Consider the following 57,671-nt stretch of genomic DNA (forward strand, 5'->3'; position numbering starts at 1 on the left):
GACGACCAAACGATAACGGCATTCAGTCTTGACAATACCACGAACGAACTGACCTTGACCCTGGAAGATGGGGGCACCGAGATTGTCGACTTCAGCACGGTACTGGCGGCGGCCGGAACAGACGACCAGAACCTGACCTTGAGCGGGAACAACCTTTCCATCGAGGACGGAAACTTTGTGGACCTGTCGGGCTATATGGACAACACCGACGATCAGGCATTGAGCCTTAGCGGCAACACCCTGACCCTGGAGAACGGCGGCACCGTAGACCTTGGTGCCTATCTCGATAATACGGACGACCAAACTATAATAGCATTCAGTCTGGACGATACCACGAACGAACTGACCCTTACCCTGGAAGATGGAGGCACGGAAACTGTCGACTTCAGCACGGTACTGGCAGCGGCCGGAACCGATGACCAGAACCTGACCTTGAGCGGGAACAACCTTTCCATCGAGGACGGGAATTTTGTGGACCTGTCCGGTTACATGGACAACACCGATGATCAGGCGTTGAGCCTTAGCGGCAACACCCTGACCCTGGAGAACGGCGGCACTGTAGACCTTGGTGCATATCTCGATAATACGGACGACCAAACGATAACGGCATTCAGTCTTGACAATACCACGAACGAACTGACCTTGACCCTGGAAGATGGGGGCACCGAGATTGTCGACTTCAGCACGGTACTGGCAGCGGCCGGAACCGATGACCAGAACCTGACCTTGAGCGGGAACAACCTTTCCATCGAGGACGGGAATTTTGTGGACCTGTCGGGCTACATGGACAACACGGACGACCAGGCACTGAGCCTTAGCGACAACACCCTGACCCTGGAGAACGGCGGCACCGTAGACCTTGGTGCCTATCTCGATAATACGGACGACCAAACGATCACCGCATTCAGTCTGGACAATACCACGAACGAGCTGACCCTTACCCTGGAGGACGGAGGCACTGAGATTGTCGACTTCAGCACGGTACTGGCGGCGGCCGGAACCGATGACCAGAACCTGACCTTGAGCGGGAACAACCTTTCCATCGAGGACGGGAATTTTGTGGACCTGTCGGGCTACATGGACAACACGGACGACCAGGCACTAAGCCTTAGCGGCAACACCCTGACCCTGGAGAACGGCGGCACCGTAGACCTTGGTGCCTATCTCGATAATACGGACGACCAAACGATAACGGCATTCAGTCTTGACAATACCACGAACGAACTGACCTTGACCCTAGAGGACGGCGGTACCGAGATTGTCGACTTCAGCACGGTACTGGCGGCGGCCGGAACAGATGATCAGGCCTTGAGCCTTAGCGGCAACACCCTGACCCTGGAGAACGGCGGCACCGTAGACCTTGGGGCATATCTCGATAATACGGACGACCAAACGATAACGGCATTCAGTCTGGACAATACCACGAACGAGCTGACCTTGACCCTGGAGGACGGCGGTACCGAGATTGTCGACTTCAGCACGGTACTGGCGGCGGCCGGAACAGACGACCAGAACCTGACCTTGAGCGGGAACAACCTTTCCATCGAGGACGGAAACTTTGTGGACCTGTCGGGCTATATGGACAACACCGACGATCAGGCACTGAGCCTTAGCGGCAACACCCTGACCCTGGAGAACGGCGGCACCGTAGACCTTGGTGCATATCTCGATAATACGGACGACCAAACTATAACAGCATTCAGTCTGGACAATACCACGAACGAACTGACCCTTACCCTGGAGAACGGCGGTACCGAGATTGTCGACTTCAGCACGGTACTGGCGGCGGCCGGAACAGATGATCAGGCCTTGAGCCTTAGCGGCAACACCCTGACCCTGGAGAACGGCGGCACTGTAGACCTTGGTGCATATCTCGATAATACGGACAATCAAACAATAACGGCATTCAGTCTTGACAATACCACGAACGAACTGACCTTGACCCTGGAAGATGGGGGTACAGAAACTGTCGACTTCAGCACGGTACTGGCGGCGGCCGGAACAGACGACCAGAACCTGACCTTGAGCGGGAACAATCTTTCCATCGAGGACGGGAATTTTGTGGACCTGTCCGGTTACATGGACAACACCGATGATCAGGCGTTGAGCCTTAGCGGCAATACCCTGACCCTGGAGAACGGCGGTACTGTGGACCTTACAACTTATTTGGATAATACGGATGAGCAAGATGCATCAGAAGTGAATTCAGATTCCCCGGTAGATGTAGACGGAGATGGAAATACTGAGGCTACTGTGGAAGATGTGATTCAAGATATTGCTCCTATTACATCCAAAGCGGCACGAATTTTCTACCCGCCTTCGATTGCTATAGATGCTTCGAGTAATGGAACAGGTAGAACCTTGAATTTATATTCTCAATATGTAACTCAATACGGAACACCGGCAGTCGCAAGTGCGGGAGCACCTGCAGCAATCCCGACTTACGGACCAACAGAGTTATACTATTACATAACCTATGCAGATCCAACTGTATTCGATAATATGAGTATTGATGCCAATGGTCAATTAACCTATGATATAATTGGTCAACCAGCAGATTATAATGCACTGATCAACGTAGTTTTTGTCGTAAAATAATAATGAATAAAGACAAGTAGATTTGAAATCCAACACCTCATATAAGTCTTTATTCATTGGACTGTGCATTTTTTTTGCAGGAGTGAATATGGCAAGTGCCCAGTTCTTGTTGCAAGCGCCGGATACTGGAGATGAACATAACTATCAATGGTATGAAGCCTCCGATACAAGCACTGTTTTGGGTACCAATTCATTTTATGAAGCCACCCAACCAGGGGTGTATTTTGCAACCTATGACGGTACACTTTGTGGTTCCAATGCAACAGGTTATTTTATTCTAACTGATTGCGAAGCACCGAACAACCAGGTGATTTTGGATATTTCAGCAAGTATTCCTTCGGGAGCGTCGGTAAGCTGGACTCCTGCCTTATCTGGTGACCAATCCAGACCAACTGTCACAAGTACACAAACCGTAATGAGGTATGTGGCCACAATCACAAAAGTTGGGAACAGTACAGAACTTCCAAGATTTACAGTGGTGTGCATGAGCCAAGCAGCTACTTTGATGGATGATATGGTTACTGTCAATGAAGATACATCCGTTATTGTTCCCATATTTGACAACGATGCTGATTTGCCAAACACGGGCGTTTTAACAGCGACCAATCCATCGAGTGGTACGGTCAGCATTGATGATAATGGTACCGTAAACGATCCAAAGGATGATGTAATCACCTATACACCAAATCCGGATTTCAACGGAAGCGATAGTTTTGACTATACCATTTGTAATTCCTTTGGCGATTGTAGTACGGCTACGGTAATGATCGATGTACTTCCTATTGTGGATACATTTGACGATTCGGTTTCTACCGATATTGATGTTCAGACCACAATCTCATGGAGAGCAAACGATAATGATATACCTACTTCAGGGACAATCAGCGTAACCAATACATCAAACGGTACCGCGGTGTTGAACAATAACGGAACACCGACAGATCCATCGGATGATGATATTACCTATATACCGAATCCAGGTTTTACAGGAACAGATTCGTTTGATTATACGGTTTGTGATTCTAATGGAAATTGTGATACAGCTACCATTACTGTAATTGTAAGTCCTTCAGGAATTGATTTGGATAGTGATAATGATGGGATTGTGGACAGCTTTGAGGATTTGAATGCTGATAACGATAATGATCCATCAACCAATCCAACAGATACCGATGGTGATGGCATTCCAGATTATTTGGATATAGATAGTGATAATGACGGTATTCCCGATAATATTGAGGCGCAACCAGCATTGGGGTACATTCCACCTAGCTTAGTTGATGCAAACAACAACGGATTGGATGATGCCTATGAGGTTGATGGTAATATTGGATTGATTCCTATGGATTCAGATAATGACGGTATTCCGGATTATGTAGATGAGGATAGCGATAATGACAATGTTCCTGATGCCATTGAAGCGCACGACCATGATCATGATGGTATTCCAGAAGTTAGCCTGATAGGCTCCGATAAGGATAACGATGGTCTGGATGATGGTTACGAAGGTGAAACGGTCATCGATATCGATGTCAATGATGAAATAGATGATCCCAGCACTGCATTGCCCGATACCGATAGCGATGGCATACCGGATTTCAGGGATTCGGATGACGATGACGATGGTATAGAAACCATGGATGAAGATACCAACGGTGATGGTGACTACGCCAATGATGATGCCAATGAGAACGGAATACCCGATTATTTAGATCCAGACTTAGGAGAACTTACCACCGATGAAGAAGAAGTGGATGTTGTGAACGTAATAACGCCCAATGGTGATGGAGTACACGATGTTTTGGAAATCCGAGGACTCTCGAATTACCCTAACAACACGGTAAGGATTTACAACAGATGGGGGGTAATGGTGTTCCAGACCAAGTCATACAACACTAATGGAAATGTATTTGACGGTACTTCGCAAGGAAGGGTTACCGTGGATCAGGACAATAAACTTCCGGTAGGTACATATTTTTATGTGATAGATTATCAGGATAACGGAGGTAGTACAAAACAGCTTACAGGCTACATATATATTAACAGATAAACAATGGTAACTGTGGTAAACAAACTTTTTAAAGAACAAACCCAATGGTTGCTTGTTTTACTTCTGCTTGGAGTAGGAACTATGCAAGCACAGCAAGATGCACAGTATACCCAATATATGTACAATACTGTAAGTGTCAATCCGGCCTATGCGGGGTCAAGAGGACATCTGAGCATTGCCGCATTGTATCGGAACCAATGGTTGGGACTTGATGGGGCACCGGAAACACAAACGTTGAACGCTCATACACCGGTGGGTTACCGTGGTGTGGGTCTTGGACTATCCATTGTGAATGATAAAATAGGCCCCACCTCCGAAACTTATTTTGATGTGGACTTCTCCTATACCATCCAAACCTCTTTGGAAGGCAAGCTTAGTTTTGGGCTCAAGGCCAGTGCCCATATGTTGGATATTCGATATTCCGAGCTCGATGAGTTCGAGATAGACCCACAGCTGCAATCACAGCAGGACATCCAGAATAAGTTCTCACCGAATATCGGAGCAGGGGTGTATTATCACACCGATAGGTTTTATGCCGGTTTGTCGGCACCTCGAATATTGGAGACGACCCACTTTGATTCCTCTTCCGTATCCACTGCCAAGGAACAGCTTAACCTTTACCTGATTACGGGTTATGTTTGGGACTTAAATCCAGTATTGAAGTTCAAACCCACTTTATTGACCAAGGCAGTTCAAGGAGCACCATTGCAGGTAGATCTTTCCGCCAACTTTATGTTCAATGAAAAGTTTATCGGGGGAGTGGCCTATCGATGGGATGCCGCATTTAGTGGTCTAATTGGATTTATGTTGTCCGACCAGTTTATGATTGGGATGGCATATGATAGGGAAATCACCGAACTTGGCGCCGCTACCTTTAATGATGGTTCCTTCGAAATCATTCTACGGTACGATTTTATCAGGAACATCGGAAATCTGAAATCACCACGCTTCTTTTAGTAAGAATTTATCAATCAATCCATCTTTATTTAACTTCAAAGGTCATATTTTTACCTCATGATAGAGGAAAAAGTGATACTTGTAAATGAAAAGGACGAGCCAATAGGCCTAATGCCCAAGATGGAAGCCCATCAAAAGGCTTTGCTACATAGGGCATTCTCGGTTTTTGTGATGAACAAAAAAGGGGAGACCATGCTTCAACAGAGGGCCAAGGACAAATACCATTCCCCATTGCTATGGACCAACACATGTTGCAGCCATCAAAGGGAAGGGGAGAGCAATATTGCAGCTGGAAAGCGCAGGCTTATGGAGGAGATGGGTTTCACCACAGATCTTAAAGAACTCTTTCATTTTATGTACAAGGCCCCTTTTGATAATGGCCTTACGGAACACGAGTTTGATCATGTGATGGTAGGTTATTTTGAAGAAGAACCGAATATCAATCCAGAGGAGGTTGCCGATTGGAAATGGATGCATCCAGAGGATATCAAAAATGATATGATGGAAAATCCCGATGAATACACCGCATGGTTCAAGATTATTTTTGAACGTTTCTACGACCATCTTATGGAAAATACCTCTGCAAAATGAAGGTGAAAGCGAGTAGAAAGGCCAGTTTCAATGCTGCACACAGATTGCATCGCCCAGATTGGGACGACGAAAAGAACAAAGCTGTTTTTGGTAAATGCAACAATCCAAAATATCATGGGCATAATTATGACCTTATCGTGAGCGTTACCGGGGAAATAGATCCGGAAACAGGCTTTGTAATGGACCTAAAAGTGCTTAAGGAGTTGATTAAGGAACATGTAGAGGAGGCATTGGACCATAAGAATCTGAACCTCGATGTTCCAGAGTTTGAAAATTTGAATCCTACCGCAGAAAACATAGCTGTAGTGATATGGAATAAATTAAGACCGCATATAAAACAAACTAAGGAGTTGGAGGTAGTGCTTTATGAAACTCCTCGAAACTTTGTAACCTATACAGGATAGCACAATGAACTTATACCCGTTAAAATTTAAACCTATCCTTAAAGAACGACTTTGGGGAGGAACCAAGTTAAAAGATGTATTGCATAAACCTATTGAAAGTGATATTACCGGTGAAAGCTGGGAACTTTCGGGGGTAGAAGGGGATATTTCCGAAGTATCAAATGGAGATTTGTCCGGGACTTCGCTTCAGAGCTTGATGGACGAACATGGTGAAGCACTTTTAGGGAAGAGTGTCGTGGAACGTTTTGGGAACGATTTCCCCATACTCATCAAATTTATTGATGCAAAGCAGGACCTTTCCATACAGTTGCATCCAAATGATGAATTGGCCAAAGAAAGACACAATTCCTTTGGAAAAACCGAGATGTGGTACATTATGGATGCCGACCCCGGCGCAAAATTAATCGTGGGCTTTAATAAGGATGTAGAAAAGGACGAGTATGTAAAAAGCCTTGAGGAAGGAACCTTGACCGATTTAATGAATTATGAGGAAGTAGGCGAGGGCGATACCTTTTTTATCAATACAGGAAAAATACACGCCATTGGTGCAGGGGTACTTTTGGCCGAAATCCAGCAAACCTCAGATGTTACCTATCGGGTATTCGATTTTAACCGCAGGGACAAGGAAGGTAATTTAAGGGAATTGCACACCAGTTTGGCGGTCGATGCCATAGACTATGAGAAGAAGGATGACTTTAAAGTGGAATATGCCAAGAACCAAGATCATGTTAATTCAATGGTGGATTGTCCCTATTTTAAAACAGACTTTTTGGAACTTACCAAGTCCATGAAACAAGATTTGACCCAACGAGACTCCTTTACCATTTTTATGTGCGTAGGAGGTGCTGCCCAAATTCGAAACGATTGGGGCAGTGTTGCCATAACAAAGGGGGAAACTGTCTTAATTTCAGCATCAACTACTTATGTGGATATTGACACAGAAGGAGCTAAACTTTTAGAAGTTACAATTTAGTGGTATATTTAATAAAAACAACCGCGTTATGCCAAGTATTCGTGATTTAAAGAAAGATATCAATTTTGTGTTGGGAGATATTATTGAAGCTGTTTATATATGGGAAGCCGGCTCAGGAAACAAGGAGTCGGAAGAAGGTACCGTAATCATAGACGAAGCCATTGAGGTTTATGACGACCTCATGAATAAGGTCAACCAAAAAAAGTTGGAGGATAACAAAGCTCACTTTAAAGCTATTCGCACGGAACTGGAGGAAAAGGCCACCAAGCTCGTGGAACAGTTGAATAATTTGGAAGCTTAGTTGTTCTTGTCCAAGAACACTTTAAACTCCTTTCCGTATTTGGAAGCAGCTACCTCTGGTGTCAATCCTTTATAAATGGAATCCAAATATTTTGGATTGGCTTCGCTCGCTTCGGTCATCATAATGTAAGGAGTTGCATAAGAGTTTCCATTATTCAGGCCAAAATTTAAGGCGTATCTATATCTGCTAATCGTATTTTGATTGACCAGCCTTTGCAAAGAATCCAAGACCAAGGAATCTTTCTCTGTGTCGAGATTAGAAGCTTGTTGCAGTAGCCCCAACTCCTTGATATTGAATTTAGAGGCCATTTCGTGAAACTCTAAAAGCTTTTCATGCGATTTGGAACCTGAAATCTCAACATCCGTATCAAAAGTGTTCCAAGCCGTATTAATGGTAATGGTTCCTGGCTCCCCGAAAAAGGTAATCCTATCGTTAATGTCGTTATTGTCTTCCTTCTTTAGGTAGAGGTAAAATACTTCCGGTTCGCTTACTTCCGTAGAAAAATTAAAAGCACCATCACCCTTTATCTCCAATGAATCCAAAATGGCCAACGTGGAATCCTTAAATTGTTGCAAATACAGAGTACCTTTCTTTAACCCTTTAATATTTCCGCTAACGGTCATGGTGTTTTGTGTGTTTTTTTCACAAGACAACACTGAAATTCCAATAAGTAATACAAACAATATCCGCTTCATCATAAAATTTTAGCAGCGCAAAGATGCATAATCTTCTGAAAATATTTAAACATTAGAGGCTACTTCCATCAACAAAGCACATAAATATGCTCCAGCAGTACCCACAACGTATCCAAAAACGGCCAAAAGTATACCAACCGATGTCAAAGACGGATGGAACTCTGCTGCCACTACCGGTGCGGAGGCAGCTCCCCCTACATTGGCTTGGCTCCCCACAGCTAAGAAAAAGAATGGGGCTTTTATGAGTTTGGCCACTAAAATAAGCAGTCCAGCATGTATGGTAATCCAAATTAAGCCAATGGCGATAAGGCCGGGATTATCCAAGACTTTCCCTAAATCCATCTTCATACCTATAGTGGCTACCAAAATATAGATGAACATACCGCCGATTTTACTGGCGCCGGCACCTTCATAATTTTTGGCATTCGTAAAAGATAATCCAATGCCGATGGCGGTAGCAAAGACTACCATCCACAAGAATTCTGATCCAAGTGACGATAATATTTTTTGTGGGTTACGGATAACTTCGAAATTATCCTGTAAAAAGACGGCAAAGTGGTGCCCCACCAAATGGGCAACTCCAACACCAACAAAAGCGAAGAACAATATCATGATAAAGTCCTTGAGGGTAGTGACCCGTGCAATTTTTTCAGTATGGGTAGATACTTTTACCTTGAGCTCTTCAATGGAAGAGGTGTCCGCTTTGAGCCAACGGTCTATTTTATCGGTTTTGCCCACTCCCAAAAGAATGACGGCTAACCAAAGGTTGGCTACTACGATGTCGATAAGGACCATGCCTCCATAGTTTTCTTGGTTGTATTTAAATACCTCCAACATTGCAGCTTGGTTGGCGCCTCCACCGATCCAACTACCTGCAATGGTCGCCAATCCTCGCCATACTGCGTCCGGGCCGGCCCCACCTACAGTTTCGGGTGAAAATATGGAAACAATCAATATTGCTATAGGGCCTCCAATGACTATCCCGACCGTTCCCGTTAAAAACATGACCAATGCTTTAGACCCCAAATTTATGATGGCTTTGAGATCAATGCTAAGCGTCATTAGTATCAATGCGGCGGGCAGCAAATATCTACTTGCCACATAATAGGTTTGTGATGCCGATTCGTCCACAATTCCCAAGCTGGCCAAAATAGCGGGCAACAAATAGCACATGAGCACGGTAGGCACTACACCATAAAATTTGTTCCAAAACCCGGTTTTAATGGATGAGGTATAAAAAACGAATCCTAAGCAGAGACAAAGAAGCCCAAAAATTACGGTGTCTTGGGTAAAAGGTAGTTGATCCATATTTTTTTTAAGATAGAAGTCCAAATATAGGAAAATAGGTGGGGTGGTGTAGTTTGTGGCACAAAATGGATACTTCTTTTGCCTGAATCTGATTTAGATGTTTTTATGTGTTGCTAACATTTTGTAAATTAATCAGATAGAACTGCTTTTGGACTTAAACGGTATTGAGTCAACAATTACTTGAATTGAAACAATCACCTGAATCTTTTTTAAATACTTTTATTGATATAAACACTAAAAACCTAGAACATATGAGAAGTTTACTTTGGCTTGTTGCTGTAATTTGTATAATTATTTGGGTATTGGGATTTTTTGGAATTGTGGCAGGAATGGCTACTAGTAGTCTTATCCACATTTTACTTGTGGTTGCTGTAATAGCAATTCTTTACAATATTATTTCAGGACGTAAACCCTTATAATATACTAAACACTACGATTGACCTTATAGCTTTGAAAAAGAAAATATAAAAAGGCGGTCACATTTATGTGACCGCCTTTTTTATTTGGAATTGCAAACAAACGTTTAAATATTCAACCAATAGGTCAATTTTAGGTTAATGGAACGGCTTCGGGGCATAAATGAATTCACAAAATAATTATCGTTGTAAACCAAGAACAAATCGGATAGTGGAGCAAATCGCCATTGCAACCTAGAGTTGAAACCTAAATTGTCTAGTTGGTTGCTATATTGAATCAATGTGGACCAGAACACCGATTTGTTGAAGGTCAGTTCTATTTTGGGACTCACCAACCATATCTCACCACTTTCATAGGGCTCTGGTAATGTAATGTTGTTATAATTGAAACCTAAAGAAAAATTCATCTTGGGCTGTACCCTTAAATTCATCTCGCCCTCTAGAACCAATCTTGACCCATTAAAAAATTCACCATACCCTGGTTCAAGCGTATAGGAAAAAACCTTTCTTCTGTCGCTAGCAAATTCCACCTCGCCACTGGTGTAATGATATCCAGTTCCTCCTGGCAGCTCTGTTCCGTTGTTGGTTCGGGTAGGGTCAAAAGAAGTGGTTAAATAGGTGTAGCGGTTAAAAAGTCTTATGGAGAGTTCTTCCTGGCTCTTGAATTGTGCTTGCCAACCGGTATAAATAAAATAGTCCGTGTTTTGATAATCCAGTGTTGGTCGCCACACAAATTCCGGTCGGGCTATAAATCCATGTGAGTTTAAATTTCCTTTTTTTGGATAAAAAATCACTTCTGCGGATGGATTAAAAAACAGGATGTCCTTTCTGGGGACAAAGCCAAGGTCGGATCTAAAATTGTTTCCTATAAAATTTCCGCTCAAACCAAGGTTTAAAAAGCGTGAATTATACTTTAGATTGATTCCACCAGCTGCATCGCGATTTTCCACACCATGTGAAAAGGATTTATGATAGAAAAACTTCCCTGTCCAAGTATTGTCTGCACTGGCCAGATTGTAATCCAACCCAACTACCCGATTGTACCTATCTGCTTCATTCAAAAAATCATAATCCTCAAAGGTCTGCCGGTTCACAAAAATGAAGCTAAGGTTGGAACGTGAGAACATTTTTTTCTGAAGGGCCAATACTGTATTGTTATTACTGGCTATTTCATTGGATTCATCCTTTTCGGTTTGAAGATTCATTAGCCCTAGGCGCCAATTTTCATTCAATTTACCGCTAAGCCTTACACCGCCCACTATGCCATTCTCTATGGTTTCTCCCTGTGCATTTTGGGCAATTCCTATCCTTCTGGAAAAAAAAGGATTATAATCTCCTTCTGTACCAAAAGACCCAAAAAGGTCACTATTGTCTATAAAAAATTGCCGCTTTTCGGGGAGGGATACTTCAAAACGGGTAAGGTTGGTGATAACATTGTCCACTTCCACATTGGAAAAATCAGGGTTTACTGTTATGTCCAGATTCATTCCGTTTCCTATGGATACTTTCGCATCTCCCCCTATTTTGATATTGTTTTCCTCTATTTGTTTCTCGTAATCTTTTGCCACAATACCATTCACATAAGGTATAAGGGCCATAGGGGTCCTGGACTTCCCCAAGGGCCTTTCAAAAACCATATCGCCCATAAAGGCAAGATTGTAGATTCTTTGATTTTGCGGGATGCGGACCCATGTACTTTGTTCATTGGTCTGCATATCAAACCTATAGGAGTTGAAGCGCCATTTTTGTTCTCCCTGTTTAAATTTGAACGAGGTAAGCGGGATGGCAATTTCGCAGGTATAATAGCCTTCATATAATTTGGTTTCGCCCTGCCATTTAACGTCCCAAGACATGGTAAACCCACTAGTGCCTTGTCCGCCACCAGAGATTAGGGCTTCACGGCGTACTCCAAAAGGATTGATTCCAAAGAGAAATGCATTGGTGCCATCATTGAAAGTGTCGAACACTAAACTGATGTTATCGTTGCCCCCTGCCCCATAGTCACGCTTAAGTGAAGGTGTTACATAATCTTCACCATCGGAAAACAATTTGATGCCTATGTACAGGGTAGTGGCGCTATAGAGCATTCTAATCTCGGTTTGTTTTACTGCTTGAATGGTATCAACGGGGAAAAACTGGTAAAAACTATCGGTAGTTTCTGCGGAATTCCATTGAGGCTCATCCAAGATACCATCGATTTTAAAAGGAATTTCTGTAAATTTTACTTTGATGTCCTTGGAACTTGTTTGTGAGTAAAAGGTAAGAGGTACTAGCAATGCAGCGAGTGCAAAGTGTAGTTTGGTCATGATCTTTAGTTTAGTTGGTATGTCAAATGTAAGTTTATAGTTAAAAAAATCCCAAAATCGTGAAATGGATTGTTAATTGATGAAACATTCTGAAACTTAGTTGGGCAAACAGCTTTTATATAAGAGACGTTAAAAAATGAAAAAAACCTTATTTCTATTGCTTTTATTTCCTGTTTTGGTGTTCGGTAACACCATTTGGGGGAAAACAGGCCATCGCGTTACAGGGCAAATTGCCCAGAATTATTTAACAGGAAAGGCCAAACGAGCCTTGAACGATTTATTGGATGGGCATAGCCTTGCATTCGTTTCTACTTTTGCAGATGACATAAAAGCGGACCGTAGCTACTCAAGATATTCGGCATGGCATTATGTGAACTATCCTTTGGGAACAAGTTATCGCGATTCTGATAAAAGCGAATACGGTGATATTGTTGTGGCCATTGAGGAGTGTGTCCAAAAAGTGAAGAACAACGAAAACTCCAAAGAGGACAGGGTATTCCATTTAAAAATGCTCATCCATTTGATAGGTGACCTCCATCAACCTATGCATGCCAGTAGGGCAGAAGACAAAGGCGGGAATGATATTCAAGTGCAATGGTTTGGTGAAGGAAGCAATTTACATAGGGTTTGGGATAAAAATTTGATTGAGTCCTACGGAATGACCTATAGCGAACTGGCCGATGAATTGAGCGATGTGGACAAAAAAAAGCGCAAGGCCATTCAAGGAGGCACCATATATGATTGGGTTGATGAATCCCATGCTATTTGTGCGGAACTATACGATTCGGTAGAAATAGGCGACAAACTTGGATATCGCTATTCATACGACTACAATGATTTACTTTTCCAACAATTGCAAAATGGAGGTCTTCGATTGGCCAAGGTATTGAACGACCTGTTCGATTAACAATATTAGGACTGTAAAACAGTTTTTAACTGGTTTCTATACTCCGATGGGTTTTGTCCTGTAAAGGCTTTAAACGATTTGTTGAAGTGCGAAAAGTTATTGAAACCACTATCATAACACACTTGGGTAATGCTCATGGGCTGTTCAGCCAATAATTTTGAAGCGTGCACCAAACGATATTCATTTACAAACTGCGTAAAAGTCTTATTGGTGATTTTTTTGAAATACCTACAAAAGGATGGGACCGTCATACTTACCAAATCTGCAATTTCCTCTAGGCTAATATCTTCCTTGAAGTTTGTTTTTACATGATTAAAAACCACATTGATACGGTCGTTGTCCTTAACCTCGGTCTCCATGGAGAATCCTTCAGCGTTCAAAACATTGATTTCTGTTGAAGTAGCCAGAATGTTCAATATATTAAGGATGGAGAGCAATCGCTGAAAATCTGTCTGATATTCCAATATCTCCATTTTTTCCCCAATCTTCATTTTGGTCTTACCGGAAAAGGCGATTCCCCCTTTGGCCACCTCGAACAGCTTTTGGATATTTTTCATTTCGGGAATGTTAAAAAAATCACTTCCCAAAAAATCGGCTTTCATCTGTACCAAGGTCTCACTCTTGTTACCGGTTAGTTTGTCCGTAAACCCACAATGGGGCAAATTGGAACCTATTAATATAAGGTCACCGTTCCTATAATAGGATACATGACTACCGATTTGCCTTTTTCCCGAACCCCCGTTCACATATACCAATTCCAATTCTGGGTGGTAATGCCAACCATTGTTTTTGTTTTCGTTGTTGGCGTTAAACTTTTGAAATGTAAAAGAGTGCCCAAAACTGGGGGCTATTGCCTCAAATGCTGGTTTTTGAATCATTTACTGCAATTTTTCCTTTCGTATGCTAAAGTTAAAAAACTAATTAGTATGCAAATATCTACAATGTTACCTTAAAGTTATGCTATTTTATCACTAATACTATGTTAAATCATCTACCATGTTAATATAGCACATAAAGTGGAAAAAGGAGTGGTATTCATGTGCACTATTGCACCTTACATTTGTACTGTAATCTTAAAAAAACGAAGTGTTATGAAATTAGTAAAGAACCTAACAGTAGTAGTGGCCCTATTGATAAGTGCAATCGGGTTGGCAAACGGAACCACAACCGACTTTGGCAAAAAAGTTGTAGCCAAGTACGAAGTTGAAAAGAATTTGGTAAAAGTTAACCTTGATCCAGTATTTGTAAAGAAAGGTCAGAAAATAATGATGAACCTTTTGAACGTTTCCAAAGGAAAGGTGCTTTTAAAAGTATATGATAGCGAGGACAGACTTGTTTTTGACGAAGCTATCGATGGTGACATTGTAGTTGAAAAAGCATTCAACTTCGAAAAAGCCTTCAAAGATGAATATACCATTGTTGTAGTTGACAAATTTGGAACCTACAAAGAAACTGTGGTAGTAAGATAGTTTGTTTAGTTAATTTTTATGTGCATTGGGGGTCGAGAGGCCCCCTTTTTTTATGCCCATTTTTTAAGCTTTTCCCTTTTGCTCAATGGCAAAGCTTCATTGTTTATGGCCCATTCCAAAACTTGCTTGTCCTTGGTCTTGGCAAAGAGTAGGGAATAGAATGCTTGAATGCTCAAAGGATTTTTTGATTCTTCCACAAGTTCCATGGTATCTCCAGAGGTAACTTTTCCCGGCTCAAGAACACGTATGTATGTTCCAGGGTGCCCGTGATCTATGAACTGTTTTAAAATACCTTGGTCGTTGAACCGAATACCTAATTTGTAACAGGGCTCCCTGGGTTGTGTGATCTGTACCAGCGCTGTTCCCAATTTATAAATACTTCCGATTTTTAATTGCGACTCATCCAAACCATCAAGGGTCAAATTTTCGCCAAACATGCCCCAGTTCCAATCCAACAGTGGGTATTTCTCTTTCCAATAAGCATAGTTGTCTGAGGAGAACAGATAACAAGCTTTGTACGTACCACCATGGTGTTTTCTGTCGACTACGGTATCATTCTTTACATCTTCCACATCCAAAAAAAGTGGTTCATCGACTGGATGTTTATAAATGCCCGTCATGGTTTCTTTATCGTTCCATACTATTTTGGTAGGCTTGCCTAGGTTAGTGGAGATTACTTTCATGACGACAAGTTATAAAAAACCACCGCTTGTGACGGTGGTCATCTAACTAAATTTAATGTCTAAGAAAATCAATCTTCCCTTTCCAATTTTTTGGTCATGGTAAATCCGGCAAAAAGACCGGCCCCTGCTAGCATAAAGATGGTGCCCGGATACGCAACTTCTTCATCGACCCCTAGGCTATAGTGCAGTATAGATGCAATGAAAATGGCTGCTCCAATGCCTATGAGCAACAACGCCAAGTTTAAAATGATGATTTTCCAAATTGGTGCAGTCCCATTTCTTTTTCCTCTGACAAAAATACTGGCGTCGGCCCCTTTCTCGATTAATGCCAAACGTTCCTTGTTTCTAGTTGAAAAATAGAGGTATGCAATGGCAAGGATAACACCAAAAATGATAGGAATAACGATTACTTCTGATCCCATAACTGTTCGTTTTAATGATTATTTGTAATTTTTTTGTTCATAAGCTATGACGACGGTTTTTTCGATTAGGTTACATAATTTTATAAAAATAATTTTTTGTGTAACCCAAACGGTACTTCCAACGTCCAATGAACGATGCTGACCAACAAGGAAAATCAAATGATCTCGGAAATACGCAGGGGGAATACCCGCGCGTTCTCGGATTTGGTGGACAGTTATAAGGATATGGTCTTCACTCTTTCTTTAAGAATGTTGGGCCATAGGGAGGAGGCCGAGGAAGTATCGCAAGACGTATTTATTAAGGTATATAAGTCCTTGCCCAGTTTTAAGGGTGATTCAAAATTGTCCACTTGGGTATATCGGATTACATACAATACGTGTTTGGACAGGATCAAAAAAATAAAAAAGAAGCGAATCCATTTGGATATGGAACATGCGGACAAGATAGATTATGCCGAGTTGGATACAGCGTTTCATAAAATGGTAGCGATAGAGCGAAGCCAATTGATAGAGCAATGTCTATCCAGATTATCGGAAGAGGATGCAGGTATCCTTACTTTGTTTTATCTTGAGGAAAAGAACCTGTTGGAGATGGAAAAGGCGACCAACCTCCCTGTGAATACATTAAAGGTGAGGTTGTTCAGGGCCAGAAAACGATTGGCCAGTATTATGGAAAAGAGTTTGAACAAAGAAATATTGCAGAGCAATGGATCAATTGGATGATAAAAAACTGGAAGCATTTGTAAATAAGGTCATGGAAGAAGCTCCGCTGGAGTCTCCTTCTGCCGATTTTACCAAAAATGTGATGCAAAAACTTGAGGTTGAAGCACCGCAGCAAGTTTTTGAATACAAACCCATACTATCGGGCAGAACTTTGTCCTTGGCTTTTGTTTCTTTTGTTGCCCTCCTGTTTCTACTGGGTTCACAACTGGATGTGGATAATGGGCAGGGTTGGTTCAAAAACTTGAACATGGAATCTTGGTTCCATACCGATTGGGGATGGGTGAAAGGTTTTACATTTTCCAAAGTTACCGTGTATGCTTTCCTGTGTTTGGGACTTATGTTTTTTGTACAGGTGCCTTGGCTTAAAAGATATTTGGATAAAAGTATTTTCTAGAGATACGCATAGTAATACGCCCAATACATTAAAAAGAATTGTAGGGGAACCCGTAGAATCAAAATCCATTTTGGGATACCAGCGGATGCTTTTTCGCCCGAAAGCATGTAAAAATGTACCAAAAGAAAAACACCCAGCATTAAAATAATGCCAAAGGTGCTCAGTTTTCGGGTGGCATCGAAGCAGACACCTATACCCAAAACCATTTCGGCGATTCCGCTCAAGTATACCAAAAGCCTATGGTTGGGTAGGTACATGGGCATAATGCGCATATACATTTTAGGTTTTATAAAATGCATCACGCCGGCAAAAATGTACATTCCGGCCATTACGTAAAGATGCCATGGGGCCATAAATCCTAGTTTTTAAAATACCAAAACGGTAAGATAACATCTGTAACGGTCTTAACCTTATCTTTTTCCTTTCTTTTTCGTCTGAGCCTTAAAAGGTGTTTTCCCTCTTCGAGATCAGCGAGGTTAAGGTAAGTTTCGAATCCTAGGATATTGTTTATTCCCGTGGTAAGGATAAAATCCTCGTCCATATCCAAGCTATCAATTCGGAAAGCATGGGTTTCATTAAAGGTCCTGAGGTACATCTTTCGGATGCTGTCTTTTTGGCGTGCACTGGTAATCTGGTCGCTCCAGTTGGTAGTTACCTTCATACTCGTGGATAGTCCACGCCTATCAATCTCGGGGGTCAAGGAATCATTATAGGCAAAAATCCGGTTCTCCAAATTATCAGAAAAGGGTACAAATACTTGTAAAAAGGGTTTAGTGATTACCTTGGATGGAATAACCATCTTTCCTGGAAAATCACCATCTTCCGTAAGCATGTCCGCATAGTTTTCCTTATTGGCAAAAGTACTTGAAGATTGTTGGTCCTTGTCCAGATAGTTGGAGTTACGATATTCCAAACTGGTTATCATTAATATCGCAATATAAATGGGCACCAGTAGTAAAATAAGTCTTCTTCCAAAACGATTGTCCAGAAAATTATAGACCAAGGGCCTGTATAAAAATGAAAGTGTCAGAAAACTAAAAACCCAATAGATGGGAAAGTAGATCTTGGATGTCCATTTCTTCTTTTTGAGCCACCCCTGCGTCAAAAAATCTAGAAAGGTTAAGGTCATGCCCGTAATAATGAAAACAATGAGCACAACCCCTAGAATACTGGAAAGTCCTTCCGGGAGATAATCACTTTCAATAACAAAATTGGCCACCAAAACAATCGATAGGATAATCATCGTCATGGCCAGCACGTAGAAAATCAACAAGAACGAAATGGCAAAGAGTACACTGCAATAATTCTCTAGATTGGCAATGTACCGGTCAAAAGAGACGATGCGTTTTTGAAGGTATTTGGTGAAGCGTTCCGAATAGCGAAGCTTTTCAAACTCTATATCACCGGAAACGTACCGTAATCCAAGAGATCCTATCCAAAGTCCACGAAGGATTACGTGCAGCAATAGGTTGAACAATAGTATGGAACACGAAATTTGAAGGATGAGGTATACTACGAAGCGATAAATTTGCTGTTCGTTCTCAGCATTCACCGTCTCAATACGGAGCGGTTCATATGCGGTGAACAATCCAAAAATGGCAAAACCCGAAATAATAAGTTCAAGTTCCCAGCTTTGTTGTTGCAGGGAGTCCAGCAGTTTTTTAAATGAGGGACTATTATAATCGTTGTTCGCGCCCACGGTCTTTGATCGGTTTGTACATCCAATATAGGCATAAAATGCAAAAACCGCTCTAAATGAGCGGTTTTGCGTTGTTGATTAAAAAAAACCAAGACTATTTGATCATCTCATAGCTTCTTGCGATAAAGTTGGTGAGCTCTTCACCTTTCAGCAATCCTTTGGATAGACGTGCCAAATCCAACGACTGATTGATCAGTCTTTCACGCTTTTTAGCGGTCTTGGTATTTAGTATTTCACTTACCAATTCGTGATTGGTATTCACGATAAGGTTGTACATGTCGGGCATATTTCCCATTCCGAACATGCCACCACCACCAGTACGCTGCATTTCTTTCATTCTGCGCATAAATTCTGGCTCGGTTATTATGAACGGGGAAGCACTGCTTTCCATGGCCTCCAATTGAATGGTATATCCTTTATCGGAAATTACTTTTTCTAAATCAGCCTTTAGGCTGTCTTTTTCCTCATCGGACAATTTGGAAATAGCCGTATCCTCTTTTTTGATAAGGTTGTCCACATGGTCCGCATCTACTCGAACAAAAGACAGGTTTTCTTTGGAGGTTTCCAACTTTTGCATCAAATGGGAAACAATCGGGGAGTCCAACAAGAGGATTTCGTATCCTTTTTTCTTGGCAGCCTCAATATAACTGTGCTGAGCGTCCTTATCCGAGGCATAAAGCACTACCAATTTATCGTCCTTGTCGGTCTGATTGTCCTTGATTTTGGCTTCTAGCTCTTCAAAAGTGTAGAAATTGCCATCAATTGTTGGGTAAAGTGCAAATTTGTCCGCTTTTTCGAAAAATTTGTCCTCGGAGAGCATTCCATACTCAATAACCACTTTGATGTCGTTCCACTTCTGTTCAAAATCCTCACGGTTGTTCTTGAAAAGCGAACTTAGCTTATCGGCTACTTTTCGGGTGATGTACGAAGAAATTTTCTTCACCGCGCCATCAGCCTGAAGGTATGACCTTGAAACGTTGAGCGGGATGTCCGGAGAATCGATGACACCTTTTAACATCGTCAAGAATTCGGGAACAATGCCTTCCACATTGTCCGTTACGAACACTTGGTTCTGGTACAATTGGATTTTGTCTTTTTGAATGCTGAGGTCGTTCGTCAACTTAGGGAAATATAAGATACCCGTTAAGTTGAACGGATAATCCACGTTTAAATGGATATGGAACAAAGGCTCCTCGAACTGCATAGGGTAAAGTTCCCTGTAAAAACTTTTGTAATCTGCTTCTTCCAAATCTGCAGGTTGCTTGGTCCAAGCTGGATTTGGATTGTTGATGATGTCATCCACTTCCTGAGTCGGCGCCGGGTCGTCCTCTTTGGCATCTTCTGGTTTGGGAAGCGTTTCCGTTTTTGTTCCGAACTTGATTGGAATTGGCATGAACTTGTTGTACTTCACCAAAAGCTCACGGATTCTTGACTTTTCCAAAAACTCGGTGGAATCCTCTGCTATGTGAAGGATAATTTCCGTTCCCCTTTCAGTTTTGTCACTTGGTTCAATGGTAAACTCGGGAGAACCATCGCAAGTCCAATGTACCGCAGGTTCTTCTTTGTGGCTTTTTGAAATAATCTCCACTTTCTCCGCTACCATGAACGCTGAGTAGAAACCAAGACCAAAATGCCCGATGATTCCGGCATCTTTACCTGCATCCTTGTATTTATCCAAAAATTCCTCGGCACCGGAAAAAGCAACCTCATTAATGTACTTTTTCACCTCGTCCTCTGTCATCCCGATTCCTTGGTCTATAATATGGATGCGTTTGTTGTCCTTGTCCACCTTGACCTCGATAATCGGGTTGCCGTACTCGACCGTTGCTTCCCCTATAGAAGTTAAGTGCTTTAATTTTAAGGTTGCATCCGTAGCGTTGGAGATAAGTTCCCTCAAGAAAATTTCGTGATCACTGTATAAAAATTTCTTGATCAAGGGGAAAATGTTCTCTACTGAAACATTGATTTTACCTGTAGCCATCGTTTTGTTTTTTATTCTTTTTACAGCTGATGAGTCAAAAAAAATACCATAGTGCAAAATCTGACAAACTGACATTTTATTGAGGTTTTAACTGGTCTACAAGATTTTAACATAATTTTGTTTATTTAATTTTGAAAAAGATTAAACAGAATTAGTATATTTACAGTGTTATAGGATAAAAATTGCTATGAAATAGTATTACTATAACAAGTTTGTTTATTTATTGGTTAGGTTGTGAAAATGCACTTTCGCCAGGAAGTGCATTTTCTTTAAAAAGTAAATTGTAAAATACTAACCTTGTAACACTTCAAAAACATACTAAAATGGCAAAGACGACTAAACCCAAAATTACCGAGGATAAAATCATTAGCTTGTTCATGGAATCTGTTTTGGAACATGAAAAGGTACCGAGCTCGGTGTTTAAGTTTTGTAAAGCAAATGATATCAAGGAAGAGGAGTTTTATGGATTCTTTGGTTCGTTCGAGTCCTTACAACAAATTATCTGGAACAAATTTTTTGATAACAGCTATGGGTTGATGCTGAAGAACAAGCAGTATGCATCCATGACCAACGAGGAAAAAATGTTGACCTTTTTCTTTACCTTTTTTGAAAACCTGACACTGAACAGGAGCTATGTACTCTTTATAATGAAAGAGCACAAATATTCCTTGGAAGGATTAAAGCAACTAAAAGGCCTTCGCAAAAGGTTCAAAGACTTCGCCTCCACACTTATTGAAGAACGGAACGATGAAAAGCAGCACAAAATCTTTAAATACAATGCTCCATTGTTTGCCGAAGGTGCTTGGTTACAGTTCTTGTTTATTCTAAAATTCTGGATGGAAGATGGCTCCCCTGGTTTGGAAAAGACCGACATCGCCATTGAAAAATCCGTCACCACTATATTTCAAATTTTCGAGACCACTCCACTGGAAAAAATAGTTGATTTTGGAAAGTTTCTTTACAAGGAAAAATTCGCTTAGGATAGATGAAAAGTTTGGATACCATTCCCACGGGGAAAATTGAAAGAGCGGGCAAGCTGGTAAAAACTGGTGTAAAGATTGGTGGCAACTATGTAAAATATTACGGTAAAAAACTGGTTGACCCGCAAACCTCCAAAGATACGTTGGACCAAGACAATGCGGAGGATATTTATGATGGACTAAAAAGTCTAAAGGGTAGTGCGCTTAAAGTGGCCCAAATGCTCAGTATGGAGAAGAACTTGCTGCCAAGGGCCTATGTGGAAAAGTTTTCCCTTTCCCAATTTTCCGTGCCCCCGTTGTCTGCACCTTTGGTCCGCAAGACCTTCAAAAAATATCTGGACAAATATCCTGAGGATATTTTTGATGAGTTTGAAAGGGATTCCGTGAATGCCGCTAGTATAGGTCAGGTGCACCGTGCAGAAAAGGATGGTAAAAAATTGGCGGTCAAAATACAATATCCGGGTGTTGCTGAAAGCATCAGTAGTGATTTGGCCTTGGTGAAGCCTGTGGCCATTAAAATGTTCAATCTGAAAGGGAAGGATTCCGAGAAGTATTTTAAGGAAGTCGAACATAAGCTTATCGAGGAGACCAATTATATTTTGGAGTTGGAGCAAAGCCATGAGATTACAACGGCCTGTTCCGTGATTCCAAATATGGAGTTTCCAAAATATTACCGAGAGCTGTCAAGTGAGCGTATCTTGACCATGGATTGGATGGAGGGAACCCACCTCGGCGAATTTACCAGAACGGACTTCGATGCTGAACTTGGGAATACCCTTGGGCAAGCCCTTTGGGACTTTTACATGTTCCAGATTCATAAATTGCGAAGGGTGCACGCAGACCCGCATCCCGGTAATTTTTTGGTAAGTGAAAGCGGTAAGTTGATAGCCATAGATTTTGGTTGCATCAAGCAGATTCCAGATGATTTTTATGTACCGTATTTTGAGTTGGCCAAGGAAGAGAACATCAATAATGATAAAATCTTCATGGAAAAGTTGTACAAACTGGAAATCTTGACATCTACCGATTCTGAAGAAGAACTCAAGTTTTTTAAAGCGCTTTTCAAAGAAATGCTCACCATTTTCACATCGCCTTTCCATAAAGAGACTTTTGATTTTGGTGATGAAGGTTTTTGGTCCAAGATTGCCAACCTAAGTGAACGATACTCCAAAGACGAACAAATCCGAAAGATGAACGGAAACAGGGGGTCCAAACACTTTTTGTACATAAACCGCACATTTTTTGGACTTTACAATCTGCTACACGACCTTAAAGCCAAGGTGAATGTGAACCATTTTGAGCGATACATCGACTAAAAGACTTAATAAATATCCAGTTCTTTGGATATATTTTTTAATTTTCCGTTAATTAGCCGAGAGTTTTTTAAAGATTCAATAGTAAAGCCTTTGCAATGTACAATTCAAAAATAGCAGGATTGGGATTTTATGTCCCTGAAAATGTAGTCACTAATGACGATTTGTCAAAAGTGATGGATACAAATGATGAATGGATTCAAGAACGTACAGGGATTAAGGAACGGCGTCATGTAATAAAAGATACTGAAACCACGACCTCAATGGGAGTGGAGGCCGCTAAAAGGGCCATCGAGCGTGCGGGTATCGATAAGGATGATATTGACTTTATTGTTTTCGCGACCCTTAGCCCCGATTATTATTTCCCTGGGCCCGGTGTATTGGTGCAGCGTGATCTGGGTCTAAAAAGAACCGTTGGTGCCCTGGATGTGAGAAACCAGTGTTCCGGTTTTGTTTACGGGATTTCCGTGGCCGACCAATATATTAAAACCGGTATGTACAAAAACGTACTGGTCATCGGTTCCGAGCTGCATTCCCGTGGTCTGGATATGACCACAAGGGGCAGGGGGGTATCCGTTATTTTTGGTGATGGTGCAGGAGCTGCCGTTCTTACCAGAGAAGAGGATAACTCCAAAGGAATTCTTTCTACCCATTTACATTCGGAAGGACAGCATGCAGAGGAACTTTCGCTAATCGCTCCCGGGATGGGCAAACGTTGGGTGACTGACATTATCGAAGATAAAGACCCAGAGGATACCTCTTATTATCCTCATATGAACGGACAGTTCGTTTTTAAAAATGCGGTGGTTCGATTCAGTGAGGTGATTATGGAAGGGCTTGGTAAAAATAATTTGGCACCGACGGATATTGATATGTTGATTCCACATCAGGCCAACCTAAGAATCTCCCATTTCATCCAGAACAAGTTTAAATTGAAGGATGACCAAGTATTCAATAATATCATGAAGTACGGTAACACCACGGCGGCTTCCATACCCATTGCATTGACAGAGGCTTGGGAGGCTGGAAAAATCAAAGAAGGTGATTTGGTGGTGCTTGCGGCCTTCGGTAGTGGTTTTACTTGGGGCAGTGTAATCATAAGATGGTAGACAATCGACATTTATACAATTAAATATAAAACCCCGATCCAAACGGATCGGGGTTTTTGATTGATGCTAACATAAGATAACCAACCAACACTCGAATATGAAGCATCAATATATTTTAAAGGATTCCGCCTCCACCTTGTTTGGTATTGCTGTCCCTGCGTTTACGCTGCTTTGCTTGGTTTTTACCGCTTCCAAATCTATATGAAAGACCTAGGTACAGATTGTTGCTTTCCCAATTAAAGGCTCCTTCTTGCGCGTAAGGATAATCGCCCTCGAAAGCAAATCGCATGGTATTGAAAATGTCATTGTAATTAAGGCTCAATGTGCCCTTGCCTTCAGCAAAACTGTAGCGAGCACCCAAATTCACAAAATACATCGGGTCGGCATTGAACTGTATACTTTTATTTCTTCCACGGTAAAAACCGAAAGCTTGTAGCGTTAATGCCTTGGTAACGGTAAAGCTGTTGTTCATTCTCAGGTTCCAAGCCGTATTGTCCACTTTTACCCGTTGCGCCACAATATCTTCTTCACTGGGTTCCGGGTCCGTGGTGTTCAATGTTTCTGTCAACCCTCTTTGGGTTTGCGAGAACAGGTCAAAACTTCCATTAATGTTCCACCATTTCAAAGGTTTGTAATTGGTGGAGAGTTCAACCCCGTAGGCAGATGTTTTGTCAAAATTATCAAAGGTCAGAATGGTCTTGTTCAAGTCCAAGCGGTCCACATAGATGGCACGGTTGATTTCATCTGTTATGCTTCTATAGAAAACACCTCCGGTAATACTTCCATTTTTTATTCTTTTGGTGTAGTTTGCTTCATAAGAATTGGTGAACTGTGGTACCAAATTTGGGTTTCCAAAAGAAGAGATCAAAGGCGTTGCAAACTCACGGATGGGGTTTACCTGTTGTAGCCCCGGTCTGTCCACACGTCTGCTATAGCTCAACTGGAGTTGGTCGCTTTCGTTTGGTCTGTAGGTAACAAATGCTGAAGGGTATATTTCTGTATAGTTATCGGTAAAGGCCCTTACGGAATTGGTGTCAGCTTTAACTTGAACATCCTCTATGCGCACGCCCATTTGGTAGGACCATTTTTTGTAGGTCTGTCCAAAAGTTGCGTAGGCCGAATAAATATCCATGTCGTACACAAATTTAGTGGAGGGCGTAGGTACCAAATCTCCATTGGAATTAAAAGATTGCCCAGTGGAAGAATAATCCACAATGGTCTCAAAATTCCTGGATTGAAGGCCAAGTTCCAATTTGGAAATACTGTCTAGCGGATTCACATAATCCAAATTGGCAGTGGTCTGGGTACGCTCGGTGTCCACAAAATCCATATAATCTGGATAGGTTGAGGCGCCGACAGACCTAAAATCTGCATCCTGTTCACTGTCGAACAGGTTGTGGTCTATTTCCAGTTCTATGTTGTGGCCTTCCTTATTAAAATCGAGTTTATAGTCGAAATTATATTGCTCACTGCTATTGTTGGAGTCGTCCAGGAACAATTGCGTCACGTTTCGCGAAGGATTATTAAAATATGAAACAGCAGTCTCTCCTGTTCCTTCACCTTCATAGATATTTTGATTGGTAAAAAAGGAAATGGTGTTTTTATCGTTCAGGTAAAAATCCACTCCCAATTTGTACAGGTGCGACTTGTTATTGTTGAAAAAGTCAAACTTTTGGCGTGAGTTTTCGTCTACACGAAGAATGCTTCCATCATTTACCCATTTGCCAATATTGTTGCCATAATTCCCATAGAAGTTAAACTTCCCATTACGGTAGTTCATGTCAATAGAACTATTGAACTTCGCCTCGATTCCTTTAGTTAGTCCAAGGTTGACGTTTCCATTAAAACCAATGTTTGCATTTTTGTGCAATACAATATTGATGATGCCGCTCATTCCTTCGGGATTGTACTTGGCGGATGGATTGGTAATCAGTTCTATGGATTTAATGGCAGTTGATGGAATCTGCTTGAGCAGCTGGGCTACGGGAACGTTAGACAATTTTCCGTCGACCATGACCCGTACATTCGAGTTTCCCCTAAGTGTAATGTCGCCAGTTTGGGAATCCACGTTTACGGATGGAATATTGTTCATAATGTCGGAAGCTGAGGCGCCTGCAGTGGTCAAATCTTTACCAACATTGATTACTTTGCGGTCTACGCGTTGTTCAATTGTAGTGCGTTCCGCTACCAGCTCCACACCTTCGAGTTCTTTGGTTTCTTCAACTAGGGTTACGGTGCCCAAATCAAGGGTCCGTTTGCCCTTCGCGATCACTAATTTTTGAGAATACGTTTTGTAACCAATGTACTGTACTTCAAAAACAAACGTACCGTCGGGCAGTTTGTTGATTTCAAAACTTCCATCTTCTGTGGTAATTCCACCAGTAATGGTCTGGGAACCATCTTCAGATTTGATGACAACAGCAGCATAAGCTACAGGTTCGTTGGAAATTTCGTCGATGACCTTACCATTGATGACGCCCAGGGCATCGTTTGGATTATTGGCAAAAGTTGAAAAAGGGGACGTCATGCACAGCAATAGTGCAACTAGAAAGCTCACATGTCTCATGAGTAGTTCGTTTTTTGATTGATGATTGATTGATGATTGATGTCACTCTTAAGACGCCGTAGGTTCGGGAATGTTACAGGCAAAAACTTAATTTAACATCCTTTAACAATAAAGCATTCTGAATTGTCTCAACTTTGTAAGGCAGGCTTCTATTAGAGACTAATGATATAACGCTATAAAAGAAGAAACCCCGGTAACGAGTACCGGGGTTATACATTGATAAGCTATACTAAACACTAACCATTAACTATAAAAATACAGTCTTACCAATGACTTTAAGTTATAAAAAATAGACGAATTTATATGTGAAAAATTACAGTCTATATAAGAATTTAACACAAAAATTAACAAATGCAAAAAACACTTGTTATAGGGGCTTCTACAAACCCAGGAAGATACAGTAACACAGCTATTCGTAGGCTGGTTGACAATAATATTGAAACAACCGCATTTGGGATACGTGGGGGAACTGTATCAGGGGTACAAATTAAAGACAACTTAGTTGATTTTCAAAATATTGATACCGTAACTTTATATTTAGGTCCAAAAAATCAAAAAGAATACTACCAACAACTTGTTGATTTAAAACCTCGAAGGGTCATATTTAACCCCGGAACCGAAAACCCGGAGTTTTATGAAATCCTTGAAAATGCTGGCATTGAGGTTGAGGTCGCCTGTACTTTGGTGCTGCTTGCTACTGGACAGTATTAACGTAAGGAGCCGAATTTTTTTCACGAATTAACCATAAACCTATAAAAGTTAGCAATCCGTTTAACGGTAACAATTCATAGCCAACTTGATAGCCTCCCAAAAATTCGGAGGGCATATTGGCTATAAAAACTATGGCAATCACCGATAATAAAGCCACTATCCAGACATAACTGTCCTTGATTTTGTGTTTGGTGAAAATGCCAAAGGCAAAAAGACCCAGTAGTGGGCCATAAGTGTAACCGGCAACCGTAAGCAAGCTATCTATCACATTGCTGCTAAGAATATACTTAAATGCAATGATAACAATAACAAGAGTAAAGCTCATGGCAATATGGGTGCGCTTTCTGATACGTTTTTGTTCTTTGTCCTCTTTGTTTTGAACGTTTAGGAAATCCACACAGAAAGAAGTTGTCAAGGAAGTAAGCGCACTGTCCGCACTACTGTAGGCCGCGGCGATGAGACCGAGCATAAAAGTGATAGAAAGTGCTAGCCCCAATCCACTGTTCAGTGCAATTTCAGGAAAAAGAAGGTCGGTCTTGGGGGTACCGTCCATCAATGGAAGCCCAATACCTTCCCTTTTGGCATAAATAAAGAGCAATGCTCCCAAAAGCATGAACAAAAATGTGGATATCACTAGTACAAAACTAAATGAGACCATATTTTTCTGGGCTTCTTTCAAGGATTTGCAGGTAAGGTTCTTTTGCATCATATCTTGGTCAAGACCCGTCATGCAAATGGTTATGAACATGCCGCCCACAAAGGATTTGATAAAATAATTTCTATCCAAAAAACTCTCTATCACCAAAAAATCATTATAATTTTTCAGCTCTTCGGAGGCAAGGAATTCCCCAAAGCTCCAACCGAGTTCTTGATTGATCATCACAATGGACAATACCACTGCCAAAATCATAAAAAGCGTTTGCAAGGTATCTGTCCATACGATTGTTTTAATGCCGCCTTTATTGGTATACAGCCAAATCAACAAAATGGAGATGACCACGGTAAATTCAAAACGGACCCCTAGGTTGTCAAAAACAAATTGTTGTAGCACAATGGCTACCAAGTACAATCGGAAAGCTGCACCCAAAACTCTCGATATAAAGAAGAAAAATGCACCGGTCCTGTGGCTCATTTTTCCGAAACGGTCATTTAAATACTCGTAAATAGAGGTGAGGTTCAATCTGTAGTATAGGGGAAGCAGCACAAAGGCCACCACAAAATAGCCTACCAGATATCCCAAGATCACCTGCATGTAACTGAATTGGCTATCCTGTACCCAGCCCGGTACCGATATAAAGGTGACCCCCGATAACGAGGCCCCGACCATTCCAAAGGCCACCACATACCATGGCGATTGTTTCCCCGCCTTAAAAAAATCGGCGTTGGAATCGTTTTTTCCGGTAAAGTAAGAAATCAATATAAGCACCAAGAAATAGGCGCCGATAAGCAACAGGATTTGTGTGGCTGACATATATGCAATTTGATTTGCAAAGTACGAAAGTAAATTGGTAACTCTAAAATCGTAATTTTGTAGGAGAATTGATGCTATGGAATTTTCATCGAAGCTACTGGAAAATGCTGTTTACGAGATGTCGCAACTGCCAGGGATTGGTAAAAGAACGGCTTTGCGCTTGGTGCTGCACCTTTTAAAGCAACCAGAAGAGCGGTCGGAGCATTTGGCGAATGCACTCCTTAAATTGAGAAGCGAGGTCAACTTTTGCAAAAATTGCCACAATATTTCCGATACGGAGGTATGTGAAATTTGTGCCAACCCCAAAAGGGACGAAACCTTGGTGTGCGTAGTGGAAGATATTAGGGATGTAATGGCCATTGAAAATACATCTCAATATAACGGATTGTACCATGTGTTGGGAGGTAAAATCTCTCCCATGGAGGGCGTAGGGCCACAAGACCTAAATATTGGGTCACTGGTGAAAAAAGTAAAGGACGGAACCATAAAAGAATTGATTTTGGCCTTAAGTTCCACGATGGAAGGAGATACCACTAATTTTTATATTTACAAACAATTGGAAGGTTTGGAAGTGACCACTTCCACCATTGCTAGAGGAATTTCGGTGGGCGATGAATTGGAGTATGCAGATGAGGTAACTTTGGGCAGAAGTATAATCAATAGAGTACCTTTTGAAAATTCTATTAAAGCGAATTAATAAACATAAATCAAAAATAAGTCGATTTCTTTAGTATTTTTGTAAAATACAAATCAAAATCACTTTGATAAATACGAATATGTCAAAATTTGAATTGAAATTACCGCAAATGGGAGAAAGTGTCGCAGAAGCTACCTTGACCAACTGGTTAAAGGAAGTGGGAGACACCATAGAGATGGACGAGGCCATCTTTGAAATTGCCACGGACAAAGTGGATTCCGAAGTTCCTAGTGAAGTGGATGGAGTTTTGGTAGAAAAGCGGTTCGATGTAGATGATGTGATAAAGGTTGGTGAAGTTGTCGCCGTGATTCAAATTGAAGGTGAAGTTGACACTCCAGTGGAGGAAAGTACAGAAAAAGAAGTAGAAGAGAAGCCTGTTGAAGTGCCGGCGGCACAGGAATTGGAGACACAAATGGCCAGTGTAAAGGAGTCCGTCTCCACATCTGTGCCCGATTTTTCTGGTTCAGACCGGTTTTACTCCCCTTTGGTGAAGAACATTGCCAAAGAAGAGGGCGTTTCCATGGATGAACTCGAAGCCCTTGCCGGAACAGGTAAGGAGGGCAGGGTGACCAAAAACGATATTATGGCCTACTTGGAGAATCGTTCTAATGGAAGTCAGGTCAAAAAAGAAGCTGAAGCAACACCGCAAGCTAAAATAGAAAAAGCCGAAGTGCCTTCAGCGTCAAAAGAGACGGTTGCGAGCAAGCCCCAAGGCCCAAAGGTTCAGGTCGGAGCAGGAGATGAGGTCATTCCGTTGACCCGCATGGGCAAATTGATTGCCCATCATATGATTGAGAGCATATCAACCTCCGCCCACGTTCAGAGTTTTGTGGAGGTGGACGTGACCAATGTGGTGAACTGGAGAAATAAAGTAAAGAACACTTTCCAACAGCGAGAAGGTGAAAAATTGACCTTTACACCCATATTTATGGAAGCTGTGGCCATGGCCCTCAAAAAATATCCTTTGATGAACATTTCTTTGGATGGAGATCAGGTCATCAAAAAGAAGAACATCAATTTGGGGATGGCAGCCGCCCTGCCCGATGGTAATTTAATTGTGCCCGTAATCAAAAATGCCGACCAGCTCAATTTAGTGGGTATGGCAAAAACAGTGAACGACCTTGCCGATAGAGCAAGAAACAATAAATTAAAACCCGATGAGGTAAAAGATGGTACGTACACGGTAACCAATGTTGGTTCCTTCGGGAGTGTTTTTGGTACGCCGATCATCAATCAGCCACAAGTTGGAATCTTGGCTTTAGGAGCCATTAGAAAAATACCATCTGTAATTGAGACCGATCAAGGTGAATATATTGGTATCCGCAGTAAAATGTACCTATCGCACAGCTACGACCATCGAGTGGTGAACGGTGCTTTGGGCGGAATGTTCGTAAAGGCAGTGGCCGATTATTTGGAGGCTTGGGATATAAATAGGGAAATATAGCGGAAAACTGCCCGTTTTCCTCTCACTATTCTTAATTTAGAAGCCAAGAGAACCTTATTAAAACACCTACATGCAATTACAGCTATCCAAACCTATCTGTTTTTTTGACTTGGAGACCACCGGGACCAATGTTGCAAAAGATAGGATTGTAGAAATTTCCATCCTGAAGGTTTTTCCCAATGGGAATAAAGAAAGCAGAACATGGTTGGTAAACCCGGAGATGCCCATTCCCGCAGAATCCGAGGCCATTCATGGTATTTCGGATGAAAAAGTGGCCAACGAGCCCACGTTTAAGCAGTTGTCCAAAGAAATTTATGCGATGATTCGCGATAGTGACCTTGGAGGATTTAATTCCGATAGGTTCGATATTCCCTTGCTGGCCGAGGAGATGCTCCGTGCCGATGTTGATTTTGATATGAAAAGCATGGTATCTGTTGATGTGCAGACCATCTTTCATAAAATGGAAAAACGTACGCTCGAAGCAGCCTACAAGTTTTATTGTGACAAGAATTTGGACGATGCGCACAGTGCGGAAGCTGATACCTTAGCAACCTACGAGGTTTTACTGGCACAGTTGGAACGCTATCCAGAACTCGAGAACGATATTAAAAAACTATCAGAGTTCACCACCAGAAGACAAAATTTGGATTTTGCAGGCTTTATCGGCCTCAACGAAAACCAAGAACCGATCTTTGCCTTTGGAAAGCATAATGGGAAAACCGTGGAAGAGGTTATGGAGAAAGAACCTGGCTACTTTGGCTGGATATTGAACGCCGACTTTCCGCTGTACACCAAAAAAGTTCTTACCCAGATAAAGTTGAGCAAGCTCAATAATAAATTTTAAGATAAACAACACGTTAACCCCATCAGCAAATTATGAAACTGATTTGTATAGGACGTAATTATGTAGATCACATAAATGAATTGAGCAATGAACGTCCGGACGAGCCGGTCGTTTTTATAAAGCCCGATTCCGCCATTTTGCCCAAAGAACAGGATTTCTACATTCCTGAATTTTCCCACGATGTGCACTACGAGGTGGAAGTCTTGGTGAAAATCAAAAAAGTGGGAAAGCATATTTCCAAAGAATTTGCCCATAAATATTATGATGAAGTTGGGCTGGGCATAGATTTTACGGCGAGAGACCTTCAATCCAAATTAAAATCCAAAGGATTGCCCTGGGAAAAGGCCAAAGGGTTTGATGGTGCTGCCGTAGTTGGAAAATGGCTGCCCAAGGATAAGTTTAAAGATATGGACAACCTTAAATTTTCATTGTCAAAAAATAATGAAATCGTCCAAGATGGAAATACTTCGTTGATGCTGTGGAATATAGATGAAATCATAGCCCATGTATCCACCTACTTCATGCTGAAAAAGGGAGACATCATCTTTACGGGTACCCCTGCCGGTGTTGGTAAAGTAAGCCCAAATGACTACCTTGTCGGTAGATTGGAAGGTGAGCAAATGTTTGATATTAATGTAAAATAATGATTTACAACCTTGATAAAATAAATGAAATGGCGGAAGGTGATGAGGATTTCATAACCTCGGTAATCTCCGTTTTTTTAGAAGAAGTTCCTGAAGACCTAGAAAGCCTGGAAAAGGCTATAGGCAGCAAGGACTATGAAAACATATATAAGTTGGCCCATAAAATTAAACCCAATGTGGATATTTTGGGTATGGAGCAAACAAGGGCAAAGGCCTTGGAAATAGAAACACTCGGTAAGGCGACCGGTAGCATGGAGGAAATAGAACAAAAGTTTCCTTTGTTGAAAAAAGATGTGCTCCAAGTGGTCTCTGAACTTAAAAACGACTTTGATTTATAGATGCAAGCGGAGATAATCACCATTGGGGATGAGATTCTCATAGGTCAGATTGTAGATACCAATTCAGCGTTTATTTCCAAAGAACTGAATAGGATTGGGGTCTCTGTTTATCAAATAACATCCATACAGGATGACAAACACCACATATTAAGGTCTCTAAAAGAAGCAGGCGAGCGGTCTTCAGTGGTAATCATTACGGGTGGTCTTGGCCCTACAAAGGATGATGTTACCAAGCATACCCTTTGTGAATTTTTTGATGATGAACTGATTCAGGACGATTCGGTGCTGCATCATATAGAAGAGCTTTTCAAAAAATATATTACAACCCCTATTTCGGATTTGAACAGAGAGCAGGCCATGGTACCTTCAAAAGCGACCGTGCTCCATAACGAGTTCGGAACAGCACCGGGCATTTGGATGAAAAAGGGCGAAACTGCATTTATTTCCCTTCCCGGGGTGCCGTACGAGATGAAAAATCTAATGACCTCTGCCGTTTTGCCCAAAATCATAGAAGAGTACAAGCGACCTCATATTGTCCACAAGACTATTCTAACTTACGGAATGGGTGAGAGTGCGATTGCCGAAAAGCTTGAGGATTGGGAAAACAATTTGCCGCCATTTATCAAGTTTGCCTATCTCCCGAACATTGGTAGTGTAAGGCTTCGTCTTTCGGCAAAAGGGGAGGATAAAGATGCGTTGCTCGCTGGAATAGAAGAACAGGTAAAAAAACTTTACCCTATTATTGGAGAGATTATCTACGGGGAAGAGGAGGAAGATGGAAGAGTCGAAAAACAGATAGGCACATTGCTTACCGATAAAAAAATGACCTTGTCCACCGCCGAAAGTTTTACAGGGGGAAGCATAGCGGAACGAATCACCTCCGTTCCCGGAGCATCCGCCTACTTTAAAGGGAGTATGGTGTGCTATGCCACCGAGGCCAAGATAAATGTTCTGGGGGTTCCACGAGAACTTATCGACGAACATTCCGTGGTTAGTGAAGAGGTGGCGATTGCCATGGCAAATGGCGTAAAAAATAAGTTGGGAACCGATTTCTCCATAGCTACGACAGGTAATGCAGGACCCACCAAAGGCGATTCCGATGCCGAGGTTGGAACCGTATATATAGGAATTGGTACTCCAAAAGGTACTTTTGCCCATAAATTTGTGATGGGAAAGCATCGTGACAGGGTCGTAAAAAAGTCCGTTAACAAGGCTTTTGAGCTATTGTATAAAGAAATTTTAAATTTCTGAAAAAGAATTTTGTACGTCCCAGTAAAATGGTATAAATTTGCAGCCTCAATAAAATCACTCAAATAGTTAGGGAGATGTCTAAAGTTTGTGAAGTAACAGGAAAAAAGGTGATGTTTGGAAACAACGTTTCCTTTTCTATCAATAAGACAAAAAGGAGATTTGATTCAAATATCTCCAAGAAGAGGTTTTATATTCCAGAGGAAGATCGTTGGGTGACCTTGAACGTATCTGCCCGTGGGTTGAAAATCATCAACAAAAAAGGAATCTCTGCTGTCTTGAAGGAAATCAATTCCAAAAAGTAAGTTGTAAAAGCATTTTAAGTACAATACAATGGCAAAGAAAGGAAATAGGGTTCAGGTAATTTTAGAGTGTACAGAACACAAAGAATCTGGTATGCCAGGTACTTCTAGATACATTACCACAAAGAACAAAAAGAACACGCCAGATAGGATGGAAATCAAAAAATACAATCCTATCCTTAAGCGTATGACCGTTCATAAAGAAATTAAGTAATAGCTTTTTACTAAGTAAAGGGCAAAAAATATAAGCCATGGCAAAGAAAACAGTAGCAACACTTCAGTCATCATCCAAGAGATTGACAAAAGCCATCAAAATGGTAAAATCTCCAAAAACAGGAGCCTACACTTTCGTAGAGTCTGTAATGGCACCGGAAATGGTGAATGACTGGTTGAACAGCAAATAAGGAAAATCTCCTTGTTAACAATACTAGGGCCGCTTTTTAGCGGCTTTTTTTATTCCCATAATTCTGTTGGATGCTTCAACTTGGCGGCGATAAGGCATATCAAAGGAATTTTCTGTTAACAAAACTCCCCTTACTTTCCTATCTTTGACCATTCTCAAAGAACACAGGATGAGCTTATTCAAAAATATATTTTCAAAGGATAAAAAGGAGACCTTGGATAAGGGTCTTGAGAAGTCCAAAACCAGCTTTTTTGGTAAACTGGGCAAGGCCGTAGCAGGTAAGTCAAAGGTAGATGATGAGGTGCTCGACAATCTGGAAGAGGTCTTGGTTACTTCCGATGTGGGCGTAAATACTACTCTAAAAATCATCGAGCGCATTGAAGTGCGTGTGTCTCGCGACAAATACATGGGCACTGACGAGCTCAATACCATTCTTCGTGAAGAGATTGCAGGTTTGCTATCGGAGACCAATTCCGGGGAGGACACCGAGATTGCTGTTCCCAAGGACAAAAAACCATATGTAATTATGGTGGTAGGTGTAAATGGGGTCGGTAAAACAACCACGATTGGTAAGTTGGCCCATAAATTCAAGGCTAGTGGTTTGAAGGTTGTCTTGGGTGCCGCCGATACCTTCCGTGCGGCGGCTATTGATCAATTGGAAGTTTGGGCAAAACGTGTGGATGTACCTATTGTCAAACAAAAAATGGGAAGCGATCCCGCTTCTGTTGCCTTTGATACGCTAAATTCTGCAGTGGCCGAAAATGCTGATGTGGTGCTAGTGGATACGGCAGGTCGTTTACACAACAAGGTCAATTTAATGAACGAACTGTCCAAGGTAAAACGGGTAATGCAAAAAGTAGTTCCCGATGCACCCCATGAAGTACTATTGGTACTTGATGGCTCTACCGGACAAAATGCATTTGAGCAAGCCAAGCAATTTACCAAGGCTACTGAAGTGAGCAGTTTGGCGGTGACCAAATTGGACGGAACTGCAAAAGGGGGCGTGGTCATTGGTATTTCCGACCAGTTTCAGATTCCGGTAAAATATATTGGTGTAGGAGAGGGTATTGAAGACCTTCAGGTGTTCAATAAATATGAGTTTGTCGATTCATTTTTTAAATATGAATAAAAGTTCGTAACGTTGTGTTCGGGTGAAATCCATTACCAGAACCAACCATGCAAAAAAAAACCTTTTTTCCTTGCTTACTCTTCCTGATATGTATTTCGTGCAGCTCAGAAAGTGATGACAAAATTCTTAGTGCCGAAAACTTCATTACATCTTTTGTTGTTAAAAATACAGGTATTGAGTATAAAGCTACAATAGGAACCAGTTCAATTTCAGCAGATTTACCTAGTGAGTTTAGTTTAGAGCCGGTCAAGCTTGAGGTGGAGATTTCACAGGGGGCTAAAATTGATCCTGCTCCAAGTTCAATAACTTCTTTGCTTAATCCAGTAGTTTTTACTGTTACCGCAGAGAATGGTTCTAAACGGGAGTATACATTGGATATTGAAAGACAGCTTTACTCACAAAATTTTATAACGTCCTTTGAGTTAAGGAAAGGTGATTTTTCCTTTTCTCCAAACGTAGGGAGCGCTATAATCGAAGGTATGGTTCCAAGTCATATATTATTGGAGGATATTGTGTTGGAAATTGAAATTTCCGATGGGGCAACCATAGAACCTGCTCCGGAATCTATTACTTCGATTACAGATACATTTATTTTTGTCGTGACGGCGGAAAACGGGGAAACCAACGAATATTCAGTGGACATCATTAGGGAGCTGTCTTCTGAAAATGCTATTTTGGGAATTAGTGCAAAGGCTGATTTTAATGATATTGTGGTTAATAAGGTAAGTGAGGGGGAGTTTTTTCAACGACTGCCATCCTTTATGCAAACTGATAATATTTCATTGGATATAGAAATTTCGGATTTTGCCACAATCTCACCCAATCCTATAGATGTAAATGATTATACTAGTCCGGTTGTTTATAAGGTGATAGCAGAAAATGGAGAGGAGAGTTCCTATGAGGTAGGTTTTGAGGTTATGGATATTGATTTTGAAGTGAGATGTTCTGAATCAAATGCGAGCAAGTGGTTTGGTGGGGACGATAGGGATAATCCGGATTTTGAGCATGGACCATACGATAGGAATGTGGGTACGGGCCAGATTTTACAGCTATCTGAAGATTTAAACCCGGATACATTCGGAGTCCTGTTTGATAGAGGTTTTGCTTATTACCAAGGGGGTACATATTATGACCAAGATCTGGAAGTGCAACTGGATATCCGCGATGAGAATGGAACTATACTGGGTACAACATCTGTTACTGTTCCCCCGACCTATAGAGGTGGGTGGGTGTATTTCGACTTGACATCTACAAAGGTTTATATGAAAGCAAACAGACCATACTTTTATACATGGCACTTGGTGAATGGCGGAGAACTTGGTGTTAACACGGGTTCTATTGGCTATAATGAGAGCATTGCTGGAGAGGAATGTGGGCAAACTGGGTTTTCAGGACAATCAAGAGCAGCATTTGAGACCAATTTGGAGGAAGAATGGGACCTATGGTACGAACATCCATGGCACTTTAATTATAGTTTGTCTGGTAAAAAGTAATTTCCTGTTCTTGATATATTTTTATAATGAATTGAATAGATGAAAATTTCAAATGCTGATGATTAGAAATTTAATTTGTTTCCTTTTTTTGGTGGTACTTGCTTCGTGCAAGCAGAAAAATGTGGAATCCCGGGGTAAAAAAACTGTTTGGACGTCCTACAATGATTCCGCGGAGGTGGCTGCCAGTGCTAATAACAAAAGCGAAAGGATGCGCTATAAATTCATCCAGAGCAAAGTCTTGGATAAGAACGAAGTGTTTTTGCCACTTTATGACGAAGTGTCCCAGTTTACCGAAGCACAATATCAAAAGATGAAGCCTTTGGTGCTGGAGCAGGATATCCCGACCCTTCAAACCCATATCGACCATGGTACTTTTACCTACGAAGATTTGACATTGTTTTATTTGTATCGAATCTATAAGTATGAACTCCCGAACAATACGACACTAAATACCGTTATTGCATTGAATCCAAATGTGTTGGAAGAAGCACGTCAACTGGATGAAAGCAAGGAAATCCATCATCTTATTTATGGGATGCCCATTTTGTTGAAGGATAACATTGGAACCGCAGAAATGAAGACGACGGCAGGTGCTATTGCACTAAAGGACAATCAGACCGATGATGCATTTATCGTTGAACGTTTAAAGGAAAAAGGAGCGTTGATTTTAGGCAAGGTCAACTTGAGCGAATGGGCCAATTTTATATGTGGTGCCTGCCCCAATGGTCAGAGTGCTGTAGGTGGACAAACTTTGAACCCCTACGGAAGAAGGATTTTTGATACAGGAGGCTCTAGTGCAGGTAGTGGAACATCTACGGCAGCCAATTATGCTGTGGCCGCAGTTGGTACTGAAACATCGGGTTCCATACTTTCACCTTCCAGTCAAAACTCCGTGGTGGGCTTAAAGCCGACCATCGGCTTGTTGAGCCGAACAGGGATTGTGCCCATTTCCAGTACCTTGGATACTCCTGGCCCCATGACAAAAAATGTGACGGACAATGCGATTTTGTTGGATGCGATGTTAGGAAAGGATGAAGCCGATTATAAATCGGTGAGCTCGGAACCAGGCATTTTATCAGCTTGGATGAACCCGGAAACTCTGAAAGAAATCCGTTTAGGCGTAATGAAGAACTTAATGGAACGTGATTCCATTTATGCTGCGAACATCGAAGCATTACGGAGAGCTGGAGCTCAAATTGTGAAGTTTGAAGCTGAGAATATTCCCCTTGAAGGTTTTACCACGCTGCTGAATCTGGATATGAGGGAGGATCTGCCTGCTTATATAAAAGCTGAGGTCAAGCATAAAGATGCAGTTAAAGTAGAGTCCGTAGAAGATGTCGTAGCATTTAACCAACAGGATTCTTTGGTGAGAATACCATACGGACAGGAACGTTTTGATGGTATTTTGTCCGATTCCACTACTGCAGAACAATTTGAAAAAATCAAACAAAATTTAAAGGAGTCGGGCAGGGCATTCTTCAATATCATGGAAGAAAAAAACTTGGATGCCGTGTTGAGCATCAACAATTACCATGCGGGTTACGCGGCAGTCGCCGAATACCCCGCATTGACCATTCCCATGGGTTACAAAACCGATGGCGAGCCCGAAAGTTTGACCTTCATCGGAAAACCCTTTACCGAAGCGCATTTACTTCGAATAGGTAAAGCCTTCGAACAATTGAACAGGGCCAGGAAAATGCCTGAGGCGTATCAGGAATAATCAAACAGTAAGAGTTCTTGTCATTTCCATAAATATTATAGGCCAAAATGATTGTAATGCCTTGTGTTATTGTATTTTTGCACTCCATTTAAAGGAACTATGCGCACAAAATCGCTTAAGAAGCACAAAATTAATGTAGTGACCCTGGGTTGTAGCAAAAATGTGTACGACTCTGAGGTGTTGATGGGACAATTGCGTGCCAACAATAAGGAGGTCGCCCATGAAGAGGAGGGCAATGTGGTAGTGATCAATACCTGCGGTTTTATTGCCAACGCCAAGGAAGAAAGTGTGAACACCATTTTGGAATATGTTCAAAAGAAGGAGGCTGGTGCTGTTGACAAAGTTTTTGTGACCGGTTGTTTGAGCGAGCGTTACAAACCAGATTTGGAGAAGGAAATTCCAAATGTGGACCAATATTTTGGTACGAGTGAGCTACCCAATTTATTGAAGGCTCTCGGTGCTGACTATAAGCATGAATTAATTGGTGAACGTTTGACGACCACACCAAAAAACTACGCATACCTTAAAATTGCCGAAGGATGTGATCGACCTTGTTCTTTCTGTGCCATCCCATTGATGCGCGGAAAACACCGCAGCACGCCAATTGAAGATTTGATGGCAGAGGCCGAGAAATTGGCAGCCAAAGGGGTAAAAGAACTCATCTTGATAGCGCAGGACCTTACCTATTATGGTTTGGACCTGTACAAGAAAAGAAACTTGGCTGAACTGCTACAGGCCTTGGCCAAAGTAGACGGCATTGAATGGATTCGTTTGCACTATGCTTTCCCAACAGGATTTCCGATGGATGTTTTGGAGGTGATGCGAAACGAGCCAAAGATTTGTAATTATATCGATATCCCACTTCAGCATATATCCGATGCAATTCTAAAAAGTATGAGGCGTGGAACTACCTATGCCAAGACCACCCAGCTTTTAAAGGATTTTAGGGGAGCTGTTCCCGAAATGGCCATCCGAACCACTTTGATTGTAGGTTATCCAGGCGAAACCGAAGAGGATTTTGAGACTTTGAAAAATTGGGTCAAGGAAATGCGTTTTGAACGTTTGGGCTGTTTCACCTATAGCCACGAAGAAAATACCCATGCCTACAATTTGGAAGATGATGTTCCCGAAGAAGTAAAACAAGAACGTGCAAACATCATTATGGAAATCCAGTCACAGATTTCTTGGGAACTGAACCAGGAAAAAATTGGACAAACCTTTCGTTGTATAATCGATAGAAAAGAGGGGAGCCATTTTGTAGGACGTACCGAGTTCGATTCTCCCGATGTGGACAACGAAGTTTTGATAGACGCTACCAAGCATTATGTAAAAATAGGTGACTTTGTGAATATCGAGATCACCGATGCTTCCGATTACGATTTGTTCGGCGAGCCGACCTAACGTTTTCGGCTTAGCTCCAATTCATAAAGTTCCTTTCCCAATTGGGCCAAGAATGGGATACCAACCTCGTCATATTCGTAGGTGTTATCGTTAAAAATTCCGTTGCTGTTCACCAAAATAGTGGCCGTTATCATAAAATCGATATCGTTTTTGGTATCCTTTATGTAGGCGCAGTCTGTGAGCGTTCCGTAAGCGTACCCAACTTTGTTGTAAATTTTGATGTGGTCGGGTATAGGGTCGGTAGTGTCGCCAAACATAAAAAACTTCACGTAGCTATCGTAGAACTCTTCTGGGTCGTACCCTAATTGGGGTGGTAAGGTGTGCATGGTGTCTAACAGATATGTGCGCTGACCATCGCTGAGGTTAAAACGTTCGTCTTTCGGAAACGCTTCGGGAAAAATGATGCGTTTTAAAAGAGCGGTTTGAGCTTCGATTGGATAATAATTTTTCAATGCGAAATCAAAAGGTCCTGTCTGTAATGATTCATCAGCAATATATCCTTTTCCTTTTTTGATGCCCTTTAACTTTATTGGTCTTATGGGTGAGTTGATGATGGGTTCGCTCAAATAGGTCGTGGAATCGTTGAGGTAGAAAACCAAGGGTTTGGTGGTAACATCGTCCGCATTCTCGGTAGAGAGTCGATGGGCAATTCGAATGGGCGACACCCCCCGTTTTTTCATTCTGTCGTTTACTTCATCTTGACCCAAAAACTCAATCAAACGATTATTGGCGGCATTGTCCGATACGGCAAAGATTTCAGAAATAGCTTTGGCAAAAGTTGTTTCCACGGAATCACCTTCAACAAAAAAGCGAGTGTCCATGGATAGAGAATCAATTGTGTTGAGCTTCTCCAAGGCGGCGACCGCCGCGGGAAATTTTACGGTACTTGCAGGGTAGAAATAGTTATTTTTATCGACCTGAAAATCAAAATCCGTAAAAATAATACTATCATTTTTTCGGTCTATCCGAGTGTATCTGACTTGGATTTCGTGCTCATCCAAATTATCCATCACCCTTCTAATTTTGTTATTTTCCGAAGATAGTGCCTCAGTAAGAGGGTTATCGGGGGGATTTTTGGAGCAAGAGGTTCCCAAAATAAGGGAGCACACTACCGCAATTTTGAACCTCATTGGTGAAAAGATTAAATTTCTCCTGAATATACCTGGCCCCGGTGGGGTTTAAGAACTTCCCTTATCTCCTTTAATTCAAATTCAGCAACAACCAAGTAGGCAATGCTGTGGGCTGGACTAAAATGCTCTACCCCGCCCAGGTCGTATTTAAGTTCTTCTACCTCTACAAATTCTTTAAGGTGTTTTAGATAATGTTCCGCAGTATGTGCGGCACTTGGCCCTCTAAAGTCCCAGATGATCTTGATTTTTCTGTCCAAAAGTTTTTCCATTGTTGTTATGAGTTGAGCACAGATGTGCCATTTTCGGCAAATGCCTTAAAATCTTGCATGTATTTAAGGGATTGTTTTTTGAAGGCCCCGGGCATTAAAAACCCCATAAGTTTCATCCCAAACCCAGAAAATTGAAATTCTGATTCCGATACCCAGCGCGTAGAGGCACCTTCTTCCTTAAAGTAATTTTTTTGGATATTATGAACACCTTTGGTATCATAGGTCATATGCAATTCGTTGGGAAGTTCTTTTTTAATGATAGTCTCCACCATGTCCATTTTACGACTCCCCATTTCGTAACTTAGACTCATTCGGGAACCCTCTTGCCCGGGACTGGCAGATAGTTGCTCGTAGCCGATAAGTCCTTGTTGCCAATGCTTCATGTTGTCGGGGTCGTCCATTTTTTTAATAAATTCATCCCTATGTACATCAACAACAATTTCCGTAGTGTACTTCATATTTGGTTTGGTTTTGTACTAAAGTAGCAATTTCTGGACATCTATAGGGCACAAAAAATCTGTTAATGAAATGAGAAGCTTCTTGTAAGGGACTTTGTAATTGTTATTTTTGCGAAATGCTTAAGCTCCAAAAACACACACTTTTCCTTTTTGGCACTTTTGTGGCAATTCTTGTTTCCTCTTGTGAAGGTATGTTCAATGAGGAGGAAGAAAAGGAACCTCTGGCGAGGGTGGGCGACACTTTTTTGTACAAAGAAGATGTTGCTTCCTTGATCAGGGATGATATGACGGCGCAGGATAGTACCATATTTGTAAACAATTATATAAATAATTGGGCGTCAAAACAGTTGTTGTTGTCAAAATCAAAGATAAACCTGCCCGAAGAAAAGTTGGCCGAGTTCGACCGCTTGGTGTCCGATTATCGTGCCGACCTGTATACGCGTGCCTACATAGAAGCGTTAGTCAATCAATCCCAAGATACGTCCGTTACCAAAAGTCAATTGCAAGAATTTTACGAGAGAGAAAAAGAAAACTTCAAACTCAACGAAAAATTGGTTCAGTTAAGGTTTGTTGGCATGTCCGAACAATTTTTGGATAGGGATGGGGTCGAGTCAAAAATTAAGCGATGGGAAGATTCAGATAGAAGGTATTTGGATTCCATTGCGGTCCAGTTCAAGAAAATACATTTTAACGATTCTATTTGGGTCAGTGCATCAAGAGTTATCCAAGAAATACCTCCCTTAACACAGGCAAATGAGGAGTCCCACTTAAAAAAATCACAATTTTTTGAGCTACAAGATTCGTTAGAGGTATATTTGGGGTTGGTAACCAATGTGTTGGAAGTCAATGAAACAGCCCCGTTTGATTACGTGGAACCTGATATTCGGCAATTGATTTTGAATAGAAGACGCTTAAATTACATTAAACAATTGGAGACCGAAATTATAGATGAAGCCATTAAGAAGAATGAATTTGAGGTTTATGACAAAGAAAATTAAAGGACTTTCGATTGCATTTTTTGCAATAATAGGAATGGTCCAGGCACAGGAAGCAGACCAAGCAATGAGTGTGGATACTACGAGCAACACCAAAAGGATAAAGCTTGACGGAATTGCAGCGGTAGTGGGAGATTACGTAATCTTGGAATCGGACATAGACAAAACCTTGATCGATCTTCGTAACCAAGGTGCTTCCACCGAAGATGTTACCCGTTGCGGACTTTTGGGCAAGCTTATGGAGGACAGGTTATATGCCCACCAGGCGGTGCAGGACAGTTTGTTGGTGTCCGATGATATGGTGAACGCCCAAAGTGATAGGCAAATCCAACAATTGACACAGCAGATAGGAAGCGTTGAAAAAATGCTCAGCTACTATAAAAAGCCCGATATGGAAAGTTTCCGTGAAGAGCTTTTTGAGATCAACAAACTTCGTATGCTTTCCGAAAAGATGCAGGGAAAAATAGTAGAGGAGATTGAAGTGACCCCAGAAGAGGTCCGACAGTTTTTCAATAAAATTCCAGAAGATGAACGACCTGTTTTTGGTGCGGAATTGGAAATCGCCCAAATTGTAAAGCAGCCTGAAGCTCCCGAGGAAGAAAAACAAAAGGTAATCAATCAACTCAAAGAAATCCGTCAAGATGTATTAGAGAATGATGCTAGCTTCAATGTGAAAGCTATTTTATATTCTCAAGATCCAGGGTCAAAATCTAAGGGAGGTTTTTACAGCATGACAAAGGAAACTCCTTTTGTGAAAGAATTTAAAGATGTTGCCTTTAGCTTGAGAGAGGGAGAGATATCTCAGCCTTTTGAAACTAGTTTTGGGTATCACATCATTTATATTGAGAAAATAAGAGGTCAGGAATTGGATTTGAGGCATATTCTGATGATTCCGGACATACCGCAAAGCGCTATTGATAAAGCAACAAAGGAATTGGACTCCATTCGCCAGCAGGTTTTAGATGGCAAGTACACATTTGCCGAGGCTGCCTTGAATTTTTCGGATGAAAAGGAGACCAAATTTGACGGTGGATTGCTTCGTAACCCCGTAAATTTTGATTCCCGATTTGAGTTGACCAAGATGGATCCCACCCTATACAACCAAGTGAGGAACCTTAAGGATGGAGAGATTTCCCGCCCCATTCGCGAGGATGACCAAAGGGGAGGACCACCAAAGTTCAAGATCATGAAGATTTCCAACCGTTATGATGAACACGAGGCGGACTTTGCAAAAGACTACATGAAAATCCAGGAACTGGCACTAAGGGAAAAACAGTTCAATGCCATAAAAGAATGGATGGACGAACATATCGATGATACCTATATTCATGTAGATCCAGAAAGTAGAGTCTGTGATTTTGCAAACAATTGGGTAAAGGAGTAGCCTTATGTCGGATGTAGTTGCGGTAGAAAATCTGGTAAAAAAACACCAAGAATTAAAAAAAGAGATTGCCAAGGTCATTGTAGGCCAAGAAACGGTGATCGATCAAATACTACTATCCATTTATACGGGAGGGCACTCCTTGCTGATCGGTGTGCCGGGTTTGGCCAAAACCTTAATGGTAAACACCATTGCCCGAACATTGGGACTGGACTTTAAAAGAATCCAGTTTACTCCCGATTTGATGCCCAGTGATATTTTAGGAAGCGAGGTCTTAGATCAAAACCGCAACTTTAAATTTATTAAAGGGCCGGTTTTCGGAAATATCATCCTTGCCGATGAAATTAACAGGACCCCTCCCAAAACCCAAGCGGCATTATTGGAGGCCATGCAGGAACGAGCGGTCACCATTGCAGGAAATCAATACAAACTCAATCAACCGTATTTTGTGCTGGCCACCCAAAACCCAATTGAGCAAGAAGGTACATACCCGTTGCCAGAAGCCCAATTGGACCGTTTTATGTTCGCCATAGAACTAAAATACCCATCGGTTGAAGAAGAAATCCAAGTGGTAAAGTCCACTACTAGTGACTTGCAAGCAACAATTGATACCTTGTTTACTGCGGATGAAATTATTGAGGTACAACATTTGATTAGGCGCATACCGGTACCTGATAATGTCGTGGATTATGCGGTAAGACTTGTGAACAGAACAAGACCTGGGCAAGAGGGAGCATCGGAATACGTTCAAAACTACATCGACTGGGGTGCTGGACCAAGGGCATCACAGAATCTAATTTTGGCCGCAAAGGCCCATGCCGCCATCAACGGAAAATTCTCTCCGGACATCGAAGATGTAAAAGCGGTAAGTCTCGGAATCCTTCGCCATAGGATTCTGAAAAACTACAAAGCGGAGGCTGAAGGTATTACCGAAGAAAAAATTATCACGGAATTGTTGTAAAAAATACGTAGGACAACACTTATTTAGTGCGATTCTAATTCCAAAATACTTCACGATTTAGTAAATTTACCGAATTACGAAAATCTTAAAAACTCAATTGTATAATGGCATTTGATATAGACATGATCAAAGGGGTCTACGCTTCCATGGGGGAACGCGTGGAAAAAGCCCGTGAATTGGTGGGCAAACCCCTGACACTTTCAGAAAAAATCTTATACTCTCACCTTTGGGACGGTAAACCAACAACAGCCTTTGTAAGGGGCAAGGACTATGTTGATTTTGCCCCGGATAGAATTGCTTGTCAAGATGCCACGGCACAAATGGCCTTGCTTCAGTTTATGCAAGCAGGAAAGGATAAAGTGGCCGTGCCGACCACAGTTCACTGTGATCACTTGATTCTGGCCAAGCAGGGTGCTGCTGCGGATTTAAAACATGCCAACGAGACAAGTAAAGAGGTTTTTGACTTTTTGGGGTCTGTATCAAACAAATATGGAATTGGATTCTGGAAACCAGGTGCTGGTATTATTCACCAAGTGGTTTTGGAAAACTATGCATTCCCAGGTGGTATGATGATCGGAACCGATTCTCACACCGTAAACGCAGGTGGTTTGGGAATGGTGGCCATTGGTGTTGGTGGAGCCGATGCTGTGGATGTAATGGCCGGAATGGCTTGGGAACTTAAATTTCCTAAGTTGATCGGCGTTAAATTGACCGGAAAACTTTCTGGTTGGACCGCCCCTAAAGATGTTATTTTAAAGGTGGCAGAAATTCTGACCGTAAAAGGTGGAACAGGTGCCATTGTTGAATATTTTGGCCCGGGAGCAACCTCTATGTCCTGTACGGGTAAGGGAACCATTTGTAACATGGGTGCCGAGATTGGTGCTACCACATCTACTTTTGGTTATGATGAATCCATGGAACGCTATTTAAGAGCTACCGATAGAGCTGACGTTGCTGATGAAGCCAATAAAGTTAAAGAGCACTTGACAGCTGACCCAGAGGTTTATGCAAATCCAGAGCAATACTTCGACCAAGTAATCGAAATCAACCTATCCGAATTAATGCCGTTGTTGAACGGACCATTTACTCCGGATTTGGCTACCGAAGTGGGTACCATGAGGGAAAAGGCCGAAAAGAACGACTGGCCTTTGGCAGTTGAATGGGGATTGATAGGTTCTTGTACCAACTCTTCCTATGAGGATTTGTCAAGAGCATCATCCATTGCACAACAAGCATTGGATAAAAAATTGAAGACAAAAGCGGAATTCGGTATCAACCCAGGTTCCGAACAAGTAAGATATACTACAGAGCGAGATGGTATCCTAGAGATATTCGAAAAATTGGATGCCAAGATCTTTACCAATGCCTGCGGACCGTGTATCGGTCAGTGGGGACGTTACGAAGATCCAAAGAACGCTCCTAAGAACAGTATCGTGCACTCTTTCAACCGTAACTTTGCAAAGCGTGCTGATGGAAACCCAAATACCCACGCATTCGTGGCTTCTCCAGAAATGACCGCTGCCATTGCAATTGCAGGTCGTTTGGACTTTAACCCGTTGACGGATAAGTTGATCAATGAAGATGGTGAAGAAGTAATGTTGGATGAGCCAACAGGATGGGAATTGCCACCAAAAGGCTTTGAGGTAAAAGAGAATGGTTACGAAGAGCCTCGTGAGGACGGAAGCGGAGTAGAGGTAATCGTTGCCGAAGGTTCCGAGCGTTTGCAGCTATTGCAACCTTTCGTGCCTATCAAGGCCAGCGATCTTCAGGGAATGAAATTATTGATCAAAGCTTTCGGAAAATGTACCACGGACCACATCTCCATGGCAGGGCCTTGGTTACGTTTCAGGGGGCATTTGGACAATATCGCCAATAACACCCTGATCGGGGCAGTGAATGCTTTCAATCAGAAGACCAATTTGGTAAAGAGCCAATTGACAGGTGAGTATGGAGGTGTTCCGGATACCCAACGTGAGTATAAAAAACAAGGAATCAAAACGGTTGTTGTGGGTGACCATAACTACGGAGAAGGTTCTTCACGTGAGCATGCTGCCATGCAGCCAAGACACTTGGGCGTTGCCGTTGTGTTGGTTAAATCCTTTGCAAGGATCCACGAAACGAACTTGAAGAAGCAGGGTATGTTGGCCTTGACCTTTGCCAATGAGAACGATTATGATCTTATTCAAGAGGACGATACCTTCAACATTGTGGATGCTGCCGAGTTTGCACCGGATAAGCCTTTGACCATCGAATTGGTACATGCAGATGGAAGCAAGGATACCATTAAGGCAAACCATTCATACAATGATGCACAGATCAAGTGGTTCAATGAAGGTTCTGCCTTGAACTTGATCAAAATACAGAATGCTTAATTGTATCTAATATAATCTGTGAAAACTCCTGATGTTGTTAAAGATATCAGGAGTTTTTAATTTTTGAGACATAATAATCCATGAAAATCAGTAAAAAGACCGTTCTCAATATCGTATTGATTCTTTTTGTGCTGTCATTTTTTGTAACTCCCATCGGGTACTACGGAAAAATTTGGCTGAACAGATTGTTTTCCTTTGCGCCATCCGTGATTGAAAAGACCGAACAAGAAAAAATTACGGATTATGATTGGAGACTCAAGGACGAAGACTGGAACTTTTTCAATTTTGAAGAATCAAAAGGAAATGTAATTCTCATCAATCTTTGGGCATCTTGGCGATTACCTTCGGAAGCTGAGCTTGCAAGTATTCAGGAATTGTACGACAAATACAAAGGCAAGATGGATTTTTATATCATTACAAATGAAGAGCAAGAACCTGTGGAAGCTTTTATGGATGAACATGAATTTACTTTTCCCGTCACCTATTTGATTATTGGAGAAAAAATGGCAGTAGATACGGGTAAGGTACCATCATCGTATTTGGTTGATAAATCTGGAAATATTGTCATCCACGAAGAGGGAATTTCGGATTGGAGTAATAAAAAGGTGTACCGGTTGTTGGATGAATTGATTGCGGAATGAAACTGACCAAGGAACAGATAGGCAATGGTATATGGATTTTGGCCATATTGCTTATTCTTTTTACCCCGCTAGGTTTTTACGCCCGGGTTTGGGTCAATAAAGTGGTGGCCACGGTCATAAGTCCAAGTACCGTTGATGAAAATGAACGGGCAACTTTGACCGATTATAACTGGAGCTTGGTTGATTTGGAAGGAAAAAGTATAAACCTTCAATCCAAGAAAGGAGAGGTTGTCTTAGTAAATGTTTGGGCCACATGGTGCCCACCGTGTGTAGCGGAGCTCCCTGGTTTTATCGAATTGTATTCAGATTATAAGGATAAGGTCACTTTTGCGTTTGTGGCCAACGATGAGAAAGAGAAAGTCATTACTTTTCTAGAAAAAAAAGGATACCAAATACCCGTCTATTTTCAGGCATCGGCAACACCTACGGAGTTGGAAAGTGGAAGTATTCCAGTTACCTACATTATAGACAAGGAAGGTAAAATTGTTGTGAACAAAACCGGTGCGGCAAATTGGAATTCAGAAAGCACGCGCAATCTTTTGGATGGATTGCTAAGTGAATAATCAGTTTTTCTTAAAATATTTAAACGGAACAACCAACATTCCAAAACATTCACCGTCGTCCTTTCCCAAATGTTTGTGGTGCATTTTATGGGCTCTTCGAACACCGCGAGCATACCGATTGTTGGCATTTCGGAATATTTTAAAGCGCTGATGGATAAATATATCATGAACGGTAAAGTATGCAATCCCATAGGCCAAAATGCCAAAGCCCAATGGCCAACCGTACCAAAAGGACGTATAACTTCCCAAATAGAACAAGGTCATACTTACAATGGCATAAAAAATAAAGAAGGCATCATTGCGCTCAAACCACGAATCGTGGTCCTTTTTATGATGGTCCTTGTGTAAGCTCCATAGAAAACCATGCATCACATATTTATGGGTGAACCACGCCATAAATTCCATAAAGCAGAAGGTTGATAAAAAAATCAATATCCAGAGTGCTACTTTCATTGTACCAGTTGAAGTTTGTAATTTACATAAGATTGCGCCAGCAGACCAAATTTTTGGTAATTGGGCACACGAATTCTAGTATTCTTGATTTCCAAAGGAGGCGTGCTCTGTAATTTTTGAAGCAATTTTTTGTAATAGCAATACGCGGTATATACGCCAAATTTAGCCTGTTCCGGTAATTGAACTATTCCTGAATAACCAAGGGCAAAATCAGCTTTGATTTCATTCACAATACGTTTTTTGGATTCTTCGTCCAGTTCCAACAAGTTGGTATTGGGAAAATAGGTTCGGTTCAAGTCCTCATAATCGGCCTTAAGGTCGCGCAGGAAATTTACCTTTTGGAAAGCGGAACCCAAGGCCATGGCAGATTCCTTTAACTCTTCGTACTTTTCTTTGTCTCCTTTAACAAATACACAAAGGCACATTAGCCCTACTACATCGGCAGAGCCATAAATGTATTCCCTGTACTCATCAAAAGTCTCATAGTTTTTCTTGGTAAGGTCCATCCGCATACTTTTCATGAAAGATGCTACCAAGTGATGTGGGATATCATATTTATGATAGGTGTCCTGAAAGGAATTTAGAATAGGGTTTAAACTTATTTTGTCCGCAATGGCCTGCTCCATATCCTTTTCAAAGGAGTTGAACAATTTGGCCTTGTCATAATCATGAAAGGTATCTACAATTTCATCGGCAAAACGAACAAAACCGTAAATGTTATATATATCCGCCCTTATGGAAGGAGCCAACATCTTTGTGGCCATAGAGAATGAGGTGCTGTAAGATTTGGTTACAATCTTGCTGCAGTGATAAGATACATCGTCAAAAATAGTTTTCATTTGTTAACTTCTTTAATGATTAAATCAGCCACCAGTTTGCCGGATATCAGGGATGGTGGGACCCCTGGGCCGGGTACGGTCAACTGACCGGTAAAGAACAAGTTTTTTACTTTGCTACTTTTGAGGTTAGGTCTTAAAAAAGCGGTCTGACTCAATGTATTGGCCAAACCGTAAGCATTTCCCTTGTAGGAATTGTATTGTTCCACAAAATCGTTTACACAGAAACTTTCCTTAAAAATTACTGATTTTTTTACAGATTGATGGGTCAATTTTTCAAATCGGTCCATCACAATATCAAAATATTGGTTCCTGAGTTGCGGGGTATCCTCCAGTCCTGGAGCAATCGGTACCAGAAAAAATCCGGTTTCATTGCCTTCTGGTGCCATGGATGCATCCGTTACTGATGGGAAATTGGCATAGAACAATGGATTGCTGGGCCATTGCGGGTTGTCGTATATTTCTTGGGCATGTTTTTCAAAATCGGTATCAAAGAACAAATTATGGTGTTCAATGTTGTTCAATTTTTTATCAAAACCAATGTAGAACAATAAAGAAGAAGGGGCATAGGTCTTACTGTCCCAATATTCCTCTGAATATTGCCTATATTTTTTGTCCAATAAGGTCTCGGAATGATGATAATCCGCGCCGCTCACCACATAATCTGCCAAATGATTGGTTCCATTGCTTCGAATGCCCAAAACGTCACCGTCCGATACCAAAATATGGGATGCGGGACTATTGGTGTGAATGGTTACACCCAATTCTTCGGCCATACTTTTCATCGCCTTGATGATTTCGTACATTCCCCCTTTTGGATGCCATGTTCCCAAACCAAAGTCTGCGAAGTTCATAAAATTATAGAAGGAAGGAGTTTTACTTGGCTTGGCACCCAAAAAAAGTACGGGAAATTCCAAAGTTGAAATGAGTTTTGGATTTTTGAACCTTTTACGGACCTGTTGACTGATTGTTTTAAAAAACTGGTCAACTTTTAATACTGTTTCCTTGGTCACCAACTCTAATGGAGAAAGCCCCGGTCTCAAAACAACTTTGTTTATGGCGATATCATAATTTTCCTGAGCTTCACCTATAAATTGTTTGAGATGCTTGCTGCTGCCAGATTCAATCCGCTCAAACTCGGTACATATCTTTTCCATGCAATCGCCAATGGTAATGGTATCGTCTTCAAAGAAAATTTTATAGGCTGGATTTAGTTTGTCCAATTGATAAAAATCAGAAGTTTCCCTGTCGAAATCGGCGAAAAATTTATCGAATATGTCGGGCATCCAATACCAACTTGGGCCAATGTCAAAAGTAAAGCCATCCTTCACCAATTGTCTGGCCCTGCCGCCCACAGTATCGTTCTTTTCGAATAGTTCTACCTCGAACCCAGCTTTTGCCAAATAACAAGAAGCGGATAGCGAAGAAAAACCGGAACCAATGACAATTACCTTTTTCATTTGTGTTTAGAGGGTATCTACCAATTGGTTAATGGATTTAAATATTTTGATGGACCCCTCGAGAGGTTTTTGCTCTCCAATTTCTTGTATTTGATGTCCCAAAACATAGAGTTTGGAACCAGGAGATTTTTTCAACACTTCGCGGAACCGTTCAAAATAGTCATCGATTTCATCCTTTGTTGGAGCAACGGTAAAATAGGAGACAAACCTGATATTGTTGTAGTATTTCAGTAAATCCTCCAAACTTTCGATGGGCATGGTCTGTCCCAAATAAATGGTTTTGTAGCCTTGCAATGCCAATTGATAATTGATATACAATAATCCCAATTCGTGTATCTCGTTCTCAGGTAAAAACAGGACAAATACCTCATCTTTTTTGGTAGGTGACTCAAATTGAAGCTTCTCTGTGTGGATATAAATTTTTTGTTTTATAAGGTTGGATATAAAATGCTCGTGCGCAGGGCTTATGGTATTTGTTTGCCATAACAAGCCCAATTCGTTCAACAATGGTATAAACACCTCATTGAAAATCTGGGTGAATGATTTTTCTTCCATAAGACCGTTGTATGTCTTCAGAAAGAGAGATTGGTCAAAGTTGAGCATTGCCAATTTCAATGAATTGAGTGCATGGCTTTTTTCGCTTTTTTCGGAAATAATCTCGTTTACAAGGACAGGAATTTTCTCCTCGCCCATTTTGGCAATCTTGGAAATCTTGTACCCGTTGTTGTACAATAGCGTAACGTTCAACAATTTTTGTAGACTTTCAAGATTGTAGGTTCGGATATTGGTGTCGGTTCTTTCTGGGCTGAACAAATTATATCGCTTTTCCCAAATTCGGATGGTATGGGCCTTTATACCGGAAAGGTTTTCCATATCGCGAATACTAAAGGAAGTTTTTACGCTGTTCATCTTTTTTAATTAAACGTTAAACAAATTTACAATTTAAAAGATGCCATCCTAGTTTTTTATCATAAAATTTAGATTGTTCCTTATATATTTCAGTGATTTAGGAAATGATTTGTGAATATTTCAACCTTTGTTTATCATTTCAAGACGAGTTCTTTTTTCTGAAAATCAATTTTTTGTAGCATAAGAATTCGCTTTTCACATAAGGAAACAGTATAAGTAGACCTATCATATTGGGAAAGACCAAGGCCAATATCATGGCATCAGAAAATTTGATGACGGCATCTAAAGTGATGGCAGCGCCCAAAACGGTGAACATTAAATATATGATCTTGTAAGAAAGGTCCATGATCTTACTTCTGCCAAACAGGTATTTCCAAGCCTGTAATCCATAGTACGACCAAGATAGGATAGTGCTGAATGCAAAAAGGCATACGGCCAACATCAAAATCCACGAAGAACCGTTTATGGAGCTTTCAAATGCCAGTGAAGTAATGTTGACCCCGCCCAATCTGCTACCATCGTTGAGCAAGGCTTGCCCTTCCAAAACATTTCCGTAGACAAAGACGCCATCCATATTGAACAAAATGATGACGATCGCCGTCATGGTACAAACCAGAACGGTATCTATAAAAGGCTCGAGCAATCCTACCAATCCTTCGGATGCCGGATATCCTGTATTGACTGCCGAATGCGCAATGGCTGCAGATCCTGCCCCTGCCTCATTTGAAAATGCAGCCCTTCGAAACCCTTGAATCATAACACCGACAAAGCCCCCGGAAACGGTCGCTTCAGGTGTAAAGGCGCTTTTAAGAATCAAAGCGAAAGCATCATCGACCCATTCAATTTTTGAAAAAATGATGAAGAGCGCAGCGCCCACATACAGTATGGCCATAAAAGGGACCACCTTTTCGGTAACTTTGGCAATTCGCTTGATACCTCCAATAATGACAACACCGGCCAAAATGGCAAAGACTACCCCGATAATACTTCCTGTCGCATTTCCCGTGAGGCCAAAACGTTCTATGATCTGAGCGGCAGCTTGATTACTTTGAAAGGCATTCCCTCCGCCAAATGATGCTCCCACACAAAGCATGGCAAACAGCCCTGCCAATAATTTGCCCAATTTGGAAAATCCTTTTTGGGCAATTCCCTTGGAGAGATAGTACATTGGCCCTCCATAGACATTCCCCTTCTTGTCAATATCCCGGTATTTTACGCCAAGCGTACACTCCACGAACTTTGTTGACATTCCTAGAAGACCGGCAAGTATCATCCAGAATGTAGCTCCCGGGCCTCCGATGGAAATGGCCACGGCCACCATGGCAATATTGCCAAGTCCCACAGTGCCAGAAACTGCCGTGGCCAGTGCCTGAAAATGGTTGACTTCTCCTAAATGCCCCTCATCCTTTATTGTATCTACCAAATCACCATCTACCTCATAAACCTTTGGTTTTGAATTAGGTCGGTTTTTTTCGAGTTCATCATATTTTCCCCGGACCACTTGTATGGCAGTGGGGAAATGACGGACATTGACGAAACCAAAATAGATGGTGAAAAATAGCGCACCCCCAATTAAAATGATAAGAATCAAAGGAATTCCTTGGCCGAACATGGGAATTTCCGCCAAAATTAAATTCTCCCACCACACAGCAAATGGCATAAAGGCATCATTGATTTTTTCATCCAGTCCTTGATTGGATGCTGACACAAAATGTAGTGGTGAAAAAGCAGCTAAAGTGTTGTTGTAAAGTGTATTGACCATAATCGAAAGTTTGCCTGAATTTCGATTTTAGGTTTAATTAAGAAGCGCTTTGTCGGAATAGATTTATAAATGTCGGTAACACTAAGGCAGACAAAATTAATGTAACTATCTAATAATCAATGTATATGTTTTCTTTTGGAATGCGAAGCCTAATTTTTCTTTCCCTATTTTCCGACATCTCGAACAATGTTGCTTTTAGGGGCTCATAGTGTTTGTCCTTGGTCCAGTTCTTTTTGCCGAAAAGGCCATTAAGAATGGCTTCCAGTAATCTTTTTAATTCGTTATGGTCACTAATGTCGTAGTCTTTTGTGACATCAAAGTTTTTTGGTTTTATTTCCAACCAATCATCAGTCATGCCTTTTTTGCGCTGGGCAAATTCCTTGAAAAGTCGATAAAGGGCAGGTGTGAGTTGTATAATACGGTCTTTATCACCAGGGAACCCAATCAAGGAAACGGAGTTGGCCATTGTACTTGGTTTTTGGTCCTTTTTGATAAACTTTATTTTCAATTGAAATGGGTCTGGTATCAATGTTTCCGTAAGTTCTTTGACCCAGCTTAGCGCAAGGGCAAAAAACAACATGATCAATGATGTTTTAAATATGGCCGAGAACAACAATAAATTGATGTTGTTGTCCATTAATTTATAAATCTGAGCCATTAAGGTGACCAGTATGGTAATCAAGGCCAGCCAACCCAATAATAATAGCCTTCTTTTGATAAATGATTCCCAAAGTACAAATCCCAAGAAAATCAAGGTCAGCAATGCATAAACCACGTCAAGTTCATTGATGACGTAGGCTTCGCGTACCAAGAATATTTTAAACAATGTAGGAAACAGGGCAAAAGCAAATGGGATCCCTATGATAAGGGGCCATAATTTCGACTTGATCAACGGGGTAAGGGGGGCAGGTAAGTATTTGAACCATGGCAGCGCCATTAGGATAAATAAACTGTTGGTCAGTGAGAGGATACTTGTGAGTCCGTCTTTATAATGTGAATAGACTGAGCTATTGTTAAATATAATTTCAATAAGACCCGAAAATGCCCAACATAAGACGGATAGTGCAAGCCAAACCGGACCATAATCGTGTTGCCTTTTCCCAATATGGTACCAAATGGACATTAAGGAAAGAAAGGCAAATAGGCATACCGAAAGCTGCCACCAACCATAAAACATGGAAATTTCATGTGAAATCTGAGCATCCATGCAAACGTTACTTTAAGAAAGGTTTATACAAATTCAATTATTTAGGAATAAACTGGAAAATAATTAAAAAAGTAGAAAGTAAAACAATGACGCTTGTTCAATTTGCCGATAAAGTCATTAAAACAAAAAAACCGCAAGCAATTGCGGTTTTTTTCTGTGCCCACGACTGGAGTCGAACCAGCACGTCCTTACGAACACTACCCCCTCAAGGTAGCGTGTCTACCAATTCCACCACGTGGGCCTTTGGAATTTTAAGTGTGCAAATATAATTTTTTTGGGCAAAAGGAGAGGGATTTAATGGCTTTTTATGAAGGTTGGTTTTAGGGGGACGACCGTTTCGACTTTGCACAAAGTTTACAAAATCATAATATCTGTCTCCTCTTATTTTTCTGAAATTTGCCTTTGATGAAACACCCCCATACAAATGAAGCGCAGCAAGAACTAGCTCTTCGTGTCCAAGACTCGGACAGGGAAGCCTTTAACTCATTGTTTTCCATCTTGTGGGAGCCCATGTATACCTATGCAGCTTCCTTGATCATGAATAATTCCCTTGCCAAGGACCTTGTTCAGGATATTTGGATAGATTATTGGCAGCGAAGGGAACATGTTGAGGTGGAAAACATCAAGTCTTATTTGTTCAAAGCTATTCGCTATAAGTGCTATAACTCATTAAGGGATACCAAGTTCAACAAAACACAGATTGATGTTGCCGAATCCATTTATGTGGCTTCCGAAATTGAGCAGGAAGAAGATGTGCTCGAACTTTCCAAACGTATCGATAGGAGTATGGCCAACCTTCCGCAACGGTGTCAGGAAGTTTTTAGGTTGAGCCGAATCCATAATATCAGTAATAAAGAGATTGCAAACCAGCTCAATATCTCCCATCGCTCAGTTGAAAATCAGATTTCTTTTGCGCTCAGGCGACTTCGAAAAGATCTTTCCATTGTTAAGTCAATGTTCCTTTAAGCGACTTCTTTTTTAGCTAAAGGTTAAGCACTGCCCATTAAGTTTAAGTAATCATTAAACCGCATTTTTTGAATGTGCGTCCCTGTGCGTTTCTGGTACTTGTAGTTGAAACGGGCATACAATGACTGAAAATGAGATTAAGGTATTGATGAAGAAATACCTCAATGGAACCATTACCAGAGAGGAAGAATCCCTTTTGGAAGCTTTTGATTACAAACTGCTTTCTAAGAATCATCAAAATGTATTTAAAAACGCCCAACATAAGAGCGGAATTGGTCAAAAATTGGCCAAGGGTATCCAAAGTTCCAAGACAAGAAACCCTTTTTTACACTGGGGCAGAATTGCGGCATCACTGATCTTGTTGATGGGGCTATCCTACTTTTTGTACAACTATACCCATCAAGAAATAGAGGTAGAACCTAATATAATATTGACCAAATCCACGGATTGGGGGCAAAAATTGAATCTGGTTTTGGCCGATGGTACCGAAGTGTACCTAAACTCGGGCAGTACCATAAAGTTCCCTAAACTATTCGAAGCCGATAAGCGGGTAGTGGAGTTGGATGGTGAAGCCTTTTTTGATGTGGCAGAAAACCCTGATAAACCCTTCATCATAAA

General features: G+C 41.4%; 57 protein-coding genes and 1 tRNA gene (1 of these 58 running past the window's edge). 37 read left to right on the forward strand and 21 right to left on the reverse strand.

The window, feature by feature from the left end; translation table 11 throughout:
• From GUA46_RS14470 to GUA46_RS14500, 7 genes are all read left to right on the forward strand, one after another.
• Positions 1-2,598 (forward strand): beta strand repeat-containing protein (locus GUA46_RS14470; protein WP_176621092.1); only part of this gene is annotated, 2,598 nt, incomplete at its 5' end.
• Positions 2,599-2,620: 22 nt separating this feature from the next.
• Positions 2,621-4,648 carry a T9SS type B sorting domain-containing protein gene (locus GUA46_RS14475; protein WP_417943113.1) on the forward strand — a complete coding sequence of 676 codons (2,028 nt, stop codon included), beginning with the start codon at positions 2,621-2,623 and terminating at the stop codon, positions 4,646-4,648.
• A 3-nt stretch (positions 4,649-4,651) separates the two neighbouring features.
• Positions 4,652-5,605, forward strand: a complete 954-nt coding sequence (locus GUA46_RS14480; protein ID WP_176621093.1) for a PorP/SprF family type IX secretion system membrane protein — start codon at positions 4,652-4,654, stop codon at positions 5,603-5,605.
• Positions 5,606-5,662: 57 nt separating this feature from the next.
• Complete coding sequence (gene idi, locus GUA46_RS14485) at positions 5,663-6,196, forward strand: isopentenyl-diphosphate Delta-isomerase (RefSeq protein ID WP_176621094.1); 534 nt, start codon at positions 5,663-5,665, stop codon at positions 6,194-6,196.
• A complete protein-coding gene (locus GUA46_RS14490; RefSeq protein WP_176621095.1) occupies positions 6,193-6,600 on the forward strand; it encodes a 6-pyruvoyl trahydropterin synthase family protein in 408 nt (135 codons plus the stop codon). The genes idi and GUA46_RS14490 overlap by 4 nt, the downstream gene beginning before the upstream one ends.
• 4 nt (positions 6,601-6,604) lie before the next feature.
• A complete protein-coding gene (locus GUA46_RS14495) occupies positions 6,605-7,573 on the forward strand; it encodes a type I phosphomannose isomerase catalytic subunit (RefSeq protein ID WP_176621096.1) in 969 nt (322 codons plus the stop codon).
• 28 nt (positions 7,574-7,601) lie between these two features.
• Positions 7,602-7,874, forward strand: a complete 273-nt coding sequence (locus GUA46_RS14500; RefSeq protein WP_108245279.1) for a hypothetical protein — start codon at positions 7,602-7,604, stop codon at positions 7,872-7,874.
• Here GUA46_RS14500 and GUA46_RS14505 read toward each other — a convergent pair.
• Together GUA46_RS14505 and GUA46_RS14510 are read right to left on the reverse strand one after the other, a co-directional pair.
• On the reverse strand, positions 7,871-8,569 hold the full coding sequence (locus GUA46_RS14505; RefSeq protein ID WP_229418521.1) for a DUF4369 domain-containing protein: 699 nt from the start codon (positions 8,567-8,569) through the stop codon (positions 7,871-7,873). The two genes, GUA46_RS14500 and GUA46_RS14505, sit on opposite strands and share 4 nt — an antisense overlap.
• A gap of 45 nt (positions 8,570-8,614) precedes the next feature.
• Entirely contained in the window at positions 8,615-9,877 is a 1,263-nt protein-coding gene (locus tag GUA46_RS14510; protein ID WP_108245277.1) for a DUF819 family protein, read from the reverse strand.
• A 251-nt stretch (positions 9,878-10,128) separates the two neighbouring features.
• On the opposite strand from GUA46_RS14510, the gene GUA46_RS14515 reads away from it, so the two are divergent.
• Positions 10,129-10,296, forward strand: a complete 168-nt coding sequence (locus tag GUA46_RS14515; protein ID WP_108245292.1) for a lmo0937 family membrane protein — start codon at positions 10,129-10,131, stop codon at positions 10,294-10,296.
• Between the two features lie 104 nt (positions 10,297-10,400).
• Here the strand turns inward: GUA46_RS14515 and GUA46_RS14520 are convergent, their stop codons facing one another.
• Entirely contained in the window at positions 10,401-12,599 is a 2,199-nt protein-coding gene (locus GUA46_RS14520) for a DUF5916 domain-containing protein (protein WP_176621098.1), read from the reverse strand.
• 136 nt (positions 12,600-12,735) lie between these two features.
• On the opposite strand from GUA46_RS14520, the gene GUA46_RS14525 reads away from it, so the two are divergent.
• On the forward strand, positions 12,736-13,506 hold the full coding sequence (locus tag GUA46_RS14525) for a S1/P1 nuclease (RefSeq protein WP_176621099.1): 771 nt from the start codon (positions 12,736-12,738) through the stop codon (positions 13,504-13,506).
• Positions 13,507-13,511: 5 nt separating this feature from the next.
• Here the strand turns inward: GUA46_RS14525 and GUA46_RS14530 are convergent, their stop codons facing one another.
• The gene (locus tag GUA46_RS14530; protein ID WP_176621100.1) at positions 13,512-14,384 is read right to left on the reverse strand and encodes an AraC family transcriptional regulator; all 873 of its coding nucleotides are present in this window, start codon (positions 14,382-14,384) and stop codon (positions 13,512-13,514) included.
• A gap of 213 nt (positions 14,385-14,597) precedes the next feature.
• On the opposite strand from GUA46_RS14530, the gene GUA46_RS14535 reads away from it, so the two are divergent.
• Positions 14,598-14,975: a hypothetical protein gene (locus GUA46_RS14535; RefSeq protein ID WP_176621101.1), complete on the forward strand. Its 378-nt coding sequence runs from the start codon at positions 14,598-14,600 to the stop codon at positions 14,973-14,975.
• A 50-nt stretch (positions 14,976-15,025) separates the two neighbouring features.
• Here the strand turns inward: GUA46_RS14535 and GUA46_RS14540 are convergent, their stop codons facing one another.
• Positions 15,026-15,658, reverse strand: coding sequence for an MOSC domain-containing protein (locus tag GUA46_RS14540; RefSeq protein WP_176621102.1), 633 nt, complete (start codon positions 15,656-15,658; stop codon positions 15,026-15,028).
• Between the two features lie 68 nt (positions 15,659-15,726).
• The gene (locus GUA46_RS14545) at positions 15,727-16,080 is read right to left on the reverse strand and encodes a DUF6249 domain-containing protein (protein WP_108245271.1); all 354 of its coding nucleotides are present in this window, start codon (positions 16,078-16,080) and stop codon (positions 15,727-15,729) included.
• Between the two features lie 135 nt (positions 16,081-16,215).
• Here GUA46_RS14545 and GUA46_RS14550 point away from each other — a divergent pair, with 135 nt between their 5' ends.
• Both GUA46_RS14550 and GUA46_RS14555 read left to right on the forward strand, forming a co-directional pair.
• Positions 16,216-16,803: an RNA polymerase sigma factor gene (locus GUA46_RS14550; RefSeq protein WP_176621103.1), complete on the forward strand. Its 588-nt coding sequence runs from the start codon at positions 16,216-16,218 to the stop codon at positions 16,801-16,803.
• Positions 16,787-17,197: a hypothetical protein gene (locus GUA46_RS14555; protein WP_176621104.1), complete on the forward strand. Its 411-nt coding sequence runs from the start codon at positions 16,787-16,789 to the stop codon at positions 17,195-17,197. Before GUA46_RS14550 ends, GUA46_RS14555 begins: the two co-directional genes overlap by 17 nt.
• On the opposite strand, the gene GUA46_RS14560 is transcribed toward GUA46_RS14555, so the two are convergent.
• The 3 genes from GUA46_RS14560 to htpG form a co-directional block, all read right to left on the reverse strand.
• The gene (locus GUA46_RS14560; RefSeq protein WP_176621105.1) at positions 17,194-17,550 is read right to left on the reverse strand and encodes a DoxX family protein; all 357 of its coding nucleotides are present in this window, start codon (positions 17,548-17,550) and stop codon (positions 17,194-17,196) included. The genes GUA46_RS14555 and GUA46_RS14560 overlap by 4 nt on opposite strands.
• Before the next feature lie 5 nt (positions 17,551-17,555).
• Complete coding sequence (locus GUA46_RS14565) at positions 17,556-18,896, reverse strand: hypothetical protein (RefSeq protein ID WP_176621106.1); 1,341 nt, start codon at positions 18,894-18,896, stop codon at positions 17,556-17,558.
• A gap of 94 nt (positions 18,897-18,990) precedes the next feature.
• Positions 18,991-20,877, reverse strand: a complete 1,887-nt coding sequence (htpG, locus tag GUA46_RS14570) for a molecular chaperone HtpG (RefSeq protein WP_176621107.1) — start codon at positions 20,875-20,877, stop codon at positions 18,991-18,993.
• A 323-nt stretch (positions 20,878-21,200) separates the two neighbouring features.
• Here htpG and GUA46_RS14575 point away from each other — a divergent pair, with 323 nt between their 5' ends.
• The 3 genes from GUA46_RS14575 (at position 21,201) to GUA46_RS14585 (ending at position 24,279) form a co-directional block, all read left to right on the forward strand.
• Entirely contained in the window at positions 21,201-21,857 is a 657-nt protein-coding gene (locus GUA46_RS14575) for a TetR family transcriptional regulator C-terminal domain-containing protein (RefSeq protein WP_176621108.1), read from the forward strand.
• A gap of 5 nt (positions 21,858-21,862) precedes the next feature.
• Positions 21,863-23,173: an ABC1 kinase family protein gene (locus tag GUA46_RS14580; RefSeq protein WP_176621109.1), complete on the forward strand. Its 1,311-nt coding sequence runs from the start codon at positions 21,863-21,865 to the stop codon at positions 23,171-23,173.
• Positions 23,174-23,268: 95 nt separating this feature from the next.
• Positions 23,269-24,279, forward strand: a complete 1,011-nt coding sequence (locus GUA46_RS14585; RefSeq protein WP_176621110.1) for a 3-oxoacyl-ACP synthase III family protein — start codon at positions 23,269-23,271, stop codon at positions 24,277-24,279.
• Between the two features lie 115 nt (positions 24,280-24,394).
• On the opposite strand, the gene GUA46_RS14590 is transcribed toward GUA46_RS14585, so the two are convergent.
• On the reverse strand, positions 24,395-26,845 hold the full coding sequence (locus GUA46_RS14590) for a TonB-dependent receptor (protein WP_176621111.1): 2,451 nt from the start codon (positions 26,843-26,845) through the stop codon (positions 24,395-24,397).
• Between the two features lie 351 nt (positions 26,846-27,196).
• Between GUA46_RS14590 and GUA46_RS14595 the strand changes: the two genes are divergently transcribed.
• Positions 27,197-27,556 carry a CoA-binding protein gene (locus tag GUA46_RS14595; RefSeq protein ID WP_176621112.1) on the forward strand — a complete coding sequence of 120 codons (360 nt, stop codon included), beginning with the start codon at positions 27,197-27,199 and terminating at the stop codon, positions 27,554-27,556.
• On the opposite strand, the gene GUA46_RS14600 is transcribed toward GUA46_RS14595, so the two are convergent.
• On the reverse strand, positions 27,540-29,027 hold the full coding sequence (locus tag GUA46_RS14600) for a sodium:solute symporter (protein WP_176621113.1): 1,488 nt from the start codon (positions 29,025-29,027) through the stop codon (positions 27,540-27,542). The genes GUA46_RS14595 and GUA46_RS14600 overlap by 17 nt on opposite strands.
• 76 nt (positions 29,028-29,103) lie before the next feature.
• Between GUA46_RS14600 and recR the strand changes: the two genes are divergently transcribed.
• The 13 genes from recR to rimO all read left to right on the forward strand — a co-directional run bounded on the left by recR (position 29,104) and on the right by rimO (position 40,690).
• Positions 29,104-29,724, forward strand: coding sequence for a recombination mediator RecR (gene recR, locus GUA46_RS14605; protein ID WP_176621114.1), 621 nt, complete (start codon positions 29,104-29,106; stop codon positions 29,722-29,724).
• A 79-nt stretch (positions 29,725-29,803) separates the two neighbouring features.
• On the forward strand, positions 29,804-31,168 hold the full coding sequence (locus tag GUA46_RS14610; protein ID WP_176621115.1) for a dihydrolipoamide acetyltransferase family protein: 1,365 nt from the start codon (positions 29,804-29,806) through the stop codon (positions 31,166-31,168).
• A gap of 70 nt (positions 31,169-31,238) precedes the next feature.
• Positions 31,239-32,012 (forward strand): 3'-5' exonuclease, encoded by a 774-nt coding sequence (locus tag GUA46_RS14615; protein ID WP_176621116.1) that lies wholly within the window; start codon positions 31,239-31,241, stop codon positions 32,010-32,012.
• 32 nt (positions 32,013-32,044) lie between these two features.
• Positions 32,045-32,656 (forward strand): fumarylacetoacetate hydrolase family protein, encoded by a 612-nt coding sequence (locus GUA46_RS14620; protein ID WP_176621117.1) that lies wholly within the window; start codon positions 32,045-32,047, stop codon positions 32,654-32,656.
• Positions 32,656-32,994: an Hpt domain-containing protein gene (locus tag GUA46_RS14625; protein WP_108245255.1), complete on the forward strand. Its 339-nt coding sequence runs from the start codon at positions 32,656-32,658 to the stop codon at positions 32,992-32,994. The genes GUA46_RS14620 and GUA46_RS14625 overlap by 1 nt, the downstream gene beginning before the upstream one ends.
• Entirely contained in the window at positions 32,995-34,245 is a 1,251-nt protein-coding gene (locus tag GUA46_RS14630; protein ID WP_176621118.1) for a competence/damage-inducible protein A, read from the forward strand. It begins immediately after the preceding gene.
• Between the two features lie 74 nt (positions 34,246-34,319).
• A complete protein-coding gene (gene rpmB / locus GUA46_RS14635) occupies positions 34,320-34,547 on the forward strand; it encodes a 50S ribosomal protein L28 (RefSeq protein ID WP_108245253.1) in 228 nt (75 codons plus the stop codon).
• Between the two features lie 28 nt (positions 34,548-34,575).
• Complete coding sequence (gene rpmG, locus GUA46_RS14640) at positions 34,576-34,758, forward strand: 50S ribosomal protein L33 (protein WP_100817574.1); 183 nt, start codon at positions 34,576-34,578, stop codon at positions 34,756-34,758.
• A gap of 37 nt (positions 34,759-34,795) precedes the next feature.
• Entirely contained in the window at positions 34,796-34,948 is a 153-nt protein-coding gene (locus GUA46_RS14645) for a DUF4295 domain-containing protein (RefSeq protein WP_108245252.1), read from the forward strand.
• A 168-nt stretch (positions 34,949-35,116) separates the two neighbouring features.
• Positions 35,117-36,076, forward strand: coding sequence for a signal recognition particle-docking protein FtsY (gene ftsY / locus GUA46_RS14650; protein WP_176621119.1), 960 nt, complete (start codon positions 35,117-35,119; stop codon positions 36,074-36,076).
• Positions 36,077-36,123: 47 nt separating this feature from the next.
• Positions 36,124-37,569, forward strand: coding sequence for a DUF5018 domain-containing protein (locus GUA46_RS14655; protein WP_176621120.1), 1,446 nt, complete (start codon positions 36,124-36,126; stop codon positions 37,567-37,569).
• Positions 37,570-37,627: 58 nt separating this feature from the next.
• Complete coding sequence (locus GUA46_RS14660) at positions 37,628-39,289, forward strand: amidase family protein (protein WP_176621121.1); 1,662 nt, start codon at positions 37,628-37,630, stop codon at positions 39,287-39,289.
• A 99-nt stretch (positions 39,290-39,388) separates the two neighbouring features.
• Positions 39,389-40,690 carry a 30S ribosomal protein S12 methylthiotransferase RimO gene (gene rimO / locus GUA46_RS14665; protein ID WP_176621122.1) on the forward strand — a complete coding sequence of 434 codons (1,302 nt, stop codon included), beginning with the start codon at positions 39,389-39,391 and terminating at the stop codon, positions 40,688-40,690.
• Here rimO and GUA46_RS14670 read toward each other — a convergent pair.
• The 3 genes from GUA46_RS14670 to GUA46_RS14680 are packed head-to-tail and all read right to left on the reverse strand — an operon-like array spanning position 40,687 to position 42,547.
• Positions 40,687-41,820 (reverse strand): serine hydrolase, encoded by a 1,134-nt coding sequence (locus GUA46_RS14670; RefSeq protein WP_176621123.1) that lies wholly within the window; start codon positions 41,818-41,820, stop codon positions 40,687-40,689. The genes rimO and GUA46_RS14670 overlap by 4 nt on opposite strands.
• Before the next feature lie 11 nt (positions 41,821-41,831).
• Entirely contained in the window at positions 41,832-42,089 is a 258-nt protein-coding gene (locus GUA46_RS14675; RefSeq protein WP_108245247.1) for a hypothetical protein, read from the reverse strand.
• A 5-nt stretch (positions 42,090-42,094) separates the two neighbouring features.
• Complete coding sequence (locus GUA46_RS14680; protein WP_176621124.1) at positions 42,095-42,547, reverse strand: SRPBCC family protein; 453 nt, start codon at positions 42,545-42,547, stop codon at positions 42,095-42,097.
• Positions 42,548-42,663: 116 nt separating this feature from the next.
• On the opposite strand from GUA46_RS14680, the gene GUA46_RS14685 reads away from it, so the two are divergent.
• The 6 genes from GUA46_RS14685 to GUA46_RS14710 all read left to right on the forward strand — a co-directional run bounded on the left by GUA46_RS14685 (position 42,664) and on the right by GUA46_RS14710 (position 49,460).
• Positions 42,664-43,545 carry a peptidylprolyl isomerase gene (locus GUA46_RS14685; RefSeq protein WP_108245245.1) on the forward strand — a complete coding sequence of 294 codons (882 nt, stop codon included), beginning with the start codon at positions 42,664-42,666 and terminating at the stop codon, positions 43,543-43,545.
• Positions 43,529-44,926 (forward strand): peptidylprolyl isomerase, encoded by a 1,398-nt coding sequence (locus GUA46_RS14690; RefSeq protein ID WP_229418522.1) that lies wholly within the window; start codon positions 43,529-43,531, stop codon positions 44,924-44,926. Before GUA46_RS14685 ends, GUA46_RS14690 begins: the two co-directional genes overlap by 17 nt.
• Positions 44,927-44,930: 4 nt before the next feature.
• Positions 44,931-45,884: an AAA family ATPase gene (locus tag GUA46_RS14695; RefSeq protein WP_176621126.1), complete on the forward strand. Its 954-nt coding sequence runs from the start codon at positions 44,931-44,933 to the stop codon at positions 45,882-45,884.
• A gap of 104 nt (positions 45,885-45,988) precedes the next feature.
• Positions 45,989-48,256, forward strand: a complete 2,268-nt coding sequence (locus tag GUA46_RS14700; RefSeq protein WP_176621127.1) for an aconitate hydratase — start codon at positions 45,989-45,991, stop codon at positions 48,254-48,256.
• An 80-nt stretch (positions 48,257-48,336) separates the two neighbouring features.
• Positions 48,337-48,897, forward strand: coding sequence for a TlpA family protein disulfide reductase (locus GUA46_RS14705; protein WP_176621128.1), 561 nt, complete (start codon positions 48,337-48,339; stop codon positions 48,895-48,897).
• Entirely contained in the window at positions 48,894-49,460 is a 567-nt protein-coding gene (locus GUA46_RS14710; protein WP_176621129.1) for a TlpA family protein disulfide reductase, read from the forward strand. Before GUA46_RS14705 ends, GUA46_RS14710 begins: the two co-directional genes overlap by 4 nt.
• Here GUA46_RS14710 and GUA46_RS14715 read toward each other — a convergent pair whose 3' ends face one another.
• From GUA46_RS14715 to GUA46_RS14745, 7 genes are all read right to left on the reverse strand, one after another.
• Positions 49,461-49,913 carry a sterol desaturase family protein gene (locus tag GUA46_RS14715; protein ID WP_176621130.1) on the reverse strand — a complete coding sequence of 151 codons (453 nt, stop codon included), beginning with the start codon at positions 49,911-49,913 and terminating at the stop codon, positions 49,461-49,463. It abuts the gene before it with no gap.
• A complete protein-coding gene (locus tag GUA46_RS14720; protein ID WP_176621131.1) occupies positions 49,910-50,752 on the reverse strand; it encodes a phytoene/squalene synthase family protein in 843 nt (280 codons plus the stop codon). The genes GUA46_RS14715 and GUA46_RS14720 overlap by 4 nt, the downstream gene beginning before the upstream one ends.
• Positions 50,749-52,209 carry a phytoene desaturase family protein gene (locus GUA46_RS14725; protein WP_176621132.1) on the reverse strand — a complete coding sequence of 487 codons (1,461 nt, stop codon included), beginning with the start codon at positions 52,207-52,209 and terminating at the stop codon, positions 50,749-50,751. The genes GUA46_RS14720 and GUA46_RS14725 overlap by 4 nt, the downstream gene beginning before the upstream one ends.
• Positions 52,210-52,215: 6 nt before the next feature.
• Positions 52,216-53,118, reverse strand: a complete 903-nt coding sequence (locus tag GUA46_RS14730; RefSeq protein WP_108245236.1) for a MerR family transcriptional regulator — start codon at positions 53,116-53,118, stop codon at positions 52,216-52,218.
• Positions 53,119-53,257: 139 nt separating this feature from the next.
• Entirely contained in the window at positions 53,258-54,880 is a 1,623-nt protein-coding gene (locus GUA46_RS14735; protein ID WP_176621133.1) for an alanine/glycine:cation symporter family protein, read from the reverse strand.
• A gap of 109 nt (positions 54,881-54,989) precedes the next feature.
• On the reverse strand, positions 54,990-56,087 hold the full coding sequence (locus GUA46_RS14740) for a hypothetical protein (protein WP_176621134.1): 1,098 nt from the start codon (positions 56,085-56,087) through the stop codon (positions 54,990-54,992).
• 157 nt (positions 56,088-56,244) lie between these two features.
• Positions 56,245-56,328 (reverse strand) — tRNA-Leu (locus GUA46_RS14745).
• A 164-nt stretch (positions 56,329-56,492) separates the two neighbouring features.
• Between GUA46_RS14745 and GUA46_RS14750 the strand changes: the two genes are divergently transcribed.
• On the forward strand, positions 56,493-57,053 hold the full coding sequence (locus GUA46_RS14750; RefSeq protein ID WP_176621135.1) for an RNA polymerase sigma-70 factor: 561 nt from the start codon (positions 56,493-56,495) through the stop codon (positions 57,051-57,053).
• A gap of 121 nt (positions 57,054-57,174) precedes the next feature.
• Positions 57,175-57,671: the 5' portion of a FecR family protein gene (locus GUA46_RS14755; RefSeq protein ID WP_176621136.1), read on the forward strand. 460 nt of this gene lie beyond the right edge of the window; only the first 497 of its 957 coding nucleotides appear in the window; its start codon is at positions 57,175-57,177; its stop codon lies beyond the right edge, outside the window.

It is taken from the genome of Flagellimonas chongwuensis (assembly GCF_013376415.1).
GTDB lineage: Bacteria > Bacteroidota > Bacteroidia > Flavobacteriales > Flavobacteriaceae > Flagellimonas > Flagellimonas chongwuensis.

Bases quoted from the DNA above. Each gene is read 5' to 3' on its own strand.
- GUA46_RS14600 (WP_176621113.1), bottom strand. From the start codon at position 29,027: ATGTCAGCCACACAAATCCTGTTGCTTATCGGCGCCTATTTCTTGGTG.
- GUA46_RS14700 (WP_176621127.1), top strand. From the start codon at position 45,989: ATGGCATTTGATATAGACATGATCAAAGGGGTCTACGCTTCCATGGGG.
- GUA46_RS14690 (WP_229418522.1), top strand. From the start codon at position 43,529: ATGACAAAGAAAATTAAAGGACTTTCGATTGCATTTTTTGCAATAATA.
- GUA46_RS14670 (WP_176621123.1), bottom strand. From the start codon at position 41,820: ATGAGGTTCAAAATTGCGGTAGTGTGCTCCCTTATTTTGGGAACCTCT.
- idi (WP_176621094.1), top strand. From the start codon at position 5,663: ATGATAGAGGAAAAAGTGATACTTGTAAATGAAAAGGACGAGCCAATA.
- GUA46_RS14500 (WP_108245279.1), top strand. From the start codon at position 7,602: ATGCCAAGTATTCGTGATTTAAAGAAAGATATCAATTTTGTGTTGGGA.
- GUA46_RS14540 (WP_176621102.1), bottom strand. From the start codon at position 15,658: ATGAAAGTAATCTCCACTAACCTAGGCAAGCCTACCAAAATAGTATGG.
- GUA46_RS14750 (WP_176621135.1), top strand. From the start codon at position 56,493: ATGAAACACCCCCATACAAATGAAGCGCAGCAAGAACTAGCTCTTCGT.
- rimO (WP_176621122.1), top strand. From the start codon at position 39,389: ATGCGCACAAAATCGCTTAAGAAGCACAAAATTAATGTAGTGACCCTG.
- GUA46_RS14585 (WP_176621110.1), top strand. From the start codon at position 23,269: ATGTACAATTCAAAAATAGCAGGATTGGGATTTTATGTCCCTGAAAAT.
- GUA46_RS14610 (WP_176621115.1), top strand. From the start codon at position 29,804: ATGTCAAAATTTGAATTGAAATTACCGCAAATGGGAGAAAGTGTCGCA.
- GUA46_RS14495 (WP_176621096.1), top strand. From the start codon at position 6,605: ATGAACTTATACCCGTTAAAATTTAAACCTATCCTTAAAGAACGACTT.
- GUA46_RS14580 (WP_176621109.1), top strand. From the start codon at position 21,863: ATGAAAAGTTTGGATACCATTCCCACGGGGAAAATTGAAAGAGCGGGC.
- GUA46_RS14715 (WP_176621130.1), bottom strand. From the start codon at position 49,913: ATGAAAGTAGCACTCTGGATATTGATTTTTTTATCAACCTTCTGCTTT.
- GUA46_RS14630 (WP_176621118.1), top strand. From the start codon at position 32,995: ATGCAAGCGGAGATAATCACCATTGGGGATGAGATTCTCATAGGTCAG.
- GUA46_RS14685 (WP_108245245.1), top strand. From the start codon at position 42,664: ATGCTTAAGCTCCAAAAACACACACTTTTCCTTTTTGGCACTTTTGTG.
- GUA46_RS14735 (WP_176621133.1), bottom strand. From the start codon at position 54,880: ATGGTCAATACACTTTACAACAACACTTTAGCTGCTTTTTCACCACTA.
- GUA46_RS14705 (WP_176621128.1), top strand. From the start codon at position 48,337: ATGAAAATCAGTAAAAAGACCGTTCTCAATATCGTATTGATTCTTTTT.
- GUA46_RS14505 (WP_229418521.1), bottom strand. From the start codon at position 8,569: ATGAAGCGGATATTGTTTGTATTACTTATTGGAATTTCAGTGTTGTCT.
- GUA46_RS14725 (WP_176621132.1), bottom strand. From the start codon at position 52,209: ATGAAAAAGGTAATTGTCATTGGTTCCGGTTTTTCTTCGCTATCCGCT.
- GUA46_RS14490 (WP_176621095.1), top strand. From the start codon at position 6,193: ATGAAGGTGAAAGCGAGTAGAAAGGCCAGTTTCAATGCTGCACACAGA.
- GUA46_RS14730 (WP_108245236.1), bottom strand. From the start codon at position 53,118: ATGAACAGCGTAAAAACTTCCTTTAGTATTCGCGATATGGAAAACCTT.
- GUA46_RS14625 (WP_108245255.1), top strand. From the start codon at position 32,656: ATGATTTACAACCTTGATAAAATAAATGAAATGGCGGAAGGTGATGAG.
- GUA46_RS14520 (WP_176621098.1), bottom strand. From the start codon at position 12,599: ATGACCAAACTACACTTTGCACTCGCTGCATTGCTAGTACCTCTTACC.
- htpG (WP_176621107.1), bottom strand. From the start codon at position 20,877: ATGGCTACAGGTAAAATCAATGTTTCAGTAGAGAACATTTTCCCCTTG.
- GUA46_RS14590 (WP_176621111.1), bottom strand. From the start codon at position 26,845: ATGAGACATGTGAGCTTTCTAGTTGCACTATTGCTGTGCATGACGTCC.
- GUA46_RS14645 (WP_108245252.1), top strand. From the start codon at position 34,796: ATGGCAAAGAAAACAGTAGCAACACTTCAGTCATCATCCAAGAGATTG.
- GUA46_RS14515 (WP_108245292.1), top strand. From the start codon at position 10,129: ATGAGAAGTTTACTTTGGCTTGTTGCTGTAATTTGTATAATTATTTGG.
- GUA46_RS14655 (WP_176621120.1), top strand. From the start codon at position 36,124: ATGCAAAAAAAAACCTTTTTTCCTTGCTTACTCTTCCTGATATGTATT.
- GUA46_RS14560 (WP_176621105.1), bottom strand. From the start codon at position 17,550: ATGGCCCCATGGCATCTTTACGTAATGGCCGGAATGTACATTTTTGCC.
- GUA46_RS14675 (WP_108245247.1), bottom strand. From the start codon at position 42,089: ATGGAAAAACTTTTGGACAGAAAAATCAAGATCATCTGGGACTTTAGA.
- GUA46_RS14555 (WP_176621104.1), top strand. From the start codon at position 16,787: ATGGATCAATTGGATGATAAAAAACTGGAAGCATTTGTAAATAAGGTC.
- GUA46_RS14535 (WP_176621101.1), top strand. From the start codon at position 14,598: ATGAAATTAGTAAAGAACCTAACAGTAGTAGTGGCCCTATTGATAAGT.
- GUA46_RS14510 (WP_108245277.1), bottom strand. From the start codon at position 9,877: ATGGATCAACTACCTTTTACCCAAGACACCGTAATTTTTGGGCTTCTT.
- GUA46_RS14525 (WP_176621099.1), top strand. From the start codon at position 12,736: ATGAAAAAAACCTTATTTCTATTGCTTTTATTTCCTGTTTTGGTGTTC.
- GUA46_RS14740 (WP_176621134.1), bottom strand. From the start codon at position 56,087: ATGGATGCTCAGATTTCACATGAAATTTCCATGTTTTATGGTTGGTGG.
- rpmB (WP_108245253.1), top strand. From the start codon at position 34,320: ATGTCTAAAGTTTGTGAAGTAACAGGAAAAAAGGTGATGTTTGGAAAC.
- GUA46_RS14575 (WP_176621108.1), top strand. From the start codon at position 21,201: ATGGCAAAGACGACTAAACCCAAAATTACCGAGGATAAAATCATTAGC.
- GUA46_RS14545 (WP_108245271.1), bottom strand. From the start codon at position 16,080: ATGGGATCAGAAGTAATCGTTATTCCTATCATTTTTGGTGTTATCCTT.
- GUA46_RS14695 (WP_176621126.1), top strand. From the start codon at position 44,931: ATGTCGGATGTAGTTGCGGTAGAAAATCTGGTAAAAAAACACCAAGAA.
- rpmG (WP_100817574.1), top strand. From the start codon at position 34,576: ATGGCAAAGAAAGGAAATAGGGTTCAGGTAATTTTAGAGTGTACAGAA.
- ftsY (WP_176621119.1), top strand. From the start codon at position 35,117: ATGAGCTTATTCAAAAATATATTTTCAAAGGATAAAAAGGAGACCTTG.
- GUA46_RS14550 (WP_176621103.1), top strand. From the start codon at position 16,216: ATGCTGACCAACAAGGAAAATCAAATGATCTCGGAAATACGCAGGGGG.
- GUA46_RS14710 (WP_176621129.1), top strand. From the start codon at position 48,894: ATGAAACTGACCAAGGAACAGATAGGCAATGGTATATGGATTTTGGCC.
- GUA46_RS14595 (WP_176621112.1), top strand. From the start codon at position 27,197: ATGCAAAAAACACTTGTTATAGGGGCTTCTACAAACCCAGGAAGATAC.
- recR (WP_176621114.1), top strand. From the start codon at position 29,104: ATGGAATTTTCATCGAAGCTACTGGAAAATGCTGTTTACGAGATGTCG.
- GUA46_RS14530 (WP_176621100.1), bottom strand. From the start codon at position 14,384: ATGATTCAAAAACCAGCATTTGAGGCAATAGCCCCCAGTTTTGGGCAC.
- GUA46_RS14680 (WP_176621124.1), bottom strand. From the start codon at position 42,547: ATGAAGTACACTACGGAAATTGTTGTTGATGTACATAGGGATGAATTT.
- GUA46_RS14720 (WP_176621131.1), bottom strand. From the start codon at position 50,752: ATGAAAACTATTTTTGACGATGTATCTTATCACTGCAGCAAGATTGTA.
- GUA46_RS14615 (WP_176621116.1), top strand. From the start codon at position 31,239: ATGCAATTACAGCTATCCAAACCTATCTGTTTTTTTGACTTGGAGACC.
- GUA46_RS14660 (WP_176621121.1), top strand. From the start codon at position 37,628: ATGATTAGAAATTTAATTTGTTTCCTTTTTTTGGTGGTACTTGCTTCG.
- GUA46_RS14620 (WP_176621117.1), top strand. From the start codon at position 32,045: ATGAAACTGATTTGTATAGGACGTAATTATGTAGATCACATAAATGAA.
- GUA46_RS14480 (WP_176621093.1), top strand. From the start codon at position 4,652: ATGGTAACTGTGGTAAACAAACTTTTTAAAGAACAAACCCAATGGTTG.